At 48.6% G+C, this 51,423-nt stretch carries 42 protein-coding genes and 5 tRNA genes; 25 read left to right on the top strand and 22 right to left on the bottom strand.

Translation table 11 applies throughout. The features are described 5' to 3' along the window. Positions 1 to 129: 129 nt before the first annotated feature. The 4 genes from P2G85_RS07515 to P2G85_RS07530 are packed head-to-tail and all read right to left on the bottom strand — an operon-like array spanning position 130 to position 7,231. The gene (locus tag P2G85_RS07515; RefSeq protein ID WP_275863488.1) at positions 130 to 3,354 is read right to left on the bottom strand and encodes a type I restriction endonuclease subunit R; all 3,225 of its coding nucleotides are present in this window, start codon (positions 3,352 to 3,354) and stop codon (positions 130 to 132) included. A 16-nt stretch (positions 3,355 to 3,370) separates the two neighbouring features. Then, positions 3,371 to 4,300, bottom strand: a complete 930-nt coding sequence (locus P2G85_RS07520; RefSeq protein ID WP_104976522.1) for an HrgA protein — start codon at positions 4,298 to 4,300, stop codon at positions 3,371 to 3,373. Further along, a complete protein-coding gene (locus P2G85_RS07525; protein WP_275863489.1) occupies positions 4,300 to 5,538 on the bottom strand; it encodes a restriction endonuclease subunit S in 1,239 nt (412 codons plus the stop codon). The genes P2G85_RS07520 and P2G85_RS07525 overlap by 1 nt, the downstream gene beginning before the upstream one ends. Continuing rightward, complete coding sequence (locus tag P2G85_RS07530; RefSeq protein ID WP_275863490.1) at positions 5,528 to 7,231, bottom strand: class I SAM-dependent DNA methyltransferase; 1,704 nt, start codon at positions 7,229 to 7,231, stop codon at positions 5,528 to 5,530. The genes P2G85_RS07525 and P2G85_RS07530 overlap by 11 nt, the downstream gene beginning before the upstream one ends. A gap of 391 nt (positions 7,232 to 7,622) precedes the next feature. Between P2G85_RS07530 and P2G85_RS07535 the strand changes: the two genes are divergently transcribed. From P2G85_RS07535 to P2G85_RS07545, 3 genes are all read left to right on the top strand, one after another. After that, on the top strand, positions 7,623 to 8,501 hold the full coding sequence (locus P2G85_RS07535; RefSeq protein WP_275863491.1) for a hypothetical protein: 879 nt from the start codon (positions 7,623 to 7,625) through the stop codon (positions 8,499 to 8,501). 66 nt (positions 8,502 to 8,567) lie between these two features. Then, the gene (locus tag P2G85_RS07540) at positions 8,568 to 9,359 is read left to right on the top strand and encodes a hypothetical protein (RefSeq protein WP_275863492.1); all 792 of its coding nucleotides are present in this window, start codon (positions 8,568 to 8,570) and stop codon (positions 9,357 to 9,359) included. Positions 9,360 to 9,604: 245 nt separating this feature from the next. Next, complete coding sequence (locus P2G85_RS07545) at positions 9,605 to 11,272, top strand: DUF4145 domain-containing protein (RefSeq protein WP_275863493.1); 1,668 nt, start codon at positions 9,605 to 9,607, stop codon at positions 11,270 to 11,272. A gap of 121 nt (positions 11,273 to 11,393) precedes the next feature. Here the strand turns inward: P2G85_RS07545 and P2G85_RS07550 are convergent, their stop codons facing one another. Then, positions 11,394 to 12,356 carry a hypothetical protein gene (locus tag P2G85_RS07550; RefSeq protein WP_275863494.1) on the bottom strand — a complete coding sequence of 321 codons (963 nt, stop codon included), beginning with the start codon at positions 12,354 to 12,356 and terminating at the stop codon, positions 11,394 to 11,396. Positions 12,357 to 12,905: 549 nt separating this feature from the next. Here P2G85_RS07550 and P2G85_RS07555 point away from each other — a divergent pair. Further along, a tRNA-Arg gene (locus P2G85_RS07555) sits at positions 12,906 to 12,982 on the top strand. A gap of 1 nt (position 12,983) precedes the next feature. Here P2G85_RS07555 and P2G85_RS07560 read toward each other — a convergent pair. After that, a complete protein-coding gene (locus P2G85_RS07560) occupies positions 12,984 to 13,133 on the bottom strand; it encodes a hypothetical protein (RefSeq protein WP_275863495.1) in 150 nt (49 codons plus the stop codon). A gap of 285 nt (positions 13,134 to 13,418) precedes the next feature. Between P2G85_RS07560 and P2G85_RS07565 the strand changes: the two genes are divergently transcribed. Together P2G85_RS07565 and P2G85_RS07570 are read left to right on the top strand one after the other, a co-directional pair. Continuing rightward, entirely contained in the window at positions 13,419 to 13,667 is a 249-nt protein-coding gene (locus P2G85_RS07565) for a hypothetical protein (RefSeq protein WP_275863496.1), read from the top strand. Positions 13,668 to 13,758: 91 nt separating this feature from the next. Then, positions 13,759 to 14,643 (top strand): LysR family transcriptional regulator, encoded by an 885-nt coding sequence (locus P2G85_RS07570; RefSeq protein WP_275863497.1) that lies wholly within the window; start codon positions 13,759 to 13,761, stop codon positions 14,641 to 14,643. A gap of 126 nt (positions 14,644 to 14,769) precedes the next feature. On the opposite strand, the gene P2G85_RS07575 is transcribed toward P2G85_RS07570, so the two are convergent. Further along, the gene (locus tag P2G85_RS07575) at positions 14,770 to 16,065 is read right to left on the bottom strand and encodes a hemolysin family protein (protein WP_275863498.1); all 1,296 of its coding nucleotides are present in this window, start codon (positions 16,063 to 16,065) and stop codon (positions 14,770 to 14,772) included. A 213-nt stretch (positions 16,066 to 16,278) separates the two neighbouring features. Between P2G85_RS07575 and P2G85_RS07580 the strand changes: the two genes are divergently transcribed. Beyond that, entirely contained in the window at positions 16,279 to 17,487 is a 1,209-nt protein-coding gene (locus tag P2G85_RS07580) for a DEAD/DEAH box helicase (RefSeq protein WP_275863499.1), read from the top strand. A gap of 84 nt (positions 17,488 to 17,571) precedes the next feature. Here P2G85_RS07580 and P2G85_RS07585 read toward each other — a convergent pair whose 3' ends face one another. Together P2G85_RS07585 and P2G85_RS07590 are read right to left on the bottom strand one after the other, a co-directional pair. Further along, on the bottom strand, positions 17,572 to 19,170 hold the full coding sequence (locus P2G85_RS07585) for a BCCT family transporter (protein WP_275863500.1): 1,599 nt from the start codon (positions 19,168 to 19,170) through the stop codon (positions 17,572 to 17,574). Positions 19,171 to 19,631: 461 nt separating this feature from the next. Further along, positions 19,632 to 19,708, bottom strand: a tRNA-Pro gene (locus P2G85_RS07590). A gap of 200 nt (positions 19,709 to 19,908) precedes the next feature. On the opposite strand from P2G85_RS07590, the gene P2G85_RS07595 reads away from it, so the two are divergent. Continuing rightward, entirely contained in the window at positions 19,909 to 21,381 is a 1,473-nt protein-coding gene (locus P2G85_RS07595) for a protein adenylyltransferase SelO (protein ID WP_275863640.1), read from the top strand. Positions 21,382 to 21,422: 41 nt separating this feature from the next. On the opposite strand, the gene P2G85_RS07600 is transcribed toward P2G85_RS07595, so the two are convergent. From P2G85_RS07600 to P2G85_RS07610, 3 genes are all read right to left on the bottom strand, one after another. After that, positions 21,423 to 22,058: a cytochrome b/b6 domain-containing protein gene (locus tag P2G85_RS07600; RefSeq protein ID WP_275863501.1), complete on the bottom strand. Its 636-nt coding sequence runs from the start codon at positions 22,056 to 22,058 to the stop codon at positions 21,423 to 21,425. An 11-nt stretch (positions 22,059 to 22,069) separates the two neighbouring features. Further along, positions 22,070 to 23,650: a tetrathionate reductase family octaheme c-type cytochrome gene (locus P2G85_RS07605; protein WP_275863502.1), complete on the bottom strand. Its 1,581-nt coding sequence runs from the start codon at positions 23,648 to 23,650 to the stop codon at positions 22,070 to 22,072. A 154-nt stretch (positions 23,651 to 23,804) separates the two neighbouring features. Next, on the bottom strand, positions 23,805 to 23,990 hold the full coding sequence (locus tag P2G85_RS07610) for a hypothetical protein (RefSeq protein ID WP_275863503.1): 186 nt from the start codon (positions 23,988 to 23,990) through the stop codon (positions 23,805 to 23,807). Positions 23,991 to 24,236: 246 nt separating this feature from the next. Between P2G85_RS07610 and P2G85_RS07615 the strand changes: the two genes are divergently transcribed. From P2G85_RS07615 to P2G85_RS07650, 8 genes are all read left to right on the top strand, one after another. Continuing rightward, entirely contained in the window at positions 24,237 to 24,437 is a 201-nt protein-coding gene (locus P2G85_RS07615) for a hypothetical protein (RefSeq protein WP_275863504.1), read from the top strand. Between the two features lie 275 nt (positions 24,438 to 24,712). Next, positions 24,713 to 26,017, top strand: a complete 1,305-nt coding sequence (gene tig, locus P2G85_RS07620; RefSeq protein WP_275863505.1) for a trigger factor — start codon at positions 24,713 to 24,715, stop codon at positions 26,015 to 26,017. Positions 26,018 to 26,122: 105 nt separating this feature from the next. Then, positions 26,123 to 26,749 (top strand): ATP-dependent Clp endopeptidase proteolytic subunit ClpP, encoded by a 627-nt coding sequence (gene clpP, locus P2G85_RS07625; protein WP_275863506.1) that lies wholly within the window; start codon positions 26,123 to 26,125, stop codon positions 26,747 to 26,749. Positions 26,750 to 26,820: 71 nt separating this feature from the next. Continuing rightward, positions 26,821 to 28,101 carry an ATP-dependent protease ATP-binding subunit ClpX gene (gene clpX / locus P2G85_RS07630; RefSeq protein WP_275863507.1) on the top strand — a complete coding sequence of 427 codons (1,281 nt, stop codon included), beginning with the start codon at positions 26,821 to 26,823 and terminating at the stop codon, positions 28,099 to 28,101. 130 nt (positions 28,102 to 28,231) lie between these two features. Further along, complete coding sequence (gene lon, locus P2G85_RS07635; protein WP_275863508.1) at positions 28,232 to 30,583, top strand: endopeptidase La; 2,352 nt, start codon at positions 28,232 to 28,234, stop codon at positions 30,581 to 30,583. 190 nt (positions 30,584 to 30,773) lie between these two features. Continuing rightward, positions 30,774 to 31,046: an HU family DNA-binding protein gene (locus P2G85_RS07640; RefSeq protein WP_275863509.1), complete on the top strand. Its 273-nt coding sequence runs from the start codon at positions 30,774 to 30,776 to the stop codon at positions 31,044 to 31,046. A gap of 200 nt (positions 31,047 to 31,246) precedes the next feature. Further along, entirely contained in the window at positions 31,247 to 33,106 is a 1,860-nt protein-coding gene (gene ppiD / locus P2G85_RS07645; protein ID WP_275863510.1) for a peptidylprolyl isomerase, read from the top strand. Between the two features lie 153 nt (positions 33,107 to 33,259). After that, entirely contained in the window at positions 33,260 to 33,547 is a 288-nt protein-coding gene (locus tag P2G85_RS07650; RefSeq protein WP_275863641.1) for a ComEA family DNA-binding protein, read from the top strand. 237 nt (positions 33,548 to 33,784) lie between these two features. Here the strand turns inward: P2G85_RS07650 and rrtA are convergent, their stop codons facing one another. Then, complete coding sequence (gene rrtA, locus P2G85_RS07655; protein ID WP_275863511.1) at positions 33,785 to 34,336, bottom strand: rhombosortase; 552 nt, start codon at positions 34,334 to 34,336, stop codon at positions 33,785 to 33,787. A gap of 3 nt (positions 34,337 to 34,339) precedes the next feature. Between rrtA and P2G85_RS07660 the strand changes: the two genes are divergently transcribed. Continuing rightward, on the top strand, positions 34,340 to 34,954 hold the full coding sequence (locus P2G85_RS07660) for a DTW domain-containing protein (RefSeq protein ID WP_275863512.1): 615 nt from the start codon (positions 34,340 to 34,342) through the stop codon (positions 34,952 to 34,954). A 1-nt stretch (position 34,955) separates the two neighbouring features. Here the strand turns inward: P2G85_RS07660 and P2G85_RS07665 are convergent, their stop codons facing one another. From P2G85_RS07665 to P2G85_RS07675, 3 genes are all read right to left on the bottom strand, one after another. Further along, positions 34,956 to 36,278, bottom strand: coding sequence for an anti-phage deoxyguanosine triphosphatase (locus P2G85_RS07665; RefSeq protein ID WP_275863513.1), 1,323 nt, complete (start codon positions 36,276 to 36,278; stop codon positions 34,956 to 34,958). Between the two features lie 15 nt (positions 36,279 to 36,293). Then, on the bottom strand, positions 36,294 to 36,878 hold the full coding sequence (yfbR, locus tag P2G85_RS07670; protein WP_275863514.1) for a 5'-deoxynucleotidase: 585 nt from the start codon (positions 36,876 to 36,878) through the stop codon (positions 36,294 to 36,296). 143 nt (positions 36,879 to 37,021) lie between these two features. Then, positions 37,022 to 38,236: a pyridoxal phosphate-dependent aminotransferase gene (locus tag P2G85_RS07675; protein WP_275863515.1), complete on the bottom strand. Its 1,215-nt coding sequence runs from the start codon at positions 38,234 to 38,236 to the stop codon at positions 37,022 to 37,024. Between the two features lie 217 nt (positions 38,237 to 38,453). Between P2G85_RS07675 and P2G85_RS07680 the strand changes: the two genes are divergently transcribed. The 7 genes from P2G85_RS07680 to P2G85_RS07710 all read left to right on the top strand — a co-directional run bounded on the left by P2G85_RS07680 (position 38,454) and on the right by P2G85_RS07710 (position 45,928). Beyond that, positions 38,454 to 39,761 (top strand): isochorismate synthase, encoded by a 1,308-nt coding sequence (locus P2G85_RS07680; RefSeq protein ID WP_275863642.1) that lies wholly within the window; start codon positions 38,454 to 38,456, stop codon positions 39,759 to 39,761. Next, positions 39,758 to 41,470: a 2-succinyl-5-enolpyruvyl-6-hydroxy-3-cyclohexene-1-carboxylic-acid synthase gene (gene menD / locus P2G85_RS07685; protein WP_275863516.1), complete on the top strand. Its 1,713-nt coding sequence runs from the start codon at positions 39,758 to 39,760 to the stop codon at positions 41,468 to 41,470. Before P2G85_RS07680 ends, menD begins: the two co-directional genes overlap by 4 nt. After that, on the top strand, positions 41,457 to 42,314 hold the full coding sequence (gene menH / locus P2G85_RS07690) for a 2-succinyl-6-hydroxy-2,4-cyclohexadiene-1-carboxylate synthase (protein ID WP_275863517.1): 858 nt from the start codon (positions 41,457 to 41,459) through the stop codon (positions 42,312 to 42,314). Before menD ends, menH begins: the two co-directional genes overlap by 14 nt. After that, the gene (gene menB / locus P2G85_RS07695) at positions 42,289 to 43,155 is read left to right on the top strand and encodes a 1,4-dihydroxy-2-naphthoyl-CoA synthase (RefSeq protein WP_275863518.1); all 867 of its coding nucleotides are present in this window, start codon (positions 42,289 to 42,291) and stop codon (positions 43,153 to 43,155) included. Before menH ends, menB begins: the two co-directional genes overlap by 26 nt. A gap of 79 nt (positions 43,156 to 43,234) precedes the next feature. After that, a complete protein-coding gene (gene menC, locus P2G85_RS07700; protein WP_275863519.1) occupies positions 43,235 to 44,224 on the top strand; it encodes an o-succinylbenzoate synthase in 990 nt (329 codons plus the stop codon). Further along, positions 44,209 to 45,639 carry an o-succinylbenzoate--CoA ligase gene (menE, locus tag P2G85_RS07705; RefSeq protein ID WP_275863520.1) on the top strand — a complete coding sequence of 477 codons (1,431 nt, stop codon included), beginning with the start codon at positions 44,209 to 44,211 and terminating at the stop codon, positions 45,637 to 45,639. The genes menC and menE overlap by 16 nt, the downstream gene beginning before the upstream one ends. A gap of 100 nt (positions 45,640 to 45,739) precedes the next feature. After that, positions 45,740 to 45,928, top strand: coding sequence for a hypothetical protein (locus P2G85_RS07710; RefSeq protein WP_275863521.1), 189 nt, complete (start codon positions 45,740 to 45,742; stop codon positions 45,926 to 45,928). A 26-nt stretch (positions 45,929 to 45,954) separates the two neighbouring features. Here P2G85_RS07710 and P2G85_RS07715 read toward each other — a convergent pair whose 3' ends face one another. From P2G85_RS07715 to P2G85_RS07725, 3 genes are all read right to left on the bottom strand, one after another. Continuing rightward, positions 45,955 to 46,887 (bottom strand): putative sulfate exporter family transporter, encoded by a 933-nt coding sequence (locus P2G85_RS07715; RefSeq protein WP_275863522.1) that lies wholly within the window; start codon positions 46,885 to 46,887, stop codon positions 45,955 to 45,957. A 131-nt stretch (positions 46,888 to 47,018) separates the two neighbouring features. Beyond that, positions 47,019 to 48,893: an MFS transporter gene (locus P2G85_RS07720; protein WP_275863523.1), complete on the bottom strand. Its 1,875-nt coding sequence runs from the start codon at positions 48,891 to 48,893 to the stop codon at positions 47,019 to 47,021. A gap of 13 nt (positions 48,894 to 48,906) precedes the next feature. Further along, positions 48,907 to 49,497 carry a TetR-like C-terminal domain-containing protein gene (locus P2G85_RS07725; RefSeq protein WP_275863524.1) on the bottom strand — a complete coding sequence of 197 codons (591 nt, stop codon included), beginning with the start codon at positions 49,495 to 49,497 and terminating at the stop codon, positions 48,907 to 48,909. Between the two features lie 250 nt (positions 49,498 to 49,747). On the opposite strand from P2G85_RS07725, the gene P2G85_RS07730 reads away from it, so the two are divergent. Beyond that, on the top strand, positions 49,748 to 50,614 hold the full coding sequence (locus P2G85_RS07730; protein WP_275863525.1) for a Tim44 domain-containing protein: 867 nt from the start codon (positions 49,748 to 49,750) through the stop codon (positions 50,612 to 50,614). A 384-nt stretch (positions 50,615 to 50,998) separates the two neighbouring features. Here P2G85_RS07730 and P2G85_RS07735 read toward each other — a convergent pair. The 3 genes from P2G85_RS07735 to P2G85_RS07745 form a co-directional block, all read right to left on the bottom strand. Continuing rightward, positions 50,999 to 51,083: transfer RNA gene (locus tag P2G85_RS07735), tRNA-Tyr, on the bottom strand. Between the two features lie 72 nt (positions 51,084 to 51,155). Continuing rightward, positions 51,156 to 51,240, bottom strand: a tRNA-Tyr gene (locus P2G85_RS07740). Between the two features lie 72 nt (positions 51,241 to 51,312). Continuing rightward, positions 51,313 to 51,397: transfer RNA gene (locus P2G85_RS07745), tRNA-Tyr, on the bottom strand. Positions 51,398 to 51,423 lie beyond the last annotated feature (26 nt).

Below are 51,423 nucleotides of genomic sequence, written 5' to 3' on the forward strand. Positions count from 1 at the left end.
TGCTAGTATGAAGCATGAGAGTTACCTCTTATTGTCTTTGATTACAGATTCAGCACCTTTAATCAAAGTGGGTAACTCTCTTCTTTTCAAATTGAAGTGTCAGATCTAGTCGGAACTAATACATGTAATTTATTGATACCATCCATCAGCCAGTACTTCAGCTTGATCGAGAACTAGCTTAATCGCCTCTTCAGCCGCATCAGGTGGATATTTCCAGCGACGCAATAGACGACGTACAAGGTTGCGCATCCGAGCACGCACGCTTTCTCGTTTCTGCCAATCTACAGTAGCGGACTTACGCAGTTGGTGAGTGAGTTCAATGGCTAGTTGGCGAAGGTTGTCATCGCCTAGGGTTCGCACAGAAGCTTCGTTGGTGACCAATGCACGGTAAAACGCTATTTCATCAGTAGATAGGTTGAGCTTATCCATCATCTCAGCGTCAGCCTGCATCTCTTTAGCCCACTGGATCAGCTCTTCAATTACCTGCGCGGTTTCAATGTTGCGATTATGATATTTCTGCAAAGTCGACATAATACGGTCGGAATATTTCTTTTCCTGCACTACATCGTTTTTCATCCGTGCTTTGACTTCATCACGCAGTAATTTCTCCAGTAACTCGACCGCGAGGTTCTTCTCCTTCATATGTTTTACATCTTCGAGAAACTCTTCCGATAGCAAACCGATATTGGGTTTATCTAAGCCAACGGTTTTGAAGATGTCATCGACTCCGTCTGCCACAATTGCATTGTTTAGGATCTGGCGCAAAGCAGAATTACGCAATTCATCACTACGCTTTTTATCAACTGTCGAGTGTTTTAAGAAGGCGGTCTTGATCGCTCCATAAAAGGCAATTTCGCTCTTATAGCCGTCCACTTCATCCAAGGTATTACACAGAGAGAAGGCTTTCATAAGCGCTGCCATGACATCAAGAAAACGGCGTTTGCCATCACGAACTTCTTCGCCTTTGATGTTGCGGTGTGAGAGACCAGATATATGGTTCACGGCTCCCGGAAGCAGTTGCAGAGGTTTGGTTTCAAAATCTGGACGATAGTTGAATACATCACCATCGACGGGCGTGGCAAACATACCGCGAATCACGTCTATTTTTTCCATGAAGACAGCGAAAGCTTCAGCGGTGTCGACGGTAGGCTGACCTTTCCCTTGACTGTTGGTATAGGTCTTGAGTGCGTTTTTAAGTTCATTGGCAATACCAATATAGTCAACAACCAAACCTCCGGGCTTATCTTTAAACACACGATTCACACGCGCTATCGCCTGCATAAGGTTATGACCTTTCATTGGCTTGTCGATATACATGGTATGACAACAAGGCGCATCAAAACCTGTTAGCCACATATCACGGACAATGACCAATTGCAGTTCATCACTGGTGTCTTTATAGCGTTTCTCGAACAACTTCTTGGTCTTCTTATCATGAATATGAGGCTGCATTTTGGCTTTATCAGCGGCGCTGCCTGTCATAACAATTTTAATTGCACCTTTGTTTGGATCTTCGCTATGCCATTCGGGTTTGATAGCCACAATGGCATCGTATAAATCCACACAAATCTCGCGACTCATGGCAACGATCATTGCCTTGCCCGGAAAGGTTTCACAACGAGTCGTAAAATGCTCTACCAAATCTTGGGCAACTTGTTTTATTCGCGGCTCCGCACCAACGAGTTTTTCGAGAGCTGACCATTGTGATTTTATTTTCTCGCGACTTTCCGTTTCTTCATCTTCGCCAATTTCCTCTTCGACCTGATCGTTAAGCGCTTCGATTTCATCTTGATTAATATCGAGCTTGGCTAAACGAGATTCGTAATAAATCGGCACAGTTGCGCCATCATCCACCGCATCTTGAATATCGTAAATAGAGACATAATCACCAAAGACACCACGAGTATCTTTGTCATCTAGTGATATTGGCGTACCTGTAAAACCAATAAAAGCAGCATTCGGCAAGGCATCACGCATGTATTTGGAGTAGCCATAGACATAACGCTGATCAATCACATTGCCATCCTCGTCTTTGACATCAACAAGACGAGCTTTGTTGCCATACTGACTGCGGTGCGCCTCATCGGAAACCACTACGATATTCGAACGTTCAGAAAGGATCGGATGCGTCATTTCTTCATCGAGTAATGCAAATTTTTGTACGGTTGTGAAGATAATGCCACCGGACTGACGATTAAGAAGTAAATCGCGTAATGAATCACGATCTTCAGCCTGTTGAGGGATTTGCTTCAACGTTTCTTGCGCCATGGTGAAGGTATTAAATAGCTGGCCGTCTAGGTCATTACGGTCGGTAACCACTACTAAGGTTGGGTTATTCATCTCTGGTTGTTGCAACAATTTACTCGCGTAACAGACCATCGAAATACTTTTTCCACTGCCCTGAGTATGCCAAACCACGCCTGCTTTTTTGCTTCCGGGCACCACCGTATTGGCATAGTTTGCTCGTGGCTCGGTGACTTGGTCAGAGGTTGTGGCCGCGATAACAGTCGCTTTCACCGCAGCACGCACGGCATGGAATTGGTGATAACCTGCGATTTTTTTGATGATCTTGTCGCCATCATTTTCGAACAATACGAAGTAGCGAATGTAATCGAGCAACAATTCCGGCTTAAAGAAGCCACGCACAATGGTCTCTAATTGGAATTCGAGTAACGGCTTATCGTCTTCGTCCTCGATGGTTTTCCATGGCAAAAAGCGCTCTTTATTAGCCGTTAACGAACCGACTCGCGCCGTCCAACCATCAGAAATGACTAACGCCTCATTGAACACAAAGAGATCAGCGATTTCTTCTTTGTACGTTTGAATTTGATTGTAAGCATTCCAAATGTCGGCGTGATCATCGGCGGGATTTTTCAATTCGATGACAGCCAAAGGCAAGCCATTGATAAAGACAATTACATCTGGTCTACGATTGACTTTGGTGCCCGTGATGGTGAACTGATTGACCACTAAGAATTCGTTATTCTCGCGGTTCTCAAAATCAATTAAGCGAACATGAGTATGTTTGCTCACCCATTGTTCTTGCTCCATTACCGAGTATTCAACAGGTACACCTTCGATTAAATATTGGTGAAAGAGTTTGTTGTTTTTAATCAGTACAGGCGTTTGCGGCGTGGCAACGGTTTTCGCTACTTCGATTAAGGTGTCACTGGGTACAGTAGGATTCAACGTTTCTAATGCTGACACTAAACGTGCTTGTAGCGTGACCTGCTGATAGTTTTCACGCTCGGGTGTGTCACCATCCGGTGCGATGTCATAGCCATTTTGGTATTGGTAGCCTAGCTCTTTAAACCAATCGAGGCATTGTTGTTCTAGTTGGTCTTCAGTAATCATTAAGCCTTTATCCTTATTATTTATTCCATGCGCTCTTAATCAACCGTCCGGTTTGGTTATAAATACCAACCTGCTCAATATAATGGTGGAAATCCCTATTTTCAGAGACGATTCGGTTTGCAGATTGCCAATCCACGTTGACTCTCTCTTGAGCTGGAATGAGTATTTGGCTATCAAACAAAGATTCAGTATCCAGAATCAGCACGCCAATCCCGTGCAAGCTCGACAACATTTGCAGCTCACCTTCAACGTCGCTATTTAAGCCTGTGGCAACAAGATAGCCGAAATTGGCCCAACTCGAATTCGATACGGCTTGGAAAAAATATTTTCGTACATTGCCTTTGGTAAGATGTTTCTTCACTTCAAAAGACCAAAGTCGAACCGAGCTGTGATTCCCACTGCGCACACAGCTTCTCACAATTTCATCCCAACCTTGGTCGAGCGGCTCGAGCGCCACCACATCAGGATGTAACCAGTGATTGCCACCGTTGCCATGGGAGTTTTTAGATTTACGCTCGTCAATGCGCTGACAATAAAGACCCAAATCCTTGCTGAGGTACTCAATCAACATTGGGTAGAGATCGTGCTCGCTTAAGCTTTGCGGCACGAGAGGCGTATCGATGTCTGATTCATCTGCATCGCTAAGATCATCTTCCTGATGAGCAGGTGTAGGCTTCTGCTCCCAGTAATAAACCCGAGGTCTTGGTTTGTCACGAGTGGCGACATTAGGACAAACGATTTTCGCTCTTTCAGTGCGTTCTCCACCAATTTCTGCCGCGAGCTGGGCGATAAGCTTTTCTTCGGTGTTGTATCGCGGGTTTGCTTGCTTCTCAGCGATTTCTTCTGGATATCGAAGCACAAATTCTTTGGCTAAATCCCGAGCAGTAAACTTCTTGTCGGGGTTCGCCTTGAGCGTTTCGATAATCATTTCTACTCGGGTTGCCATTATTCGACCTCTGCTAATTCTTGAGCTTGTCCTAACTCGATTTCGCCGGAAAGCAATTTAGGAAGAAGAGTATCGCGTAGCTCTGAGAGAGACTTATTTTGTTCATTATTAGCGACCATCTTTTCAAACAGAGGAGTAACAATCTCTTCAAACTTCGCCAATACATCAGAGTCCGGATGACACACATTTGTTGAGTGTACAAAGTTACGATTTAGACTAGGTACTGCCGAACCAGAGTTTAAGGACTTTAGATCTAGTGAACGGAGTAAGTGGTAAGCATAATATGGCCCACATGTTCTAAACTCTCGAACATAAAGCGTTGTATTTAGTGGCCAATACTTATCAAGAGAGAGATATACATTCCCGATCACGCCACTTCGCCCAGTGATGATACCGGGAGGCTCCATTTTGAACTCATTGTGGGTACCATGATAACCGCCCGCAGCATAGACAGGATATTCCCCGTCTTGGCGTTTAGATTTTGGTAAATCGAACCCCCTGTGGAGTTCAAACAGCTTTGATAATTCACCAACACCCCAACCTTCAGGGATCAAGCCAAGCTCAGACTCAACTAGCTTTTCTGGGAAAAGCGAGGCAGTCTCGACATCTATGCCTTCCGGTTGCTCACCACGCATCTTGGCTTTGACCGGGTTGAAATCAACAAACCACGACTTGAAGATTGCTTGTGCCATGGCTTCTAGGGTTTGGTTGGTTCTGGAATTCAAACCAATTTTGGCATCAATTGCTGCTAAAAAAACGCCTATTTGTTGTTGAACTGGCAACGGTGGAAGCGGAAACTCCAAACCCGTAATATCTGTCTTTAACACTCTTGGGACAGTAGACCCTCGTGTACATGCTTCTAACTGAGATTGATTATGTGGGCCTAAAAGAGCATAGAGAAGAAAAGCTGAGTCAATGATATCGCCATTTCCCCTCAATGCCATGATACGACGGGTTATATGATACGTCTTATCTGTAGGAAAAGGGGCGACCTCACCAACTGGAGCTTCAGTCGTAATTAGTACATCACCTTCTTGAGGAAAACCTCTAGTTGTGACTTTTTCATACGTTTCTTGTGAAATATAAGAAACTTTATCTTTCAATACGCGACCATCTTTCACACTGGCAGCAGTAAGAACAGCTATACCTGTTTCTGACTTTGGTGGTGTTTTTCCTCGATAATCAATGATGGTTGAAAGAACATCATTTAAAACGACGACAGGCCATTCAGCACTCATAACCCAACCCCGCTAGATTCTTCTTAATCTCCGCTTCTAACGTTGCTGACTCTACAAACTGTTCGCTTAACTTAGCGGTTAGTGTTGCCATCTTCTCAGCAAAAGGAACACCATCATCCTCTTCCTCAGCAGCACCTACGTAACGCCCCGGAGTTAGAACAAAGCCATGCTTAGTGATTTCATCTAGCGTTGCTAACTTACAGAAGCCTGCTTGGTCTTCGTAGCTCACACCATTAATTTCTTCGCCTGTTTTCCAAGCGTGGTACAGGTCAGCAACTTTTTGGATATCTTCACGGGTAAAGTCACGCAGAACACGGTCTTTCATGTAGCCAAGATTACGTGCATCAATGAACAGCACTTCACCTTTACGGCTACGCAATTTACGCCCTGCCTTATCGGTACGAGCATCCTTGTTCTTAGTTAGGAACCAAATACACGCCGGGATCTGAGTGTTGGTAAAGAGTTGCCCCGGAAGTGCGACCATACATTCCACTAAATCATTCTCGATAAGGGCTTTGCGGATTTCGCCTTCATTATTGGTCGTTGAACTCATCGAGCCATTAGCCAATAGCAATGCTTGTGAGCCGTCTGGAGCAAGGTGATGAAGCATGTGCTGCATCCACGCAAAGTTTGCATTTCCTGCTGGCGGTTGACCAAATTTGAAGCGAGGATCGTTATCATCAACGCCCGTATTCCACTCTTTCATATTGAATGGTGGATTAGCCATGATAAAGTCAGCGCGTAGGTCAGGATGTTGGTCGTTGGTGTAAGTACTGGCAGGTTCCTTGCCAAAATCATAATCCAACCCACGGATTGCCATGTTCATCGCAGCAAGCTGCCATGTGGTGTAGTTGTATTCCTGACCGTAAATCGAGATTCTTTGTTTTTGCGTTAGCGGGTCAATATCTTTTTGGTTAGCGCGACGTTCAATAAATTTCTCTGATTGCACAAAAAAACCGCCGGAACCCATTGCTGGGTCATACACACGGCCTTCAAACGGTTCAATCATCTCAACAATCAACGAAACGATTGATGCAGGCGTGTAGAACTGACCGCCTTTCTTACCTTCAGCAAGAGCAAACTGGCCTAGGAAGTATTCGTAAATATGACCAAGAATATCTTTGCTGTTAAGTGACTTATGATTGAATGGAATAGTCGCGATTAGGTTAATCAGCTCATTAAGTTTTGCCTGATCAATTTTTAGAGCAGCATAGTGCTTGTTGAGTACACCTTTTAGCTTCTGGTTGTCGCGCTCAATGCCTTCCAGCGCGTTATCAATCAGATGCCCAACAGAAGTAATTTTCTTCGTCTTGCCATCAATCACTAAGTCCGCACCACCAATAACCATTGGGCCATTGTCTTGCAGGAACTTCCAACGAGATTCAGTAGGCAACCAAAACACGTTTTTCTCTTTGTAGTAATCGCGCTGTTCCAGCTCAATCGCGATTTCTTGTTCAAGTTCTTCAGCCGTGTAACCTTCAGGGTCGAGGAAGTACTCGTGATCAGGGTTAGCAAAGTCTTGTTTTAGCTCTTCTTGGCGCAGTATGAAGGCGTCAGACACGTATTTAACGAAAATTAAGCCAAGCACCGCATGTTTGTATTGAGAGGCATCGAGTGATGCACGGAGTTTGTCTGCGGCTGTCCAGAGCTTGCTTTCCAGCTCTTTAAGGAATAGTTGTTCTTGTTCGTTCATTGCTGATTTCTTGAGTTCGAAAAATTGGCCTTATGATACCAGTAGAATCACAAAAATCTTTATTTAATGACTATGTTAAATATGGTTATATGATGTAATTTGCATATTTTAGCAGTATGGAATCGAAGGAAGAGCATTGGTTGTTATTAACCTCGTAGAGCCAGTAAACACGTACCTGGCTGCTAGCTTTATTACAACGTTGATTTGAACGACCAAAAAATCAATAGGTTAAATGTTATTAATAAATTTACCGTTAATACTGATTTCGATGTCACGATAGATTCCCGTGTTGTAATGCGCCATAACGACTTGAGTTTCCGTCAAAATCGTCAGATTTTTCTTTGAAGGGAGTATATATTAATGCAACTCAATGCACTTAAGGATTAAAAGTATGTCAGATATGGCTTATCAAAATGTGTCGAAAGAAGAAATTGATGAACTAGAACACGAAAGACAAGAGTTACTGAACGACTTTAAAGAGCAATTGGCAGTGTTTTGTAAGTATCTAAACGTTGATATAGACCAACAAGCCGCTCTGCGATCGCTAGACACCAAAACCAGGCTCACACTTTCCTATCCATATTATGTCCCGGCACGAAAAGGGATTGTAAAGATATCGGCCACAGGGTACTTGAGCTCTAAAATGGTTGAGAAAGTTAAATCGACCACTAAAGATATTGTTAATGCGCTAGCCGCTAACATTGCAGATTCCTCCCAGAAACTGACATGTAACGACATTGCACTCAAAGGTTCAACAGAATCCATTGCCGAAAAATTGACTCAACGCTACCTGTTTGGTCATAGACGCTTTTATGACATTGAACCAATTCCTGACATTCCTACGTTGAGGAATCAGGATTTAAGTGCTTTGTCTGAATACTATCTTCTGGATCGAGTCGAGGAGCTTTACGCTGCAAAGTACCATCGGTACAGGTTGTGGGATGGAAGAGCTATTGCTTTATTTTCTAGCTATCTGTTTGATGTCAAAAGTGAATATCATGAGTTTTTTGATTCACCTAACTTAATACACCTATTGAGTGACAATCCAGAGCCAATCACAAAGAAATGGTTTAAAGATGAGTGCATCGAATGCTGGGGAGAACTTTATGCGGATGGGCCGATACGTTCTTATACCGAGCTTGCTTATCCAAATGAGAATGGTGTCATTTTTGAAGAATATATCCCATTGCCGATGGTAAGCGAGGATGTGTGGGACTCTCTTTACGAGCGTTACAAAAGTAAACTGGAAGAACATGTTAAATACTCCTAATGACACTGCAGATGTCACCCTTCCCGTCAAACTAAACAATAAATCGTCGATTAAAGGACAAAATATATGACAGCAACAATTTCGGTAAGCAAAAGTGCGATATTTGAATTAATCATGGCTGGGCTAGAAGCATACGCGGTAAAGCATGATGCTAATAAGAATATCTCAGTTGAAACGGCAGCTCACCTTTGGGGATACGTTAATAAGACACATCCGTTTAAATGCACGATAAATCATGTCTCTGTAGAGACATCTGCAGCGAGAAAACGCTCATCTGTTGCATTTAACCCGAAGTCTCTTTTGATAAAAAAAGACATCGCAACAGCATTCGGAGACCAGTATCAGTACATTGGCACCGCTCATTCTCATCCTTACTTGCGAGAAGAGGTCGTCGACGCGGCCATGATTAGAAATCGTAAACTGTATGAGTTATCTGATGCTGATCACCAATGTGAAGTCGGATGTCCAGAAGTTGAGGTCGCAGGAAAGTTATACAGCGTAGCTCTGATATTAACTGTCCATTCCATGCTTAAGGCAAATGATAGAAAAGATGGTTCTTGTATCGGCGAGCCACTTGTAGAATTCTCACTCGGTAATATCAAATGCTGGTTGTATGGCCGAGTGTTTGAGCATAAAAGTAAGGCTTCTTTGAATAGCGATGAGCGACAGGATTTTGAGCGCTATCAATTGGACATCGGAGACTTCTCGGACGATGAAATTCTTCCTGTTCCTAAAAATACCGTGCTAGAAAGTGACATCGTTCTTGATACGTTGTGTAAAGACTTTGGCAGATTAACATTTTCGGAAAATGAATCTGAATATGATGTAGCCGCTGTGGCAGAGCGTCGATGGGGATAACGTTGATGACGCTCGGCTCAGCTTGAGCTTGTTATTTGTTAGCGGCACTGTTACGGGTGCTGCTTTATCGTCTAAGGCACATTCTAAATATAAACATTTTGGTTATTAACTCTATGCGCTTCTGTCCCAATGCGACGTTATGAATCGATAGCCTTCTGTGCCAGAAAAGCTGTTATCATAGCTTCGGTATATTTTTCTATTATATTCAGATAGATTGGGACTTCAGACACAAGGCAATAATTAAGTTGAACACTCTAAATGATATTGAGTTCCTCAATAGCTTCGACGAGGAGATAGGACTAGAGTATGAGCGAGCGAAACGTCTTTACAAATTAGCTCCAATTCAAACGCTTATTATTCTCCGCGGATTGGCAACCAATATAAGTCTTTTGATGTTGACAGAGGTTGGTGAAGAGGAAAGGGATGCTGATCTATACGACCTAATAGTGAAGCTTCGCTCAACGAAATTCATCAACGGAAACATTATCGATAACCTCCATCAAATCCGGATAGCAGGAAACAAAGCTGCACATCCAGAACAATTCTCAGTAGAAGAATTTAATTTCAGTAACTTAGCTAAAGAAACACTATTGGTGCTATGCGACACAATCGAGCTAATACGAACTTCGTTTCAAGGCCGTGAGGCTGTTTCGTACGGATTTACTGAGTCTACTGAAACTGATTTAGAAGACATGACATACAGAGCTTTGTTTGCAAACGATCCTCAAGCGAAATTCGATGTAGCTACCGCTTTGATACAGAAACGCAATCAAAGGTTGTATGAGACCTTTAATAACGACACCGATCAAATGTTTGTGACATTTTGTGAAGAAGATGGAGATGAACTAAGAAATGCGCTCCACCTTTTGGAGTCAAGTTCGAACTACCGACACGCTGATAGCCAACTGATCCTAGGGCTTGCTTATATTGACGGTTTAGGCTGCGAAGTTGATATGGAAAAAGGCATTAACTGCCTGAGTGTCGCTGCATACGCAGACCATGATCTAGCCAAAGCATACTTTGGCTATTTTTTACTTGAGCTAGATGACAGAAGTGAAGAAGATACCCAAGAAGCATTAAGGTGTTTAGAGGAGTCCGCCCAAAAGCGCAACCCCTTAGCATTAAATGTCCTTAGCACAGAGTATGCTAGCGGGATTCTCGTAGAGAAAGACCTTGAACGGTCACTAGAACTACTGACTGAAGCGGCAAATTTAGGTTTTCCTGAATCACAATTTAAACTGGCTGAGTATTATCTTGATAAAAACAATCTCGATGACTACTGGTTATACATTAATCGCTCATTGTCAAATGGTCACGTACCTTCATTGCTTAGTGCGGGGCGGACATTAGCCCGTCAGTCTAGTGATAAAGAACAGCTAGGTGAAGCTCTTTCAAGTTATAGTAGATATATTGAAATAACGGATGACCCTATTGCTAGATTCGAATTTGGATTATTAGTTCTCAGACAAGCCGGAGATAATCCATATGAAATCAAAAAAGGCCTACAGGCGTTTGTATTTAGCTATCGAAACTCAGATTGCCCAACCAAGATCAAAAAAGAAATAGAAAAACTCTGTCCAAAGCACTTAAAGGTTCTAGGTAAATTTTTCATAAAAATGTCTTTTAGTGATAAAGAAGATAAAGATTGGACTGCGTTTTATTGTCAGTTTAATTCTGATGGGCACCCATTTAATTCACAGGAAACGATGTTAGATTCCATGCTGTCTTTATCCGAAAATCTACAAACATCTTCAGTTGAAGAAATAAATAATAAAGTAAATTCAGTATTTTACATTCCCAAAAGAGCTACCCCACCACAGGGCCAAAATCCCATTCATCACAAAATAGGGAGAAACAATATATGCCCTCTTTGTAACTCGGGAAAGAAATATAAACACTGTTGTGGTAGGTAGTTCTCCTGTTGTAACCAACCCCGATAACTTGAGAAAAACGACGTAGAGCGCTGCATCTAAGTCGCTTCTGTTCCAATCCAATCGGAAGGCAACACTTATTTTTAGCTGAAAGTGAATGTCACTATACTTGTTGCGCGATTCTTAACAGTGGTATCACAAAATCATGAAGTTGCTTCTCTATAGATTCTACTGTTGTTAGCGTACTCGGCAATATAGTTGACATTGGAGCCTCGATATCAACGACCGGATCTTTCCCATGAGTTCTGTCTACTGTCCTCTTACAAATGGATACTTCAGAACCAAAATCAAGTCGTTTCACGGCTTGATAAATATCTTCTTGCCTATTTGGATTCGCTGTAAGTCGAACAAGGAAACGTTCAGGCTTAATAGGATTCACGTAAACCGTACTAGCTAGATTTGCATTTTCATGCTCAAAATACCGCTCAACAATGTCACCAACGCCAATTTTCCAACCACCTTGTTGCGCCCGAACCTCCGTTGTTCCCCAAAACTTAGAGAAATTCTCACGTTGCTCTCTTGGTGCTTGACGAGATAAGTCACCAATTGTCGGGTTCGGTGGAACGAAACCCATATATTCAAAACCAGATTTAAGCTCTTGTACTAGCGGGTTGCTATCTCCAACCAACAAGTCGTAAAAATCCCGCCAAAGGAAGTGCGATTTATCTTCTGGTTTAAGGTATCTTGGATGATTCAAAACAGACGGTGATGGTGGCTTCAAACTAGTCCGGATATACATAACGCCGTCGACGTCGAGCTTAAGATAACGTTCTAGTTGCTGCAAATAGTCGGTATGCTCATTTCCTACCGTTTCCATAGCATCTAATTTGTTTTCACAAAGTAGGATGGTTTTGTCATCAAAGACCAACTTCATATCCGGTCGGCAGTTTGGATAAATACTTTGAGTCTCAACACTCACTAACTGCTTGGTACATTCTTGCCCAAACACAAGCTGGACAAAAGCGTTACTAAATTGATCAGATGAATTAAGACAAGCGGCAAAAAATTCGGTTAAGTGGTCTTCTCGGGCTTGGGTTAATTTTTGGGTGTTTCGAAACAGGCTCATATTTCGCTATGTGTTTTAAGTAATTAGCTATTTAGCATATGGCGATATCGTAAGAAATGCTGGGATGTTGAACGAATAACTCACAAATTTTTAGCGAAGCTGAATTGCTATTGTCCCGTATCGAGCTAAAGAATAAACCAGAGTTGAAACGTGATTCTTTAGTGCTCGGTGAGAGTCAAACACCGACTTCCTAACAAGTATCCGTTTCCTCGATAGCTAGGAAAGCTGTTGGCATAGCTTCCGTATTTATTTTTTCTGCTCAAATCGATAGTCAGAAGTGGAATAGTGGTGTTTCTGGCGTGGTTGATCGGAGAAGAGCTGAAGAATGGAAACCTGGTTTCTGTAATGGATGACTATCTGGCATCGACTAGTTCAGGTAAGCAAGTTAATTTTGATCTTTACCTGGAGATGAACAGCCTTGTGGCAAAGGTGAGGGTTACACAGTGAGATAAGTCTTGTTTGATTCTCCAGCACTTACCCTAGAATCAGTTGAAAGCTCAGGCACAGTCCTGTACGATTCATCCCGCGTGACTGTGCTTACAGTAGAAAGCGCCCTTAGCTCAGCTGGATAGAGCACGTCCCTTCTAAGGATGTGGTCGTAGGTTCGAATCCTACAGGGCGTGCCATTTATTCTAGAAAGCCCCGATAACTCAATGAGTTATCGGGGCTTTTGCGTTCTGGTGACACCATGGTTTCGCAGGTATGTCCATCTTGGCTGCGTCCTCCCCCCTGCATTTCCGCCTTCTGACGATGTTCAATGGACACCGGGAGCTTCATTGCCGCCTCGTCAGCCTCAGCCTTTTTATTCTTCGTAGCAAGGGCCGCCGGGGGGCGCTGCTTGCTAACCGGTTTAGCTCCAACGCCTGCCATTTTTTGGGGGGAAATGCCCCTCCAACCGAAGTTTTGAGTCTTATTTCTAGGTGTTAGTTTGTCATGGAATCTAATTACTACGAGCTGATTTTTTTAGTGAAGTAGAGTTGTTTACCCTACACAGGATAATAAAACCATGTTAAACAAGCGGCTGATATTGAGTCGTTCAACAAAGGCGGTCAGGGGCAGCGCATGACCAATGATTTTGGTAAAGATAGCGGTCTGATCGGCTCTTCTTACCAGTGGGATGCGGTTTTCTCTGACGGGGACATGTATAAAGCCGGCCTGAATGGGCAGGGTATCTATGTTTCACCTGAAACCGATACGGCTATTGTTTGGTTCTCAACCGCCTATCGTAACAGCTACTCTGCGGCGAGCTGTTGTCGAGCAACACTTCCGCTAATTGGCGCTTTCGCTAAGCGAGAGTTAAGCCGCAACTAGGGCCTTGCCCTTATCAGGCCGATACTACTTTTAAATAGTATCGGCCTTGGCTATATTGTGACTAAGCAAAACTAAATTATTGATAATTATTGTGTTTTCTATTGAGCAAATCCATACCTTCCGCCATGTCTACGCTTGTGGCTCATATATAAAAGCCGCACGCCTGATGGGTAGAGATCGAAGTACGATACGCGGCCATATTGTCGCCATGGAAGACATGATGAACACGACGCTCTTTACGGTTGAAGGCCGGCATGCCACACCCACGGCCGCTGCACACCGCTTGATCTCCCGGGCAATCAATCTTAGTAAACAGGCGGAAGATTTTGAACTGATAGCCCTCTCTGTCGATGAAAATGTCTCCAGCAGCCTGACGATCCTCTACGATGCGATGCTACCAGCAAAAATTATCACGGCCGTTGACCAGCAAGTGCTTGCCCAATATCCACATACTAAGCTCAACTGGCGTCAGGCATCGCGAAGCAGTGCTTATGCCGCGTTAGAGCAGGGCGAATGTCACTTTGCACTGATGGCATCTGAAAATAAGCCTATTACTCAAGCCCGGGTCGCTTCCATTCATTTGGGTTCCATCGCCTTTGGGGCATTTTGCCGTCCGGGAGCGTCGCTGGTTTCCGCAGAATCATTGAACGGCCTTCGGCTGAACGAACAGCTTTTTATCAGTACAACGGAGCAAGGCGATTTGTGTGGTACCCCCATCGCTAACGAATCTCGCTATGCCGGAAGCCTGCCTGTGCTGATTGCGCTGATGGACGATACACGCTGGGCTTCCCTGTCCAAGGAGCTGGCCAAGCCGTATGTCGATAGTGGCCAATTAGTGGAAATTAAGCTCAATGATCTGAGCCCTCGTTATTCCCAGGGGGTCTGCGCGTTTTATCCTTTGAGTAAAGAAAGCTCGCCGTATTTTCAGGCTTACGTTGAAATTCTGCGAAGTGTCTGTGATGAGCTTATGGTATGAGATGCTAAACCAAGGTCAGATGAACGGCGTGATCTGGGGGTAACTCTCCAACGCAGCCAACGGGTTGATACTAAAGTCGGCCTGATGAAGGTTTGCGCGTGATTTTCGCTATGAATATCTGCGATGTCATACATCAGGCGGCAGAGTCTGAGCAGTATGGGATACTTTTACTTTTAAAATACGGTTGTTTTTCATCGTTAGGATCTCAAAACGCCACTGTTGGTAGTCAATAATCTCCCCTTGTGCAGGGACGCGGTCGATCAGCCAGCTCAAAAAGCCGTTGAGGGTTTGGAATCGTTCACTCTCTTCTCCTTCCAGGCTGGTCACGCCAAGCTTGTGTTTAAGCTCATTGAGCGGGATCAGGGCATCCATCAGCCAGCTGCCATCGTCTAATTGTTGTGCCCAGATTTGTTGTGGTGCCGTGCCCAGCTCGCCGGCAATGGCCTCAAGCAGGTCGTAGTGGGTTACCAATCCTTGCAGGTCACCGTACTCATCGACAATAAATGCCATCTCAGTACTGGTACCATGCATGTAATTGAGCAGCGGTAAGCCTTTAATTGATTCCGGAACAAAACGCGGGCGCTGTAAATGTTTCATTAGTGTGGCGGGTTCGAGCCTTTGATATTCATCCAATAAAACTTTTGAAGAAATCGTGCCGATAATGTTGTCCAGGCCGCCACGACATACTGGCCAAACCGAGTGCCGCGTCTGGCGTAAACTGCTAAGCGCCTGTTCGATGGGCTGATCGACGTCCAGGTAGTGAATGTCGCCGCGCGGGGTCATTAGTGAAGAGGCGAAGCGGTCATTCAGGTGCAGCAGGTTACGGATCATTACTTGCTCTTGGGGTTCAATTGCGCCGGACTCAGAGCCTTCGCTGACGACGGCGAAGATATCCTCTTCAGTGACGATCTCATTTGGCGGATTTTGCTGACGGAACACTTTGAGCAGGGTATCGGTAGAAAAGGTCAGCAGCAGGACAAACGGGGTAGTGAGCTTCGCCAGCCAGTGGATCGGATAGGCGACAATCACCGCAATGGTCTCGGCGTTGTTTTGGGCAAACCGTTTGGGCACCAGCTCGCCAATCACGATGGCAAAATAGGTGATGACCGCGACTACACTGGTGGTGGCGACAATGATGGCCAGCTCTTTTTCCATCCCGCGGGCGAGGAGCCATTGCTGAAAGGGTTGTGATAAGGTGGCTTCACCAAAAATACCACTCAAGATCCCAATCGCGGTGATGCCAATTTGGATGGTTGAAAGAAACAGAGTGGGATCGCCTTTGAGTTTTAACGCCAGCTCTGCCGCAGAACTGTTCTCTGCGATCACTTTTAAGCGCCCCCTTTTTGCCGCCACCAGCGCGATTTCTGACATGGCAAACACGCCGTTCAGCATGATCAATCCAGCAAGCAACAAAACGTCCATGAGGTTATCCGGTGATGAGCATATTTTAAGAATAGCGGCCCGGTGCTGATTTTCGCGTGAAGTCGCACATAAATTGCTTTTTATCAGAGGCATAACCGACAGCAGAGCGTCACTTGTGGTTGGCCGAACAGTGAGTCGGGTCTGTTTGTGGATCTGTTACTCTGCCCGGATTCTGGTACACTACGCGCCCATTTCATCGAATGAGATATTTCTATGCCATTTTCCAAGCTGGGGTTAAGTGCTCCTATCGTTCAGGCGCTTACCGGGTTGGGTTACCAAAAGCCGACCACTATTCAGCAAAAAGCGATTCCGATTGTGCTGGAGGGGAAAAACCTGATTGCAGCGGCGCAAACCGGTACCGGTAAAACCGCCAGTTTTGTGTTGCCATTGCTGCAGCGGTTAAGTGGCAGAGAAACCCAGCGCAAAAAGCGCGCGCGGGCGATCATCTTAACTCCGACACGCGAGCTGGCGTTGCAGGTTCATCAGAGTATTGAAGCTTATGGCCAGCACCTGTCGCTGCGTTCGACCGCCATCTTTGGCGGGGTGGCGGCAGAACCACAAAAGCAAGCGCTGATCGAAGGTGTTGACATTGTCGTGAGTACCCCCGGCCGTTTGATTGATCTTTACGGGCAGCGTGCGATCCACTTTGATGAAGTTGAAACCCTGGTATTGGATGAAGCGGATAAAATGCTGGATATGGGCTTTATCGATGCGATTGACAAGATCATCGATCGTTTGCCTGTAGATGTACAAAGCCTGCTGTTTTCTGCCACGCTGTCGAACCCGGTACGCGATTTGGCCAAAAATGCGATCGTCAATCCGCAAGAGATCACCATTACCAAGCACAGTGCCTCCAAATCGAACATTAAGCAGTGGATTACCACGGTAGACAAAGATAAAAAATCTGCCCTGCTGAGCCATTTGCTTAACGAGCACCGCTGGTCGCAAGCGCTGATCTTTATTGAAACCAAACATGGCGCTGCCAAGCTGGTCAGCCAGCTGGAAAAACGCGGCATTCAAGCCGAGGCCTTTCATAGTGGCCGCAACCAGGCGGTGCGTCAGCAGTTGATTGAACGGTTCAAATCGGGCGAGATTCAGTACCTGGTGGCAACCGGGGTAGCGGCACGTGGTATCGACATTGATAACCTGCCGGTAGTGATCAACTACGACCTGCCTTATCCGGCGGATGAGTATGTGCACCGCATTGGCCGTACCGGCCGTGCCGATGCCGAGGGTGAGGCGGTGTCACTGGTATCGAAAGACGATTTCAAGAACTTGTGTATGATCGAAAGCCGGCTCGGGCATTTATTGCAACGTGTCGAGGTTGAAGGGTTTGCGCCACGAAAAGCGGTACCGATTTCGATCTTAAACTATGTGCCGAAGCACAAACGTAAGCCGCAAGCGGATAAACCGCCGCGCTAGCCAGGGCAAAAATAGCTCACAGACAGTAAAGAAGCCGCATGATAATGCGGCTTCTTGCTATCTGAATAACTGAGTTGAGGATGCTCAGGCTTTTGCGAGCCGTTTGGCTATGAACTGCGGTTCGGTGCGCATGCCCATCACTAAGCTGATACACATGGTCAGCAGAATAAAGGTAAACGGTAAACCGGTGGAAATGGTGCCGGCCTGCAGGGCCTGCATCGCCTCTGTGCCGCCAACCCAGAGCAATACTGCTGCTATGGCACCTTCGATGGTTGCCCAGAAGACACGCTGTGGCACCGGGGCATCCACTTTGCCACCTGCGGTGATGCTATCTATTACCAGTGAGGCAGAATCGGATGAGGTAATAAAGAATACCATGATCAAGACAATCGAAATAACCGACAACCACGTGCTCATTGGCATGGCTTCATAAGCATAGAAGAGTGACAAGGTGATATCACTCAGGCCATTGGTGCCCAGTTCGCCGACTTTGTTCATCACCTGATCGATAGCCAAGCCACCAAACGCCGACATCCAAATCAGGGTGATGGCGGTTGGGATCAGAATGACAGCGGTCAGGAACTCACGCACAGTGCGTCCTTTGGACACGCGTGCGATAAACATACCGACACATGGCGACCAGGAGATCCACCACGCCCAGTAGAAGACCGTCCAGCCGTGCATCCAGGTTTCGTCTTCCCGCCCGAGAGGGTTACTCAGCGGGATAATGTTTTCAATATAGCTCATCAAGGTGGTCGGGATGGTGCTTAGGGCAACAGCCAAACCGACAATAATCACAAAGAACAGCAGCGCGAATGCAACACCTAAATTGATGTTACTCAGGACTTTAACGCCACCATCGATCCCTCGCACGACAGAAACAACCGCAAGTGCGGTGACAAATGTAATAACTGTCAGCTGTAACCCAAGGCCATTGTCAATTCCCATTACATGGCTGATACCACTCGCAGCCTGCTGGGCACCAAAACCGAGTGAGGTGGCCAGGCCGAACAGCGTCGCAATCACGGTCAGAACATCAATCACATGGCCAAACCAGCCCCAGGTACGATCGCCTAACAGTGGGTAAAAGGCGGAGCGCATCGATAGCGGCAAGCCTTTGTTAAAGGCAAAAAAGGCCATTGAGAGGGCCACGACGGCGTAGATAGCCCAAGGATGTAAACCCCAGTGGAACATAGTGGCGCCGAGCGCAAGTTGGCGGGCTTCTTCAGTAAAAGGCTCAACACCTAATGGCGTTTCATACCAGCCGGTGAAATACGCAACCGGCTCAGCGACCCCCCAGAACATCAGGCCAATGCCCATCCCTGCGGCGAAGAGCATGGAGATCCATGACAGGGTTGAGTGTTCCGGTTTTGCTTGTTCACCGCCAAGCCGGATTTTGCCAAATGGTGAAAAGATCAGGCACAGGCAGAACACCAGAAAGGCGTTACCTGCCCACATAAAGATTTGGTCAAATGAGTTGATGATCTGCCATTTCATGCCGTCAAGGCCGGCTTTTGCCGTGGCAGGATCGACGATAAGAAGAGCGACCAAAAATAAAATGATCAGTCCGGCACTGGTACCAAAAACAGGGTTATGTACATCAAACCCCCATTTCTGAACGTTGTCCTGGCCGATCGTATAATCAGTATTTTCTATACTGTATTTATCCTTCGTTTTAGACATTGTTCCTCACAAACTGCTTAGAGCACTAATGAATTAATTGTGGCGCAATATAACACTCCTGAGCTTAAATGGCTAATTTGATGGCTTTTATCGCAATTTATGCAAATTAATATTTCATAAAACAATGTGTGCACGAAAGATATGAACTCAAATAATAAGAGTTCAAAAGGCTGAAGGGGAGGCTCCTGTTAAGTAACTCAGCCGGCTACAATCAAGGTAATGATGAAGTACCCGCTTGGGGTAGGGAGGTTGTCGGATAGAGGTGAAGCAAGCGTGGTTTTGTGTGGGCAGAGCAGGGCGGCGCTGGGGTTGTTGTCGTATTTTTAGCCAAATTTAAGCGACGGCTACAAAAAAGGGGGTGGGGCTTCCGCCGGTGATGAGTTTGGGCGATCGCAATCCAGGCAGGTTGCTTTACTCCAGATACAAAAAAAGAGAGCCGAAGCTCTCTTTTCTAAGGTGTATGGTCGGACTGACTGGATTTGAACCAGCGACCCCCGACACCCCATGACGGTGCGCTACCAGGCTGCGCTACAGTCCGATGTGCATAAGCTAAAACGAAAGGAGTCATTCGTCAAGCCCTTGTTTCAAAGCAATAAAGTTTATTTGAATCAATTGCATATTTTAGAACCGGTTTATGCGTGGCAAAAAACCTTATGGCTTGTCTGTGTTTGTTCCTGCTTAGCTGTGCTAGCGTAAGCCCTAGAACGATGGAAAGTGTTTTTGTGGGGTGGGATGATGATGTCGGTGTTGGGATCTGTACGGTTAAGTCAGCGCTATGCGGGGTTGCCTGATAGCTTTTATCGCTTGGTTAAACCTCAGCCACTACAAAACAGCCGCTGGGTGATCTGGAATGGGGCGTTGGCTGATCGGTTTCATTTACCCGAAAAGGCCGGGCACCCGGAGCTGCTCAAGATTTTTTCCGGGCAGTGTGTACCAGCGGTATTTCAACCGTTAGCAATGAAGTATGCGGGTCATCAGTTCGGGGTTTACAACCCGGATCTGGGGGACGGACGCGGGTTGCTGTTGGCGGAAATCCAACACCGTAGTGGTACCTGGTATGATATTCACCTTAAAGGTGCCGGGTTAACCCCTTACTCACGGATGGGGGATGGCCGCGCGGTGCTGCGCTCTACAGTGCGTGAATACTTGTGCAGCGAGGCCATGGCGGGCTTAGGCATACCGACCACCCGGGCGTTAGGCTTGATCACCAGTGACACCCTGGTGTACCGGGAAAGAGCGGAAAGCGGGGCGCTACTGATCCGGCTGGCTGAGACCCATCTTCGCATCGGCCATTTCGAACACTTCTTTTACACCAATCAGTTGGATGAGCTGCGGCTGTTGGCGGATAAAGTTATTGAGTGGCATATGCCAGAGTGCACGGCGGCGGCGAACCCGTATGCGGCGATGTTCGATAACATTGTCGAGAGCACCGCGACCATGATCGCCTATTGGCAGGCCTACGGGTTTGCCCATGGGGTGATGAATACTGATAATATGTCGATCCTCGGGCAGACGTTCGACTACGGGCCATTCGGCTTTTTGGATGATTATGAGCCCGGTTATGTTTGTAATCATTCCGATTACCAGGGGCGCTACGCATTTGATCAACAGCCCCGGATAGCATTGTGGAACCTGTCGGCGCTGGCACATGCCCTTTCTCCGCTGGTGGTGCGGCAGGATCTGGAAAGCGCATTGAGCCGCTTTGACGTTCATTTAACTCGGGTGTTCAGCCAGTTAATGCGCCGTAAACTGGGGCTACACACCAAGATGGCCGATGACGGCCGCTTATTCGAAGCGATGTTTGATCTACTGGAAAACAATCACACTGATTACACCCGTTTTTTCCGCGAAATTTCGAATTTGGATCGTCAGGCACAGCACAATGTGACCGATTTGTTTATTGACCGTGAAGCCGCTTCTGCCTGGCTGGTGCGCTACCTGGCACGTTGTGAGCTGGAAGTGGACGCTCAGGGGCAACCTGTCCCAACCGCGCGGCGATGTGAACAGATGCGCCAGGCCAATCCGAAATACATATTACGTAACTACCTGGCGCAGCAGGCGATCGAGCAGGCAGAGGCGGGGGATTTTAGTCAGGTGGCGCAACTCGCTGAGTTACTTAAGCGGCCTTTTGATGAACAGCCAGAATATGAACACTATGCTCAGTTACCTCCTGAGTGGGGTAAGAAAATGGCCATCAGCTGTTCATCATAATGGCAACCGGGAAGCGATGCCCCTCCCGGCTGGGTTGCCCATTACTGGTTTTGGTCTGATGGTGGGGAAGTTCTCGCTGAGCTTACTTCATCGGTCTCCTCATACCCCCTCAGCATGGTTTTAATATGTGCCAGCGGTGTATCTCCGGTGGTTGTCATGTATACATGACCGATTAGGAACGCCAGGATCAGGAATGCCGCGATTAAGTGCAAAGTCGCAATCATACCCAGTGATAACATGCCTAGCCCCCAGCTTTCCCATTGGGCGTAGAAAAGCAGCAGTAGGCCTGTCACCCAAATCACCGGTGCCATCAACAGTTTCCAGGTTAGATAGGCCATGCGTTGCAGTGGGTTGTGCTTTCTTTGCACCGACGGGTGGAACGGGTAGGGGGCTCCTTTGAAGATGCCAGAGGAGTAATAACGTAGCATCGTGCTGATTTTGTCAGGTGTTGGGAGATATTGCCGCCACTCGCCGGTGGTAAAGTGCCAGAAGATGGCAAATACCCACAGCCCCATCAGCATAAATGCACAATATTCATGCCAAAGCACCGCCCGGCCAAAGCCAAGCAGCTTGTATGAGCCGTGTATTTCGAACCCGGTGATAAGCATAAAGATCATCAGTAGTGATTGGCTCCAATGCCAAAAGCGTTCAAATCGTTTGTATAAGACTACTTTCATCGCTTCGCTCCTTATGTGTTATTACGGCGAGCCAAAATTCTGAACAAGCCATGGCAAAGTGAGATCACTAAGGTAAATATCACGACGGTCCAGCCTAAACTGTCGATCCAGTCATTCGCGGACTGTGCCGGAATGTAAAAACCGGAGAGTTTCGTTAATCGGCCATTTGCGTTGTGGCAGTCAGCACAGCGGAGCGCTTTGTCTTTCGGGGCCACCATGTGTACGATTGGGAAGTGGTATCGGGTATCCACAAACGTCAGTTCACCACTGTAGTTTTGCTCTGAGGCTTGCATACCGGCAACGGCCGCTTTTTGCCAGTCAAAATGCTTCCAGAAGGCATTACTGTCTTTACCAAATAAGTGTGGTGTCACCATCAAATGGTTTTCGCTGTCATAAGGTTGTTTGCTACGCATGATTTTAAACGGCCACACGCGACTGTCTTTATCACCACATGCTCCTTGTGGCATGGTTAGTGCGATAACGCCATTGTCATCGGGGTAAACCTGCTCTCCGAGTACGGTATAGCTCATGTCGCCGTTGAAACAGGCATAGTCCGGCGTGACGTTACGTTGCCAGGTGAAATGACCTTTTTTCGGGGTAAAAGTAACGTAGCCTTCGTTGTCCTTGGTGGTCTTCTGCGATTTGTCACCGGCTGTTGACCAGTCCCATCCTGTTTTGGTTTTACGCTCGCGAGCATACTCCGGAACATGACAAGTCGAACACGCGATGCTGCTGACGTGCTCATTTAGCCGGTTGGCCAGCCTGTTGCCTTGATGCGGGGTAAGGCCATGACAGGATTCACAAGAAGCCCGGTTTTGATCCCCGTGTCCGGGGTAGTCGATACCGTCCAGATCTTTGGCATTGATCTGATAACGGGATCCGGCAGTGTTGTGGCCACTGGTAGTATGGCAGTCATGACAGGCAAACCCTGCTCCGTCTGAGGACATATGCACATCCAGATCACGAGAGGGGTGGAGTAAGCTGGAGTCAAGGTCGCCATGTTTTACGCCATCGCCGCCCCCGCCGTAAAAATGGCAAGAGCCACACGTCGCTTTGCTTGGGCTCCCAACGCTTTGTGCGGCGTTGGCCAGGTCGACGGCCGGAAGTGTTTTACCAGAGCCTTTAGGCCACTCTTTATCTTGATAATTGGGGTGGCCGGCATCGGTGGGGAACTTGCGATATTGGCCTGAATTATCGTGACAGGCGAGGCAGTCAACATTGCGTTGTGAGGTAAAATCAAACGTGTTGTCCCGCCAGCCATATCCGATATGGCAACTGGTACATCGAGGTTCATTCGATGCGGTTGAGATACAGAAGTTGTTGATAACTTGTTTTTTGCCCACCACTTTGTCTCCGAACCCGGCGTCAAAGGCCCATGTCCAGTGGGTGGTCTGATGGATTTGTTTGGCGGCTTCTGTGTGGCATTCCAGACAGGCCTGTGTCACCTCCGGTCCTGTTGAAAATGGTTTTTGCAGTTCACTGAACTGGGAGTGGTCTGCGGTTGATAGGGTACTTTGCGCAACTAGCGCTGAACTCCATCCACAGGCGCATATGAGTAAAGTTAAAAATGTACAGCGCAAAATCCGGCTCATATTAGCATTCCTTTATTAAGCGTCACCTAACGTTTAGGAGGGAGTTGGTAAATAATCCACATTTATTCTGTGGTTTATTGAGCTTAATCAATGGATAATGGTCAGGTGTAAAGAACCGTGACGGTTATTCTGATACCAAAGGAAGCGTTGTCGCTCACACCTCTTCGTCGATCGGTTTATGGCCGTGACGGCGGGGAGAGCGGGCAACCCGCCGTTCATACCCTAGCCAGTGTATCTTGTTGCGCCGTCGCTCCTTTTGGGAGCGGCGCTCCTGTAGGTACAGGCCGTCGACCAGGACAGTGTCAAGGATCATAGGAATGCGGATTTTTTCATTGATCATCGGCAGTCCCCCTGTTTTAACCAAGTTTATATAAGTTTAGACCGTGGCTTAGCATATTGGCGTTGGGTGAGGTGTGACCACAAGGTAACGGTAAAGTCAGTCTGCTGGTGCAGACTTTGGTCGCGACGGTGCCAGACCTATTGTCCGCCTGAGTGAGATCGCGCACATTAAGTAGAAGGTGAAAAAAATCAGTAAAATACAACCAGGTTGCGACAGACTTACGCTCTCACGCTTTTCTGCAAAGAAATGTTAATAGTTTGTAGGCGTGATTGGCGAAATAGTTTCCAATTCTGCGGAATAAAACAAGAGCAAGATCTCTTTTTACGCTTTTCAACAAAAAAAGCTGTCGATTCTCTTGAAAAAGTCGCTATTGTCCCCATTCTAGATAGGGCGGGCCGGGAACAGCACAAAATTGGTCAAATTTGTGGTGGGTCTTGGAGAATTTAGTACAGAGTCTGCACACATAGTGGCGATTGGCTCGACAGGTTAGCAACAGATCGCTAGAATGTCGCGTCTAAAAATTCTGTCCTGAGGCTAATAGGAGATACCTTTGGTGCAAAACGCCGAAGATATCACTGATTAGTCCGGTGCTGACTATCAGCGTCGATACTCGAATTTAGTTAAGGTGTTCGGACAGAACACAACACAAGGATGCAGCGTACACTCAAGGAGTTGCGCTCATACGCTCGGACTGACCGAGCCACTTTAGAGGTTTATATATAATGCAAGTTACTGTTGAAACGCTAGAAGGCCTAGAGCGCCGTCTAAACATTACTGTTCCAGCTGCAAACATCGAAGATGCTGTAACAGCTGAACTACGCAACATCGCTAAAAACCGTCGTTTCGATGGTTTCCGTAAGGGTAAAGTGCCTCTAAAAATGGTTGCTAAGATGTACGGTAAAGCAGTACGTCAAGACGTTCTTGGTGAAGTAATGCAACGTCACTTCATCGAAGCGATCGTGAAAGAGAAAATTAATCCAGCAGGCGCGCCAACTTTCGCTCCAGTTGAAAATAAAGAAGGTGAAGACCTTGTTTTCAACGCAACTTTCGAAGTTTACCCAGAAGTTGAGCTAAAAGGCCTGGAAAACATCGCAGTTGAAAAGCCACTGACTGAAGTAAAAGACGCAGACGTAGAAGAGATGATCAACACGCTACGTAAGCAACAAGCGACTTGGACTGAAGTAGAAGAAGCTGCAACAGCTGGCATGCGCGCTACTATCGATTTTGTTGGCTCTATCGACGGTGAAGAGTTCGACGGCGGTAAAGCTGAGAACTTCCCACTAGAAATGGGCGCAGGTCGCATGATCCCAGGTTTCGAAGACGGTATCGAAGGTAAAACCAAAGGTATGGAATTCGAAATCGACGTGACTTTCCCAGAAGATTACCACGCTGAAAACCTAAAAGGTAAAGCAGCTAAGTTCGCAATCAAAGTGAACAAAGTTGAAGCACGTGAGCTGCCAGAACTGAACGACGAGTTTGTGGCTAAGTTCGGTGTAGCAGAAGGCGGTGTTGACGCGCTTAAAGCTGAAGTGCGTAAGAACATGGAGCGTGAACTGAAGCAAGCAGTTAAGACTCGCATCAAAGAGCAGGCACTTGACGGCCTGGTTAAAGAAAACGACATCGACGTTCCTGCTGCTCTTATCGACCAGGAAATCGGTGCTCTGCGTCAGCAAGCTGCTCAACGTTTCGGTGGCAACCCAGAAGCTGCTGCTCAGCTTCCACGTGAACTGTTTGAAGAGCAAGCTAAGCGTCGCGTAGTTGTTGGCCTACTACTTGGCGAAGTGATCAAGTCTGAAGAGCTAAAAGCTGACGACGAGAAAGTTAAAGCGCTAATCGAAGAGATGGCGACTGCTTACGAAGATCCAACTGAAGTTGTTGCTTACTACGAGCAGAACGAGCAGATGATGAACAACATGCGCAATGTTGCTCTAGAAGAGCAAGCTATCGACGCGATCATCGCTAAAGCACAGGTTACGGAAAAAGAAGTTGGCTTCAACGAGCTAATGAACCAACAACCTGCTGCTTAATAAGCAATATCTTGTGTAGAAGGTTGACTAAACGTTAACTATTCTGCTAACAATGGTCCGTATGATATTTATCATCCGGGCCATTTATTTTAGGGACATAAGAATATGAGCTACCAAGAAAAAAATGCAATGTCACCAATTATTGACGCACTAGTACCAATGGTGGTGGAACAAACTTCCCGCGGTGAGCGCTCTTATGACATCTACTCACGTCTGTTGAAAGAGCGCGTGATTTTCCTGACCGGTCAAGTAGAAGACCACATGGCAAACCTTGTCGTGGCTCAGCTGCTTTTCTTAGAATCAGAAAACCCAGATAAAGACATTTTCTTATACATTAACTCACCAGGCGGCAGCGTCACTGCGGGTATGTCTATCTACGACACCATGCAGTTCATCAAGCCTAATGTGAGTACGGTATGTATGGGGCAAGCGTGCTCTATGGGCGCGTTCCTGCTTGCCGGCGGTGCTCCGGGTAAGCGCTACGTTCTGCCGAATTCACGCGTGATGATCCATCAGCCGTTGGGTGGTTTCCAGGGCCAGGCTTCTGATATTCAGATTCATGCTCAGGAAATTCTCAGCATCAAACATAAGCTGAACTCACTGTTAGCCGAACATACTGGCCAGCCACTAGAAGTGATTGAACGTGACACGGATCGTGACAACTTTATGTCCGGTGAGCAAGCGGTAGAGTATGGATTAGTGGATGCGGTTTTAACCCATCGCGGTGAGTAAGATAACCAGCGCATTTTGGTTAAAATTGATATACACTCAATCATAATGAGTAAAGGCTAAGAGGTTAGCGAATGACAGATAAAAGCAAAGAAAGTAGCGGTGGTAAATTGTTGTACTGCTCTTTCTGCGGCAAAAGTCAGCACGAAGTTCGCAAGCTAATCGCAGGTCCGTCGGTTTACATATGTGATGAATGTGTCGATCTTTGTAACGACATCATTCGTGAAGAAATCAAAGACGTTCTCCCGAAAAAAGAGTCTGAAGCGTTACCAACGCCAAAGCAAATCAGAGAACACCTTGATGATTATGTAATCGGACAAGATTACGCGAAGAAAGTGCTCGCAGTTGCGGTATATAACCACTATAAGCGTTTACGCAATGGTGATACAACGAGCGAAGGGGTAGAGCTGGGTAAAAGTAACATCCTGTTGATCGGCCCAACCGGTAGTGGTAAAACCCTGCTGGCCGAAACACTGGCTCGATTCCTGGATGTGCCGTTTACGATGGCCGACGCCACCACGCTGACCGAAGCGGGTTACGTGGGTGAAGACGTAGAAAATATCATCCAGAAGCTTCTGCAAAAATGTGATTACGATGTAGCCAAAGCTGAACGTGGCATTGTATACATCGATGAGATCGACAAGATTTCACGTAAGGCTGAAAACCCATCGATAACGCGTGACGTATCCGGTGAAGGCGTTCAGCAAGCGCTGTTAAAACTGATCGAAGGTACAGTGGCTTCCGTTCCGCCGCAGGGTGGGCGTAAGCATCCCCAGCAAGAGTTCCTCCAAGTGGACACCTCGAAGATCCTGTTCATCTGTGGTGGAGCATTTTCTGGCCTGGACAAAGTGATCGAACAGCGTGTGGCAACCGGTACCGGCATTGGATTTGGCGCGGAAGTGCGTTCCAAAGACGAAAGCAAGTCACTCAGCGATCTGTTCCAGAAAGTGGAACCGGAAGATTTGGTCAAATACGGTCTGATCCCGGAATTTATCGGTCGTCTGCCAGTGACCACCACGCTGACTGAACTGGATGAAGATGCATTGATCCAGATTCTGCGTGAACCGAAGAATGCGTTGACCAAGCAATACGCGGCCTTGTTCGAGCTTGAAAATGCTGAGCTTGAATTCCGCGAGGATGCACTGCGTGCTATCGCTAAAAAAGCGATGGAACGTAAAACCGGTGCTCGTGGTCTGCGCTCCATTCTTGAGGGCGTCCTGCTCGACACCATGTATGATCTGCCATCGATGACCAACGTAAGTAAAGTGGTCATTGATGAGTCAGTGATTAATGGTGAATCGGATCCGTTGTTGATTTACAGTAATGCTGATAATCAGGCGGCCGGAGCAGAATAATTCCGTTAGCAGATAAAAAGGAGGTAAGTAATTACCTCCTTTTTTTATTTCTCGTATTGAATCCAAACAATTAACCCCCATATACTGCCTTAAGTAATACGTTAAACGTGAAAGCGGAAGAGAGAATTATATGAACTTGGAACGTTCCGAGCGCATCGAAATCCCGGTATTACCCCTACGTGACGTAGTGGTCTACCCGCACATGGTTATCCCTTTGTTTGTTGGCCGAGAAAAATCAATTAGCTGCCTAGAGACAGCAATGGAAACCAACAAACAGGTTCTGCTTGTGGCACAAAAACAAGCCGATACAGATGAACCTACCGTTGATGATCTATTTGAAGTCGGTACGGTTGCCACCATTCTTCAGCTATTGAAGCTGCCAGATGGCACGGTAAAAGTGCTGGTTGAAGGCCAGCAACGCGCTAAGATTAACCATTTTAAAGAGAGCGATTTTTTCTTAGCCGAAGCCGAATTCATCACCACGCCAGAGCTGGATGAGCGTGAACAAGAAGTGATCGTACGCAGTGCGATCAATCAGTTTGAAGGTTTCATCAAACTGAACAAGAAGATCCCACCGGAAGTTCTGACCTCTTTGAATGGCATCGATGAAGCGGCTCGCCTGGCGGACACCATTGCGGCGCATATGCCGCTTAAGCTGGTCGACAAACAGCAGGTGCTGGAGCTGGTGAACGTGACCGAGCGCCTGGAATTTTTGATGGGCCAGATGGAATCTGAAATCGATCTGCTGCAAGTGGAAAAGCGCATCCGTGGCCGGGTGAAAAAGCAGATGGAAAAGTCCCAGCGCGAGTACTATCTGAATGAGCAGATGAAAGCAATTCAGAAAGAGCTGGGTGAGATGGAAGACGCACCTGATGAGTTTGAAACGCTGAAGCAGAAGATTGAAGAATCTAAAATGCCTCAGGAAGCGCAAGAGAAAACCGAACAAGAGCTGCATAAGCTCAAGATGATGTCGCCGATGTCGGCGGAAGCGACAGTAGTGCGCAGTTACATCGACTGGATGGTCAGTGTGCCATGGAGTAAGCGTTCTAAAGTGAAAAAGAACCTTGCTAAGGCCGAAGAGATCCTCAACGAAGACCACTACGGTCTGGAGCGGGTCAAAGAACGTATTCTTGAATACTTAGCGGTGCAAAATCGGATCAATAAGCTAAAAGGTCCAATCCTGTGTCTGGTTGGTCCTCCGGGTGTCGGTAAAACGTCACTGGGCCGTTCAATTGCGTCGGCTACCGGGCGTAAGTACGTGCGTATGGCGCTGGGCGGTGTACGTGATGAAGCGGAAATTCGTGGTCACCGCCGTACCTATATTGGCTCCCTGCCAGGTAAGCTGATCCAGAAGATGTCGAAAGTCGGGGTGAGAAACCCGCTGTTCCTGCTGGATGAGATTGATAAGATGTCATCAGACATGCGTGGTGACCCGGCTTCTGCCCTGCTTGAAGTTCTGGATCCGGAGCAAAACAACTCGTTTAACGATCACTACCTGGAAGTGGATTACGACTTGTCTGACGTAATGTTCGTTGCAACGTCGAACTCGATGAACATTCCAGGCCCATTGCTGGACCGTATGGAAGTGATCCGCTTGTCCGGTTATACCGAAGACGAAAAGCTCAATATTGCTAAGCGTCACTTAGTTGGAAAACAAGTTAAACGCAATGGCCTGAAGCCGGAAGAAATCAACATTGAAGACTCGGCGATCATCGGCATTATCCGTTACTACACTCGTGAAGCGGGTGTGCGTGGCATGGAGCGTGAAATTTCTAAGATCTGCCGTAAAGCAGTGAAAAACATCCTGCTGGATAAAAACATCAAGTCCGTCACGGTTAGTATGGATAACCTTAAAGAGTATCTGGGTGTTCAGCGTCATGATTTCGGCAAAGCGGACGAAAGCAACCGTATCGGTCAGGTGACAGGTCTGGCGTGGACCGAAGTCGGCGGCGATCTGTTGACCATCGAAACCCAGTCAATGCCGGGTAAAGGCAAGCTGACACAAACGGGTTCTCTGGGCGACGTGATGCAAGAGTCAATCCAGGCGGCGATGACCGTTGTGCGCTCGCGAGCGGAGAAACTCGGCATCAACTCAGATTTCTATGAGAAGCGCGACATCCATGTGCATGTTCCGGAAGGCGCAACACCAAAAGACGGCCCGAGTGCCGGTATCGCGATGTGCACTGCACTGGTTTCTAGCTTAACGGGTAACCCGGTTAAAGCGGACGTTGCCATGACCGGTGAAATTACCTTGCGTGGTGAGGTGCTACCGATTGGCGGGCTGAAAGAGAAGCTGCTGGCCGCACATCGTGGTGGCATCAAAACCGTCTTGATCCCGAAAGATAACGAACGTGATTTGGAAGAAATCCCGGACAACGTGATCTGCGATCTGAAGGTGCTCCCGGTACAGTGGATTGATGAAGTACTTAAAGTTGCACTGGAGCGAGACCCAACTGGGGTTGAGTTTGTCGCTGAAAAATAGTGATGTGTAGCAAAAATAAGTAAAAGTTTACGCTGATAAGCCCGAAAAGGCTTGTCAGCGTTTTTTTTGGAGGCTAAGTTAACTTGGTTAGCTGCTAGCCCTTGATTAATAAGGGCTAGGGCTTATTTTATTTAATGGAACGAAAGTCATCACAAATAAAAATCATAGATGGCACAAAGGGGAAATCACAGTGAATAAAACTCAGTTAGTAGAATCAATTGCGGAAAACGCGGATATCTCAAAAGCGTCAGCAGGTCGCGCTCTGGATGCATTTATTGAAGCAGTAAGCGGCACGCTACAATCAGGTGATCAGGTGGCATTAGTCGGTTTTGGTACTTTCAGCGTACGTACTCGCGCAGCGCGTACTGGCCGTAACCCTAAAACTGGTGAAGAAATCCAAATCGCAGAAGCAAAAGTACCTGCATTCAAAGCTGGTAAGGCTCTGAAAGACGCTTGTAACTAATCAGTTACATCGGTCTTCTGGTGGTAATGTGAACAACTTTTGCTCAAACGGCACGTTTTGAACAGAAATTTACAATGACTACGCCGAACTTTTTTAAATTATGCGCATCCTACTGATGCGCATTTCTTTTTCTGATATATTATCGCGCATTACATTTTTATATGAAGCAGTAGGCTTCAGTTGTGGAGAGCAGTTAAATTATGATGGATCGATTACGCGAAGGCGTGAACAGCATCGCGATCAAAATTATCCTTGGACTCATCATCCTGTCTTTCGTTTTTGCTGGTGTGGGCAGCTACCTGGTAAGTGGCAGCAACAACGCAGCTGCGAAAGTCGGTAATGCAGAGATTGGTCGCGGTGAGTTCGAGATGGCTTACCAGAATGAGCGTAACCGCATGCAAGCTCAATTGGGTGATTACTTCTCTCAAATGCTGGCTGACCCTGCATATGTTGAATCTTTCCGCAAATCAGTTCTAGATCGCATGATCAACGACCTGCTGCTAGACCAACAAGCCGAAGCGCTTGGTCTACGTATTAGCGATGCACAAGTTCGTAGCATGATTCTAGACATGCCTCAGTTCCAATCTAACGGTCAGTTCGATCAAGATATTTACCAGGCATCTCTGCGTCGTGCTGGTTTCTCTCCAGACTCATTTGCCGAGTACATGCGTCGTGAACTGGTTCGTGAGCAACTACTGAACGCACTACAAACCAGTGAATTCACTCTACCTGGCGAAGTTCAGGCAGAAGGCAAACTATTCACTCAAACTCGTGACGTTCGTACAATCACTATTGACTTGGCTGAGTTTGCTAAGAAAGTAGAGCTTACTGACGAAGAAATTCAAGAGTACTACAAAGCAAACCCAGATAAATTTACTCGCCCTGAGCAAGTTAAAGTTACTTACGTTGAGCTTTCTGCTGAAGAGCTTAAGAAGCAAATCCAAGTTTCTGACGAAGACGTTAAGCAGTACTACGACGAGCACCTAGACAAATACTCAACAGAAGAGCAACGTCGCGTAGCGCATATCCTGATTGAAGGTGATGACGAAGCGAAAGCGCAGGCTATTCTGGATGAACTTAATGCCGGCGGTGACTTTGCCGCTCTGGCGCAGGAAAAATCAGACGACTTCGGTAGCGCTGAAAACGGCGGTGAGCTGGGTTGGATTGAGCGTGATGTGATGGACCCTGCCTTTGAACAGGCGGCATTCGCCCTGCAAAACGTTGGTGATATGACTGGTTTGGTTAAGTCTGATTTTGGTTATCACATTATCAAGCTGGAAGAGCTGCAAGCTTCTGTTGCTAAGCCGTTTGATACGGTGGCTGCTGAAATTAAGCAAGAGCTGATTGACCAGCGTGCGGTTGAGCAGTTTTATGAGTTGCAAAATGAACTGGAACGTGTGGCGTTTGAGTTCCCGGATTCGTTGGATGATGCGTCAAAGGCTGTCGGCCAGGACGTGAAGACAACAGATTTTATCTCTAAGGCTGATGCGCCACAAGTACTGCTGAATCCGGCGGTAATGCAAGCGATCCTGAGCCCGGAAGTCAAAGAAGATGGTCTGAACTCGGAAGCGATTGAAGTCGCGCCGGAACACATCATTGTTGTGCGCGTTGACGATGCACGTGATGAGACCGTATTGCCACTGGAAGAAGTGCGCGATCAAGCGGTGGCTGAACTTTCGCGTGTTAAAGGCGAACAACAAGCGCTGGAGCTGGGTAATCAAGTGGTTACCGCTCTTAAAGCAGGTAACCATGCTGTTCTGGCTGACAACGGTTTGGAGTTTGGTGAAACAGAGACCGTCGATCGCCGCTCACCACTGGCTGCGACAGTATTTGCGACGGCTAAGCCACAAGGTGAACAGCCAGTGTATGCTCAGTCGAAAGATATGCAGGGCAATGTGGTTGTGATTGAACTAGTGGCAGTGGATGCGGAACTGGATGAAGAGTTAGCCGGTCAGGTTGCTATCCAGATGCAGCGCGCCTCTTCGCAGCAGGACCTTTCTTCGGTAATTGCTGTACTGCGTGCCAATACTGACATTGAGTATTATGTTGTGAGCAACTAAGCAATACCGATGTAACTTGCATGTTTATTAAAACGGGCCGCAATCGCGGCCCGTTTTATTTTCGGCTGTGCGCACTTTTATCGCCGGGCAGGGGAGCTTAGATTGGCTCTGTTAGTCACCCCATTCGAGGAAACAGGAGAGCTTATGCTGAAGATAAAATGGATGTTAACCCTGTGGTTGTGTTTACTCGCACCACTAAGCCTGGCCAATGACACCCAGCCCAACGACAAATATAAAGGCATTGAAATCACCGTTAATATCAATACCGCCCCGGCTGAGGAGATCGCTGATCTGCTCAAAGGCATCGGCCTGAAGAAAGCCCAGGACATTGTTGACTATCGTGAGCAGCACGGTCCATTCAAAACCACCGCCGAGCTGAGTAACGTCAAAGGTATCGGTCCCGCAACCATCGAGAAAAACCAGGGGCGAATTGTGCTCTGATCGCCCTTACCGGCGTCTGCACCTGCTATCTGAGCCATTTATGAGGTGGCTCAGGTATTATGTTGGCTGCGCAAAATGGCTGATGGGCACTATGCGCCGCACCGAGAACGAAGGAAAAGGCAGGGTACCTGCGCCCGCAAATTGTTTGAAGATCCGTCCCCGTTTGTTGAAGAACGGTTTTCTGTGCATCGCAAGTAACTGTGTATCGCGAGTAACAGTATATCGCGAGTAACCATGCTACAGAACACGGCCTTTTTTCAGCAACTTTTCAGCCAGCGCCAACGCCAGGCCGCCAAGGGCGCCAAACAGGTGGGCGTCGATCGCGACTCTGGCTCCGATCAGCGCCGCGGTACTCATCGGCGGGCCGTACAGCTGCTCCCAGGCGATTTTGCCCACCAGGCCAGCGACCAGCAGCAGGCTGCTGCGCCGACCTTCAAACACCTCGCGCAATGCCCAGTAACCAAACAGCCCGTGCAATACGCCGGACAGGCCCACGTAGACGGACATCTTGGTAAGCAGGATTGCCGCGCCGACCCAAACACACAGTAGCAGTAAAACCAGCAAAAAGTTTTTCATCGTCGGGCGGAAGATAAAACTGATGATCCACAGCCCGACCAGGTTCATTCCCAGGTGGGCAAAGTTGGTATGGGTGAGATTTCCTGTTACGATCCGCCACCATTCTCCGTGACGAATGTTGTACGCGTGCCACTCTGCCATGCCGGCCAGTGGTTCAAATTGTAATCCCAGGCAGATCAGGCTGATGATGGCCAGTAAAGTATAAAGGTTCACTCTATGTCCCGTTATTGTTCTCAGTGTGGAAAATCGCACAAAGCATGCATATGCCAATGGATTGTGCCACTGGCGAATGAGGTGGAACTTATCATCCTTCAGCATCCGAGTGAAGAACATCGTCCGCTTGGTACGGCACGGATTCTCAATCTTGCGTTAAAAAACTGTATCTGCCTGGTTGGCGAGGACTTTTCCCTGCACGCGCAGCTCAACCAGTTGTTAGCGGATGAGATCTATCAACATTACGTCTTGTACCCGTCGGAACACTCGGTATGTGTAACCAGCCTGGCCCGGGGAGACAGCCAGCCGGCACAGAAAATGCGGCTGATATTGCTCGATGGTACCTGGAAAAAAGCGTATAAAATGTGGCAGCTGTCGACCAACCTGCATCAACTGGCTACTGTGCGCTTACCGGATAACCTGCAGGGCCACTATACCATTCGCAAAGCGCCGTCAGCCAACAGCTTATCGACGGTAGAGGCCGGGTTCCATGCCTTGACCCTCCTCGAGCCGGGCCGGGATTTTACTCCGCTGCTGAGCGCGTTTGAGCATATGATTGAGTTTCAAATCGCCCAGATGCCCCCGGGCGTGTTTGAGCGCAATTACTGTAAACGCTAATTTAGAGCACGATGGAAGAGAACAGCTGGCGATGCAGCTTTTGCGCATGGCCGTCGGTCATCGAGGAGATGTAATCGGCGATCACCCGTATTTTATCGCTGTCACTGCTGGCTTCCCGCCAGTGCTCCTGGGTCAGTTTGGGTAACAGGCGTTCGGGATCGGCGCTGAGTGCGTCAAACAGGTCCATGATGATCTGCTGGCCTTTGTATTCAACAATCTGAACCTGGGGCACCTGAATGACATACTCACTGACAAAGTGTTTGAGTACCTCCAGGGCGCTGGCCATCTGCGGCTGCAGACTGGCATTCCAGGCCAGCAGCGGGCTTTTAAACGGGGCATCGACCGCCTGAATGGAAATGCTGGTCAGCAGCGCATTGACCATACCGCCGATTATGTCTTTCCGCTGGTAGTGTCTGCCGCTGAACAGCATTTTGCCAATCGAGTCGATATGCGTTTCAAACCACGGGTCACCACAGGTCGCGAGCTGACTGGCGGCGCCTTCCTGCCACTGCTGGTATGTAACCATACCGAGCACGATCGCGTCTTCCAGATCATGCACACCGTAGGCGATGTCATCCGCCAGCTCCATGATCGAGCAGTCGAGAGATTTAAAGCGGGTTTTGCAGTGCTGGTAATCCGATTGCGGCTCACCGCGCATGGTGCACAACAGGGTTTTATCGCGTTCATGCAGAGGTTCCAGTACCCAGTCGAATAAATCCCGGTCACAGTCGTAAATGCCTTTCGCCGGGCTCCATTGCTTGGCTTTCAGCCGCCGCTGGTGTTCGGCGGGTTCCGGTTGCCGGGCGGCGCGGCTCTGGCTGAGCAAAGCCGGATATTTGATCAGACCGAGCAGGGTTCTCCGTGACAGGTTCATGCCGAAATGCTCGGTATACGGTTCGAGTTTGGTCACAATGCGGAATGTCTGCGCGTTGCCTTCAAAACCACCATGCTCACGCATCATGTAATTGAGTGCGACTTCACCACCATGGCCGTATGGCGGGTGACCAATATCGTGCGCCAGACACAGCGAATCAATCAGGCTTTCTGAAGGCAGCAAATCGCGAAACTCGGGCTGCTTCTTCTTGATCTGGGCTACGATACCTGTGCCCAGTTGCGCAGCTTCCAACGAGTGAGTCAGCCGGGTACGATGAAAATCTTCCAGGCTGTGGCCATGAACCTGAGTTTTTGCCTGCAGACGACGGAAGGCGGCAGAATGGAGGATCCGCGCCCGATCACGCTGATACGGACTGCGATGATCATCGCGGCGGATTTTATGTTCATCATCATGGCGCTGTTGCCATTGTGGGCTTAATTCAAATGACACAGTGGTCTCCGTGGATCAGCTGATTTCGTCCAGTGACAACTCGAAACTGGGGGCAAAGGTAGTGAGGAAATAGTCCATTTCCGGTGTTTTACGCTCTTGCAGGGTGATGTCCAGACGTTTCTTGGCTAGGGCAAATTCATGGTTACCGGCGCTCAGCTCTTCCAGACACTTCAGGTAGGCGCAAATCGAGTCAGCTTGTTTCACAATCTTAGCGTCTTCTTGGTGGGCTGAGTGAGAGAGGAGAAACGGTGCAAAATCATCCTGAAACTCTTCCGGCAGCATAGCAAGTAGTTTTTGCTCGGCAGCCGCTTCGATCTTTTTGTACTCTTTGGCTATCTCGGGGCTGTAATACTTCACCGGGGTGGGCAGATCGCCAGTCAGGACCTCACTGGAGTCATGATACATCGCGAGCAGGGCAATACGCTCCGGGTTTAAATGGCCACCAAATTTTTTGTTTTTGATCAGAGCCAGCGCGTGGGCAACAAAAGCGACCTGCAGGCTGTGCTCAGAAACGTTTTCTGGTGAGATGGAACGCATCAAGGGCCAGCGCTGAATGAGTTTCATCCGGTCCAGGTGGGCAAAAAAATGACTTTCTTTCATTGCTCTCTCCTCAACTGCCAGTCTGGCTTGCCGGGTATTGACTAAAGGCAATCCAGTACAATTTGAGATTGGAATAACTTTTATAATAAAAAAGGAGCTCGATTAAGAGCTCCTTTAAGCATATGAGAGATCGAAATAAATTACTACTGGCGGTAGGTGGTCAGGAAGCGTTCGAAGCGTCCGATAGCGGTTTCCAGATCCTCAATATGTGGCAGGGTGACGATACGGAAGTGATCCGGTTTTGGCCAGTTGAATCCAGAACCCTGAACCAGCAACACTTTCTCCTGCTTGAGGAAGTCCAGGACCATCTTTTGGTCGTCGTGGATGTTATACATCTTGGTATCGATTTTCGGGAACAGATACATCGCGCCTTTGGGTTTGACACATGACACGCCGGGGATCTGGTTGATCAGTTCATACGCGAGGTTACGTTGCTCGAGCAAACGGCCCCCCGGCAAAATCAGTTCATTGATGCTCTGGTAGCCGCCCAGTGCGGTCTGGATGGCGTGTTGCATCGGTACGTTGGCACACAGGCGCATCGAGGAGAGCAGCTCCAGGCCATTGATGTATTCCAGTGCCTGATGTTTCGGGCCGGTCAGGAACATCCAGCCACCGCGGAATCCACATACGCGATACGCTTTTGACAGGCCGTTGAAGGTCATCACCAATACATCGTCGGTCAGTGTGGCCACTGAGGTGTGGGTCGCGCCATCGTAAAGAACCTTGTCGTAAATTTCGTCGGCAAAGATGATCAGTTTATGCTGACGGGCGACTTCGATGACTTCGAGCAGGAAATCACGGCTATAAACAGCACCGGTTGGGTTGTTTGGGTTGATCAATACAATCCCGCGGGTTTTCGGGGTGATTTTGCGCTTGATATCATCGAGATCCGGATACCAGTCGGCTTGTTCATCACACATATAGTGAACAGGGTTCCCCCCCGAAAGGGCGACGGCGGCAGTCCACAGCGGATAGTCCGGCGATGGGATCAGCATTTCGTCACCATCATTAAGCAATGCCTGCATGGCCATCACGATTAGCTCGGAAACCCCATTACCAACGTAGACATCTTCGACGTCAAGCGAGCGGATCCCTTTACGCTGGTAGTGCTGGACAACAGCCTTACGCGCGGGATAAATCCCTTTCGAGTCACAATAACCCTGAGAAGTTGGCAGATTACGGATGACATCGACTAAAATTTCATCAGGAGCGTCGAAACCAAACGGGGCAGGGTTACCAATATTAAGCTTAAGGATTTTATGCCCTTCTTCCTCCATGCGTTTAGCATGTTTGAGTACAGGACCCCTAATGTCATAGCAGACATTATCGAGTTTGGACGACATCCCGATATTTTGCATTGTGTGATTCCTGAATTTTCGTTAATTACTTTATTAAAATACAATAAATAGTCATTTATTAGAATAAAAATCTGTAAATATTCGCCGTTCAGGTAAGTTTTTAGCTCGCCATTTATCACAGGGTTTTGTAAAAGATCGCATACGACCTTGATTTGCATAGGGTCTAAACATAGAGTAGCCATCAGTTATCTTTTGTCCTCACATGAACGAGGTTGATTTGTCACAGTTCCATCAAGCCATCAGCAGACTAATCGAGCGCATTCAATTTGCTGACGACAATCAAGTACGCTTAGTTGAACCCTTAGCGGCGAAGCCGCCGTTCTCGTTTATCGATTGGCTTGAAGCTCAGCCACTGTTCCCCAAATTTTATTGGCAATCGCGCGACACGCGTGAAGAAGTGGTGGCTCTGGGGCAACTGCATACATTTGTGGAACCCGGTCCGGCTTACGCTATTTTAGGTGCAGGTCAGCGTATCTGGGGCGGCCGCTCATTTGATGGCCAGAGCACAAAAAATCGCCGTTGCATGCCGTCATTCTTTTTCTTACCGAAAATTGAGCTGATCCGCTTTGATCAGCAATGGTCATTGGCGGTTAATGTCAATACCGATAAATCGCGTACTATCGCCGGGCTCAATAAGCTGGTGGGAGAAGTGCCGGTATTGCCACCGCTTTCAGCCCACATCAAAGCAGTTGAACACTGTCCTGCGCAGCCTCAGTGGCGTGCGCTGGTAGACAAGGTATTACAGGGGATACAAGACAAGGCGTTTAAAAAAGTAGTACTGGCCCGAAAATCGACCGTACAGTTAGATTCACCCCTGTGTGCTGCCCAGTTGCTTAAAGCCAGCCATGCCAGCAATCACCACAGTTTTCATTTTCTGTTTAGTTTTGACAGCAAACACAGCTTTGTCGGTTCAACGCCTGAGCGCTTGTATTCCCGGATTGGTCAGGAGTTGAATACTGAAGCGCTGGCCGGCACCATCGGCCGGGGCGACAGCGCCGGTCAAGATATGGAGCTGGCCAACTGGCTGTCCCAAGACCCCAAAAACCTTAATGAAAACCAGTATGTGGTTGATGATATTATTGAACGTCTGGCCCCGCACTCTGAGACGGTGGAGGTCGAGCAGGAGCCCAGACTGGTTCGGCTGCGCAAAGTCCAGCATTTGAAGCGTGGTATCCATGCCCGGTTACAGTCAGGTATTAATGCGGAACAACTGCTTTCGGCGTTGCAGCCAACGGCCGCCGTGGCGGGTTTACCCCGTAAGGCCGCAATGGCATTTATTCGCGATAATGAACCTTTTGCCCGCAGCTGGTATGCCGGTTCGGTCGGCTATTTTAGCCGTGAACGTGCTGAGTTTTGTGTTGCGATTCGCAGTGCTCTGGTTGCAGGAGAGCAGCTACAGTTATTTGCCGGAGCGGGGATTGTGCCGGGCTCGGTTGCTGAGCATGAATGGGCCGAGCTGAATAAAAAAATGTCAACCTTGTTAACTTTGATCTCCGACCACCCGCCACTGGGCGTTGCATCATGAACCCAGAACAGGCGGGGCTGAATCGTATCTGGGCCCAAACTTTGTTGACCGAGTTACAGCGTTTCGGGGTGCAGCACATTTGTATTGCCCCGGGTTCCCGTTCAGCCCCGTTAACCCTGGAAGCGGCTCAGCAGTCCGGTGTTAAGCTCCATACCCACTTTGATGAACGTGGACTGGGTTTTCTGGCTCTCGGTTTAGCCAAAGCCAGCGCGGCACCGGTGGCGCTTATTGTCACTTCGGGAACGGCGGTGGCGAACTTGCTCCCCTCGATAGCCGAGGCCAAGTTAACCGGTGAAAAACTGGTGGTGCTCACTGCAGACCGGCCGATTGAACTGGTTGGTTGCGGGGCTAATCAGGCTATAGAGCAGGAGGGGATATTCTCCAGTCATGTCTCAGCCAGTCTCAACTTGCCCAGTCCCACGTTATCGACACCGCTAAGCTGGTTGCTGACCTCGGTCGATGAAGTGATGTTTACCCAGCAGTTACATGGCAGTGCGGTGCACATCAACTGCGCTTTTCCGGAGCCGCTGTATGGCGATGCGCAAAATAGTGCACACCAAGCGTATCGTGATGCGGTTGCTGCCTGGCGAGAGAGCGGGCAACCGTACTGCCAGCGCTTAGCGGCGGTAACCTCTGCGGGTGTACCGGCGTTTAAGCATAAAAAAGGTCTGGTGGTGATCGGCAGCCTGCCGCTGGTACAAGCACAAGCCGCGTTGGCGTTTGCCGAGCAGATGGGCTGGCCGGTATTGGCTGACCCACAAAGTGGCGTCAGTTCGTCGTGGGCGCAGTATGATTTATGGCTGCAACAGCCGAAGTTGTGTGCGAAGTTGGCCGAATGCGATCTGGTTGTGCAGTTTGGTAGCCGGATCATTTCTAAGCGTCTCAACCAGTGGTTGGCACGCCACCTCACCCAGACGGCCTCTGCCAGTGACTATTGGTTTGTTTCTGAGCGACTGGAACGCAATAATCAACACCATCTTCCCCAGTTGCACTGGGCAGAAGCGCCATCTGGCTGGATCGCACGGGCCGGTCTCCCTGATGCGCTGCATGCCGGCTGGGCTGACGATCTCCTGCCAGTGATAACTCAAGTTCACCGCTTGTCGCAGAGCCGGATGGATGAGTCTCGGGATAATGGGTTGAGTGAACAGATGTTGGCCATCGACTGTGCACAGCGTACGGGAGATGCGGATTTGTTTTTAGGTAACAGTCTGTTTGTCCGGCTGATAGATATGTTTGCCCAGCTTAGTGGTCAGGAAGTGTTTACTAACCGCGGAGCTTCCGGAATTGATGGGCTGCTGGCTACCGCGAATGGTATACAGAGAAGCAGACAGAAGCCGATGCTGATGTTTATTGGTGATACATCAGCGCTCTATGATTTAAACTCGCTGGCTCTGTTTAGCCAATCAACGCAGCCGGTGGTGATTGTGATCACCAATAATGACGGCGGGGCGATTTTTGATCTGCTACCAGTACCGCAAGAACAAAAACAAACCTACTACCAGATGCCGCATGGCTATACATTTGAGTATGCCGCACGACAATTTCATCTGGCTTATTACAAGCCGGTCATGTTGTCTGAGTATCAGGCTAAAGTAAGTGAACACTTACAGCATGGTACAGGCACGCTAATCGTTGAGGTACAGACCCCACCTCATCAGGCAGCACAAGAGCTGAAACAGTTTCAGCAGCAGTTGCATGCTTCATTGTGATTTTTACCCCGCGAGTGGTAAGCGGAAAGGCGAAACCGGGCACGAGCGGCCCTCGCTGGTCTTCTTGCACGGCTTACTGGGCAGTGGGCCGGACTGGCAAGACTGCTTGAGGCAACTTGAGCAGTTCGACCGACTGACCATTGATCTTCCCGGTCATGGCTTAAGCCGTCATATCGGCTGTGACAGCCTTGATGATTGTTGCCAGCAATTACAGGCGTCCCTTGCTGCCACCTTACCTGCCTCTGCACCGTTAGTACTGGTTGGTTATTCGCTGGGCGGCCGGGTGATCATGCATGGGATAGCCCGGCAATGCTTTGCACATCTCAATATTCGCGCTGCAGTGATCGAAGGAGGAAACTTCGGGCTACAAACAGAGTCAGACAAAGCAGCTCGTTGGAAAAACGATACCTTATGGGCCGGGCGTTTCGCCAATGAGCCGCTTGAACGGGTTTTAGCCGACTGGTATCAGCAAACCGTGTTTTCTTCACTAAACCATGAGCAAAGACAAACTCTGATCGCTAAGCGAAGTGATAATCTTGGCCCTTCAATAGCGAAAATGTTGCTGGCGACATCGCTGGCGAAGCAAGACGATTTATTACCGCAACTGCGCCAGCAGTCACTGCCGATAGAATACATTTGCGGCGGGAAGGACATCAAATTCAGCCAAATCGCCCAGAGTAGTGGTTTGGCATACCGTCAAGTAGACGGGGCAGGACATAACGTCCATCAAGAGCAGCCCCTGATATTTGCGGCGCAAGTTAATGACATTATTTTTTCTCACTTTGGCAGTGAGAATAACCAGAACAATGGGAACCACCATGGCAAAAACAGTAGGCATTTCTGAACAAGAACTTTACGCTCCGGTTGAATGGAAGGATTGCAGCGGGAAATACGAGGATATTCATTTCCATAAATCTGCAGATGGCATCGCCAAAATTACTATTGCCCGTCCTCAGGTACGCAATGCATTTCGTCCGCAAACCGTGAAAGAGATGATCGATGCCCTGGCAGACGCACGTTATGATGCCAAAGTTGGGGTGATCATCCTGACCGGCTTGGGTGAAGCTGCATTCTGCTCCGGTGGTGACCAGAAGATCCGCGGCGACTATGGCGGCTACAAAGATGAGCAAGGTACCCATCACCTTAACGTGCTGGATTTCCAGCGCGATATCCGTACCTGTCCCAAGCCGGTGATCGCATCGGTTGCCGGTTGGGCTGTGGGTGGCGGGCATGTGTTGCACATGATGTGTGACCTGACCATTGCCGCTGAGAATGCGCAGTTTGGCCAAACCGGGCCGAAAGTAGGTTCTTTTGATGGCGGTTGGGGTGCTTCGTACATGGCACGTATTGTAGGGCAGAAAAAAGCGCGTGAAATCTGGTTCCTGTGTCGTTTTTATGATGCACAAGAAGCGCTCGACATGGGCCTGGTCAATACAGTGGTACCACTGGCGGATTTGGAGAAAGAGACGGTACGTTGGTGCCGTGAAGTGCTTCAGCACAGCCCGATGGCGCTGCGTTGCCTGAAAGCCGCCCTGAATGCGGATTGTGATGGTCAGGCAGGCCTGCAAGAGCTGGCCGGTAATGCGACGATGATGTTTTATATGACTGATGAAGGACAGGAAGGGCGCAATGCCTTCAATGAGAAACGTCGTCCTGATTTCGATAAGTTCCCTCGTAACCCATAGTCCGGATAACCTTGTACCCGAGAGGAACGGGTTTGTTCCTCTCCATCGTTTAACTATGTCTTAAATAGGACATGTCATTATGCGTAAAGCTAAGATTTATCGTTACTGTCTGCCAATGGATAGTGGCGTTGTGTTACGTGATAACAAACTCACCGAACGTATCGGCTATATTGTTGAGCTGACGCAGGGAGATGCGGTCGGGCGGGGCGAAATCGCACCGTTAGTCGGTTTTAGCCTGGAAACAACCGAAGAAGCGGGTATCCAGTTGCAGTCACAGGCCGAACGTTGGGTCGCGGGTCTGGAGATCGATTTCCGGCATATGTACCCTTCGGTTGCGTTCGGTTTATCGATGGCGGAACTGGAGTTGCAAGGCGGGTTACCGAGAGAAGGTAAATATCAGGCCGCGCCGTTGTGTAGCGGTGATCCCGACGAACTGATCCCTAAGCTGCATGAGATGGAAGGCGAAAAGGTCGCCAAAATCAAGGTTGGGCTGTACGAGCCGATCCGCGATGGTATGCTGGTGAATTTATTTCTCGAATCAATTCCACAGCTGACGCTGCGTCTGGATGCCAATCGTGCCTGGACGCCGGAAAAGGCGCAGCAGTTTGCTAAATACATTGCCCCCTCGCTACGCCAACGGATCAGCTTTCTTGAAGAGCCGTGCCAGTCTCCGGGTGACAGCTTGTCTTTTGCTATTAATACCGGTATTGCGATTGCCTGGGATGAAACGCTGCAGGACGCAGTGCGCAGAGAAGACTTTTGTCTGTCGGATCTGACCGGGGTCAAGACCATTATCATCAAACCGACCCTGATCGGCTCGGTGGCTTTCTGTACGCAGTTAATTGAGAAAGCAAAAGCGATGGGTATCAAGGCCGTGATCAGCTCGAGTATTGAATCCAGCTTGGGCCTGAATCAACTGGCGCGGTTTGCCAAATGGCAGTTGCCTGATGAAGTGCCGGGTCTGGATACGATTGGTTTGTTTAAAGCTCAGTTAGAACAAGGCTGGCCGGGGTGCAATTTACCGGTTATGTCATTAACTGAACAGGAGCTGGTGTGGCATTCAGCCTAACTGATCACTCTGGTGGTGCATGGCATTATTGGGCTCAGCAGAGCCCTTTTTCTGTTGCGCTTAAAACGCCATCGCTGACCCTTAACTGGCAACAGTTAGCCGCGTGTATCGATTACTATAGTGCTTACTTGGCTGATCAAGGCGTTGCGGCCGGCGATGTCGTGACTTTGGTTGGGAAGAACCAACCGGAGACCGTGCTGTTTTATCTCGCTGCTCAGCAACTAGGAGCCATTGCAGCCGTGACGATGCCCCAGCCTTGTGAGGCGCTGCAGAGTAAGTTACAGACACTCTATCAGCCAGTGCAGCAACGTTTTGTCTGGTTAGCTGGTGAGTGTGCCAAGGCCTATGCGGCGAACGAGCTTGCTTCTTACAATGCGCATTTCCTGTCCGTGCCACAATGTCCGGAGTGGCCCAGCTACCCGTCTTGTCAGCCGGCTATACAGTATCACCATGATGCCTTAGCCTCGATTGTGTTTACCTCTGGCTCGACCGGCGCGCCGAAGGCCGTCGCCCATACCCACAGGCAGCATTTTGCCTCGGCAGAGGGGCTGCTAACCGAGTTATCATTTACTCGGCATGACACATGGCTGATGTCTTTACCGCTTTACCATGTGTCCGGACTGGCGATTGTTTATCGCTGGCTGTATGCCGGTGCGACGCTGAAAGTCGGGGCCGGTAATCTGGCCGCTGATATTTGCGGTGTTTCTCACGCGTCATTGGTGGCAACGCAGCTAAAACGCTTGTTGGATGAGGCTGCGCCGCTGTCGTTAACCCATGTACTGCTTGGCGGCAGCCATGTGGCCCATTCGTTAGCACAAAGAGCCAAGGCGCAAGGGATCGAGACCTGGCTAGGTTATGGTATGACCGAGGCGGCCTCGACAGTCACCGCAAAGCAGGTAGACCAACTGAGTAATGCGGGGCACGTGTTGCCTAATCGTCGTGTCAGGCTGGCGGCCGGACGTATTTATATCGGTGGTCAGACACTGGCAGTTGGATATTATTACCAAGGCCGGCTAACACCGCTGGTGGATGATGACGGTTGGTTTGACAGCAAAGATTTAGGCCAGTGGCAGGATAACGAGCTGAAAATCATCGGCCGCGTGGATAATCAGTTTATCTCGGGGGGAGAGAATATCCACTGTGAGGAAATTGAAGCCGCGTTGAACCAACATCCGGATGTGATTCAAGCCATCATCGTACCGGTCAGTGACGAGGAATATGGTCAGCGTCCGGTAGCCGTACTGCAAACCAAGCGGTTGCGCACTAAAGCGGATTATGAGTGTTTCTTGCAGGATAAATTAGAGAAGTTCAAGTGGCCGGTAGCGTATCACGTCCTGCCAGAGTCGTTATCATCGGCTGGAATTAAAGTTTCGCGCCAAGCCGTTAAGCTATGGCTGCAAAGCCGCAAAGATTAGTTCATTTCGTCATGTAATAGACGGAAAGGGAATTTCGTTTCATCATAACCTTGGATCATACTTATGCTTCCAAATCTCAGGGAAAGTTATAAGGCGAAGGATGTTGAAACTGGTACTGATTGCAGCGGTGATTGTGCAAATAGGAGTTGCATTAAGCAGTGCGGGTCTGGCCCGTGCGCTGGCAGAGCTGACCGCGTTTTTGGTCGCCGTTGCCCTGGCGCTGGCATACCAAAGTGGACGGCAGCCAACGCCAGTTACTCAGCCGACAGAGCACCACCAGAAACCGTAATACGGCAAGCATGGCGGCCCGGAGAGCTAGCTCAGCAGAAGCCAGGTCAGCGAGGTCAGCGAAACACTAATCCACAGGCAGACACCAAACAGCAGTGGTTTTGCTCCCGCAGATTTGAGCCTGGCTAGCGAAATGCTGCAACCAATCAAGAACAGACACACCACCAGCGCTTGTTTTGCCAGCATAAACACCATGTTATATACCACTTCCCATTGCGGTAACACATCACTGACCCCAATGGCAGCGCAATACCAGAAAATAAAATAGGGGATAGCAAGTTTACGTTTGCCGTCTGGGGTGTTGCTGGCGGTAAACAGGGCACTGCTTACCAATGCGACAGGAATGATCCACAGGGCCCGGGCCAGTTTTAAGGTCGTCGCAGTGGTGAGAGCCTCCTCGCCGTACGCAGAAGCGGCCCCTACCACTGAGGAGGTATCGTGAATGGCGACGGCTGCCCAGGTACCGAATGTATGTTGATCTAAACCCAGAGCATGGCCAATGACAGGGAAAAGAAACAATGCAAGTGAGTTGAGCATAAACACTGTCGCCAGCGCCAGGCCAATGTGTTCATCTTTCGCCCGGATGGCCGGTGCCACCGCGGCAATGGCACTTCCGCCACAGATGGCGGTGCCCGTTGAGATAAGATAGGCTGTATGGCGGTCTAATCTGAGGGCTTTTGCCAGCAGATAGCCGCACACTAGTGTGCCCAAAATCGTGGCAACGATAAGGCCAATGCCGTCAGCGGTGACCGCCAGAGCCTCTTGAAAGTGAATACCAAATCCGAGGCCGATAATCGAGTACGACAGCAATTTTTTGGTTATCGAGGTCAGCGACCATGCGGTCGGGACTAAGCCCAGGCTGGTGAGTAGAAAGCCAATGATTAGGGCGATGGGTGAGGTGGCATAAGGAGTCAGGCAAAAAAGCAGCGCCAGTCCAAAGGGTAAGTATTTCGTGCTCAAGAGAAAGTTCGCCGTCAGGAAGAAAACGCCGAGTATAACGCATCACCTAGGATCAGAAAGTCTTAATGATTTGAACCTGCGTTCAGAATATCTGAACACAGATTCAAATGAGCGTCTTTATCGTTCTCAGGTTAACGCCAGTCACCGCGCAGTTGGCGGACTTTTTTAAACATCACTTGTGCAGTTGCATCGCCGGGTGGTACCGGTTCTCCTGCTTCAATTTCCAGTTTTGACCAGAAACGGGTTGGCCAATGGCAACATGCTTTTCCCTTGGCCCGGCTGAAAAAGCTGCCCCACAGCCCTTTTAGTGCCATCGGGATCACCGGAACGGGACTACGGTGAAGAATGATGTCAATACCGCGCATAAACGGGTTCATCTCACCGTCAGCGGTCAGGCATCCTTCAGGGAAAATGCACACAATGTGCCCTTCACTGAGCGCTTGTTCGACGTCACTGAAGGCGCGGCGGATAGAGCCCCGGCTGGTGGCGGAAATCGGGATCACACCCGCGCGGCGCAAAAAGTGTCTTAAAATCGGTAAGTTGGCATAGTTTTCCTCCATTACGAAGCGGATCAGTCGTGGACATACCGCACTGAGCAGCAGCGCATCCATATAACTGACATGATTGCAGACAATCAGTGCCCCGCCATGTTCCGGTAAGTGGTGAAGGTTTTTATGTTTAACCCGATAAATGCTGTGGGTGAGTACCCAGACCATAAAGCGCACCACAAACATCGGGCCTTGCAGGAAAAGGTAGGTGGCGACTAATAAGTTCAAAATGGCCAATAAGGTGAATAGCTGCGGAATACTCATTTCAAGTACCCCCAGGCACACCATGCCCAGAAGCGCGCTGCCGACCATAAACAATGAGTTATAAATGTTCAGCCCGGCGATCACCTGTGCCCGTTCGGTAACCTTAGCCCGGTGTTGCATCAGGGCATACAATGGCACTATAAACAGGCCGCCAGAAGCACCAATCATCAGCAGATAGAAGAACAGCGGCCATAAGCCATCAAACCGGACAAAGGCGAGAAAGGTATCGAAGTATGGCAACTCGGCCGGTATCGACGTTGACATCAGGTAGCCAAACACCGTGATCCCCAGTGCGCCAATAGGTACGATGCCAACTTCAATACGATGGTTCGAGAGTTTATTACACAGCAGCGAGCCGACGGCGATGCCAATGGAAAATAGCGCAAGCAGAAACGACACCGCACTTTCGGTGCCGTTGAGGTGCAGCTTGGTAAAATTCGGGAACTGGGTCAGGTAGGCGGCACCCAGGAGCCAGAACCAACTAATCGCCATGATGCACTGGAAAACAATCCGGTCAGAGCGGGCAATGGCCAGGGTATGCTTGGTTTGCTGGTAGGGTTGCCAGCGAAATTTCAGCCCCGGAGCGCTGGCCTTGGCATAAGGGATCATGCGACTGGAGAAGTAACCCAGCAGGGCGAAAATGACAACGCTGGCTGCGGCAACATACTTGGCGTTAGCTGCGGAGGCGATCATTCCGGCACCGATGGTGCCAAGTAAAATCGCAATAAAGGTACCGGCTTCAACCAAGGCATTTCCGGGTACCAGCTCTTCTTCACTCAGTTGCTGAGGAAGTAAAGCATATTTGACCGGGCCAAAGAAAGCTGATTGGGTGCCCATCAGAAACAGCAGCAGTAATAAGATGCCGTAGCTTTCGGTCATAAAACCCACCGCACCCAGCAGCATAATGCCGATTTCAAATAGCTTCACTTTGCGGATAAACCATGATTTTTCGTATTTATCGGCTAATACGCCAGCCGAAGCGGAAAAAAGGAAAAAGGGCAGGATGAACAGGCCTGCTGCCAGATTGATGAACAAGTTGCTTGAGACTGGCAACGCGCCAGCCCCGGCAAATGCCACAAACAGCAGTAAAACATTCTTGAAAATATTGTCGTTGAAAGCACCAAAAAACTGAGTCACAAAATAGGGCAGGAACTTTCTTTGAGTTAGCAACGACGTTTTGCCGTCAGGTGGCATGACTAGTCCTTGATTACCAGTTGATGAGATAGTTGGAGAGCAGGTTGTCAATCAGCGCCTTGCCATCGATGGGCTCAGTGGTGAAAAACTTATCATCCACGCTCAGCAGGGTAATACCATGTACACCGGCCCACAGTACGCGGCTGGCTTGTAGTACTTCAGATGCGGTGCGTTGTGGTGCCAGCTGAGCCAGCAGCTCTTCCAGCATTGCGGTCATGCTATCGATGCGCTGGGCATGCCAGTCAGGCAGCTTTGCCCCATTCATATTGTGCTCGAAGACCAGCTGCCAGCGGTAGGGATGCTGCTGGGCAAAGTCGTGGTAGCAATGTGCAAGTTTGAACAGCGCTTGCTTTTCGTTCTGACATTGTGAGGTAGCTTGTTGTGCTTGTTGTGAAAGCTCATCCAGAGTCTGTGCAACCACGTGAAGCAGTAATAAGTTGTAGTTACCAAAAATGTTGACCAGAGTACTGGGTACATAGCCAATCATGCTGGCGATTTTACGCAGACTTAGCTCATGATAGGAGTTTTCCGCTAAAAAGGATTTTACGGTATCTAAGGTCAGCTTGATCAGTTCTTCCCGGGTGTGATCGTTTCTACGCGCCATAATTTAATGCAGTATATTGAACAATGTTCAATATACTAGCAGCTGGGTAATTGGCGTCAATAAAACTAATTCCGGGTAATGACTCAATTCGCAATATTCTGATACATGTCTTTGTCGGCGGAATGTTTCATTGTGTTGGCAACGCGAGTATGATGCAAATACAAAGGTCTTTGGTGTGCTACAACGTGAACCTATGTTGTGGCCGTTTGGCAAAGGCTAAGTTATTTTTCGTCAACGAAAAAGGATAACGATGAAACGTCTATTTTCTCTTGTTGCCTTACTGATGTTTACGGTCTCGGTGACACCGATTGCGGAAGCGAAGAAGTTTGGTGGTGGCAAATCTTTCGGTAAGAGCTATAAAACCGCTCCTGCCCCAAAACAGCAACAGCAAAACACCAACACGATTGGTAAAGACCAGGCTGCTAAGCCAAGTTCTGGCAAAAAAGGTTTAATGGGAGGCCTGCTGGGAGGACTTCTGGCCGGGGGCCTACTCGCGGCTTTCTTCGGTGGTGCGTTTGAGGGTATCCAGTTTATGGATATTCTGATCTTAGGTTTGATTGCTTTTGTTATCTTTAAACTGATGCGGGGGATGCTGGGGGCCAAACAGAGCAGCATGAACCAGTACCGCCAGCAACCAGCATTTGGTGGTAACAGCCCGAAGTTTGAGCAGCCGAACATGCAGAATTTTGAACAGCAGCCAGGTGCCACGGTGGGTGGTTTTGGTGCGCAGACGGATGTACCGCACAATTACCCACCAGGTTTTGATCAAGCGGCGTTTATTAATGGCGCGCGTGAACACTACCGTATTTTACAAGGTGCCTGGAACCATAACCAGCTAGAGACGATTGAAGAGTATGTTTCACCAAGCTTGCTTGATGATCTGAAAGCGGAACGAGCTAAACTTGAGGGTGACCAACATACCGATGTCATGTATGTAGATGCAGAAATCGTTCGTGCTGATCATGATGCGAGCAAAGCGCAGCTAAGCCTGCAGTTCAGCGGTCGTTACCGCGACGCCGTTGAAGGTATCGAAGAAAATATTGAAGATATCTGGCATCTGGAGCGAGATCTGACAGTACCTAATGCACCCTGGTTGATTGTCGGTATTCAAGGGTAACATTCCGCCGTTCAGTTTAGTCTTAGTCAAAATCCTGCTTATGGCGGGATTTTTTGTATCTGGTGTTGTCAGGCGTCACGACTGAGAAGTGACAGAGATACTGATAGTAGTGACGGCTGCACTGGGCAGATCTTCGGCCAATGATCACGGCGGGAGATTAGCCAGGCAGCGGTTTCTACACAAGTGTCATCCGGAAAGGGGGATCAATAAGGTGGTTTGAAATACACTATCACTGCTCCCCGCCCGGTAGTCGTAACGGATTGATAAGCGTCATGAGTTAGCAGGGGGGAGTTGGGAGTGATCCCAGTCGTCGCAGATTTGAGCGTAGAAAGTGGTGTATTAACAGAATGAAAAAAGCCAGCTCAATGAGCTGGCTTTTCAATATGGTGGAGGGGGACGGATTCGAACCATCGAAGGCGGAGCCGGCAGATTTACAGTCTGCTCCCTTTGGCCACTCGGGAACCCCTCCAGGGTATTTTTATCCTTAGCTGCTGTTTTCCCAACGCGAACAACCAAGTGTTTCTCTTAAACAGAGAGAATATGGTGGAGGGGGACGGATTCGAACCATCGAAGGCGGAGCCGGCAGATTTACAGTCTGCTCCCTTTGGCCACTCGGGAACCCCTCCAGGGTATTTTTATCCTTAGTTGTTGTTTTCCCAACACGAACAACCAAGCGTTTCTCTTCAACAGAGAGAATATGGTGGAGGGGGACGGATTCGAACCATCGAAGGCGGAGCCGGCAGATTTACAGTCTGCTCCCTTTGGCCACTCGGGAACCCCTCCAGGGTATTTTTATCCTTAGCTGTTGT

This window comes from Vibrio sp. CAU 1672, assembly GCF_029223195.1.
Taxonomy (GTDB): Bacteria; Pseudomonadota; Gammaproteobacteria; order Enterobacterales; family Vibrionaceae; genus Vibrio.

Bases quoted from the DNA above. Each gene is read 5' to 3' on its own strand.
- menB (WP_275863518.1), top strand. From the start codon at position 42,289: ATGGCAAAAACAGTAGGCATTTCTGAACAAGAACTTTACGCTCCGGTT.
- P2G85_RS07585 (WP_275863500.1), bottom strand. From the start codon at position 19,170: ATGTCTAAAACGAAGGATAAATACAGTATAGAAAATACTGATTATACG.
- P2G85_RS07540 (WP_275863492.1), top strand. From the start codon at position 8,568: ATGACAGCAACAATTTCGGTAAGCAAAAGTGCGATATTTGAATTAATC.
- menC (WP_275863519.1), top strand. From the start codon at position 43,235: ATGCGTAAAGCTAAGATTTATCGTTACTGTCTGCCAATGGATAGTGGC.
- ppiD (WP_275863510.1), top strand. From the start codon at position 31,247: ATGATGGATCGATTACGCGAAGGCGTGAACAGCATCGCGATCAAAATT.
- P2G85_RS07610 (WP_275863503.1), bottom strand. From the start codon at position 23,990: ATGATCAATGAAAAAATCCGCATTCCTATGATCCTTGACACTGTCCTG.
- P2G85_RS07615 (WP_275863504.1), top strand. From the start codon at position 24,237: ATGTTAATAGTTTGTAGGCGTGATTGGCGAAATAGTTTCCAATTCTGC.
- P2G85_RS07675 (WP_275863515.1), bottom strand. From the start codon at position 38,236: ATGCAAAATATCGGGATGTCGTCCAAACTCGATAATGTCTGCTATGAC.
- P2G85_RS07550 (WP_275863494.1), bottom strand. From the start codon at position 12,356: ATGAGCCTGTTTCGAAACACCCAAAAATTAACCCAAGCCCGAGAAGAC.
- clpP (WP_275863506.1), top strand. From the start codon at position 26,123: ATGAGCTACCAAGAAAAAAATGCAATGTCACCAATTATTGACGCACTA.
- clpX (WP_275863507.1), top strand. From the start codon at position 26,821: ATGACAGATAAAAGCAAAGAAAGTAGCGGTGGTAAATTGTTGTACTGC.
- P2G85_RS07575 (WP_275863498.1), bottom strand. From the start codon at position 16,065: ATGGACGTTTTGTTGCTTGCTGGATTGATCATGCTGAACGGCGTGTTT.
- P2G85_RS07730 (WP_275863525.1), top strand. From the start codon at position 49,748: ATGAAACGTCTATTTTCTCTTGTTGCCTTACTGATGTTTACGGTCTCG.
- P2G85_RS07565 (WP_275863496.1), top strand. From the start codon at position 13,419: ATGACCAATGATTTTGGTAAAGATAGCGGTCTGATCGGCTCTTCTTAC.
- tig (WP_275863505.1), top strand. From the start codon at position 24,713: ATGCAAGTTACTGTTGAAACGCTAGAAGGCCTAGAGCGCCGTCTAAAC.
- P2G85_RS07535 (WP_275863491.1), top strand. From the start codon at position 7,623: ATGTCAGATATGGCTTATCAAAATGTGTCGAAAGAAGAAATTGATGAA.
- P2G85_RS07720 (WP_275863523.1), bottom strand. From the start codon at position 48,893: ATGCCACCTGACGGCAAAACGTCGTTGCTAACTCAAAGAAAGTTCCTG.
- menH (WP_275863517.1), top strand. From the start codon at position 41,457: ATGCTTCATTGTGATTTTTACCCCGCGAGTGGTAAGCGGAAAGGCGAA.
- P2G85_RS07595 (WP_275863640.1), top strand. From the start codon at position 19,909: ATGTCGGTGTTGGGATCTGTACGGTTAAGTCAGCGCTATGCGGGGTTG.
- yfbR (WP_275863514.1), bottom strand. From the start codon at position 36,878: ATGAAAGAAAGTCATTTTTTTGCCCACCTGGACCGGATGAAACTCATT.
- P2G85_RS07520 (WP_104976522.1), bottom strand. From the start codon at position 4,300: ATGGCAACCCGAGTAGAAATGATTATCGAAACGCTCAAGGCGAACCCC.
- P2G85_RS07660 (WP_275863512.1), top strand. From the start codon at position 34,340: ATGTCCCGTTATTGTTCTCAGTGTGGAAAATCGCACAAAGCATGCATA.
- P2G85_RS07525 (WP_275863489.1), bottom strand. From the start codon at position 5,538: ATGAGTGCTGAATGGCCTGTCGTCGTTTTAAATGATGTTCTTTCAACC.
- P2G85_RS07600 (WP_275863501.1), bottom strand. From the start codon at position 22,058: ATGAAAGTAGTCTTATACAAACGATTTGAACGCTTTTGGCATTGGAGC.
- P2G85_RS07560 (WP_275863495.1), bottom strand. From the start codon at position 13,133: ATGAAGCTCCCGGTGTCCATTGAACATCGTCAGAAGGCGGAAATGCAG.
- P2G85_RS07580 (WP_275863499.1), top strand. From the start codon at position 16,279: ATGCCATTTTCCAAGCTGGGGTTAAGTGCTCCTATCGTTCAGGCGCTT.
- P2G85_RS07605 (WP_275863502.1), bottom strand. From the start codon at position 23,650: ATGAGCCGGATTTTGCGCTGTACATTTTTAACTTTACTCATATGCGCC.
- lon (WP_275863508.1), top strand. From the start codon at position 28,232: ATGAACTTGGAACGTTCCGAGCGCATCGAAATCCCGGTATTACCCCTA.
- P2G85_RS07530 (WP_275863490.1), bottom strand. From the start codon at position 7,231: ATGAACGAACAAGAACAACTATTCCTTAAAGAGCTGGAAAGCAAGCTC.
- menD (WP_275863516.1), top strand. From the start codon at position 39,758: ATGAACCCAGAACAGGCGGGGCTGAATCGTATCTGGGCCCAAACTTTG.
- P2G85_RS07725 (WP_275863524.1), bottom strand. From the start codon at position 49,497: ATGGCGCGTAGAAACGATCACACCCGGGAAGAACTGATCAAGCTGACC.
- P2G85_RS07710 (WP_275863521.1), top strand. From the start codon at position 45,740: ATGTTGAAACTGGTACTGATTGCAGCGGTGATTGTGCAAATAGGAGTT.
- P2G85_RS07515 (WP_275863488.1), bottom strand. From the start codon at position 3,354: ATGATTACTGAAGACCAACTAGAACAACAATGCCTCGATTGGTTTAAA.